Annotated in this window: 39 protein-coding genes and 1 tRNA gene (1 of these 40 running past the window's edge); 30 read left to right on the forward strand and 10 right to left on the reverse strand. The window is 68.0% G+C overall.

The genetic code is table 11. The features are described from left to right. A protein-coding gene (locus AC5Y31_RS14155) for an AAA family ATPase (RefSeq protein WP_499981028.1) crosses the window boundary here: on the forward strand, positions 1–1,677 show its 3' portion. The gene continues 939 nt to the left of window position 1, outside the view; the window shows 1,677 of its 2,616 coding nt (coding positions 940–2,616); the start codon falls outside the window, past its left edge; its stop codon occupies positions 1,675–1,677. Positions 1,678–1,687: 10 nt separating this feature from the next. Here the strand turns inward: AC5Y31_RS14155 and AC5Y31_RS14160 are convergent, their stop codons facing one another. Genes AC5Y31_RS14160 through AC5Y31_RS14180 form a run of 5 tightly spaced genes read right to left on the reverse strand, consistent with a single transcriptional unit; the run spans position 1,688 to position 8,541 of the window. Further along, positions 1,688–3,145, reverse strand: coding sequence for an FAD-dependent monooxygenase (locus AC5Y31_RS14160; protein WP_499981029.1), 1,458 nt, complete (start codon positions 3,143–3,145; stop codon positions 1,688–1,690). Next, entirely contained in the window at positions 3,142–4,863 is a 1,722-nt protein-coding gene (locus AC5Y31_RS14165; protein WP_499981030.1) for an ABC transporter family substrate-binding protein, read from the reverse strand. Before AC5Y31_RS14165 ends, AC5Y31_RS14160 begins: the two co-directional genes overlap by 4 nt. Then, positions 4,860–6,689: a dipeptide ABC transporter ATP-binding protein gene (locus AC5Y31_RS14170; RefSeq protein ID WP_499981032.1), complete on the reverse strand. Its 1,830-nt coding sequence runs from the start codon at positions 6,687–6,689 to the stop codon at positions 4,860–4,862. Before AC5Y31_RS14170 ends, AC5Y31_RS14165 begins: the two co-directional genes overlap by 4 nt. Then, entirely contained in the window at positions 6,686–7,567 is an 882-nt protein-coding gene (locus AC5Y31_RS14175; RefSeq protein ID WP_065022629.1) for an ABC transporter permease, read from the reverse strand. The genes AC5Y31_RS14170 and AC5Y31_RS14175 overlap by 4 nt, the downstream gene beginning before the upstream one ends. Then, positions 7,564–8,541 (reverse strand): ABC transporter permease, encoded by a 978-nt coding sequence (locus tag AC5Y31_RS14180; protein WP_064853723.1) that lies wholly within the window; start codon positions 8,539–8,541, stop codon positions 7,564–7,566. Before AC5Y31_RS14180 ends, AC5Y31_RS14175 begins: the two co-directional genes overlap by 4 nt. Before the next feature lie 174 nt (positions 8,542–8,715). Here AC5Y31_RS14180 and AC5Y31_RS14185 point away from each other — a divergent pair, with 174 nt between their 5' ends. The 5 genes from AC5Y31_RS14185 (at position 8,716) to AC5Y31_RS14205 (ending at position 13,455) form a co-directional block, all read left to right on the forward strand. Beyond that, a complete protein-coding gene (locus AC5Y31_RS14185) occupies positions 8,716–9,207 on the forward strand; it encodes a beta-class carbonic anhydrase (RefSeq protein WP_499981033.1) in 492 nt (163 codons plus the stop codon). A 183-nt stretch (positions 9,208–9,390) separates the two neighbouring features. Beyond that, the gene (gene cysD / locus AC5Y31_RS14190; protein ID WP_065022631.1) at positions 9,391–10,320 is read left to right on the forward strand and encodes a sulfate adenylyltransferase subunit CysD; all 930 of its coding nucleotides are present in this window, start codon (positions 9,391–9,393) and stop codon (positions 10,318–10,320) included. Beyond that, positions 10,320–12,173, forward strand: a complete 1,854-nt coding sequence (cysC, locus tag AC5Y31_RS14195; protein ID WP_065022632.1) for an adenylyl-sulfate kinase — start codon at positions 10,320–10,322, stop codon at positions 12,171–12,173. Before cysD ends, cysC begins: the two co-directional genes overlap by 1 nt. Further along, on the forward strand, positions 12,170–12,898 hold the full coding sequence (locus AC5Y31_RS14200; protein WP_065022633.1) for a 3'(2'),5'-bisphosphate nucleotidase CysQ: 729 nt from the start codon (positions 12,170–12,172) through the stop codon (positions 12,896–12,898). Before cysC ends, AC5Y31_RS14200 begins: the two co-directional genes overlap by 4 nt. Before the next feature lie 83 nt (positions 12,899–12,981). Then, positions 12,982–13,455 carry an Rrf2 family transcriptional regulator gene (locus AC5Y31_RS14205; RefSeq protein WP_065022685.1) on the forward strand — a complete coding sequence of 158 codons (474 nt, stop codon included), beginning with the start codon at positions 12,982–12,984 and terminating at the stop codon, positions 13,453–13,455. A gap of 171 nt (positions 13,456–13,626) precedes the next feature. On the opposite strand, the gene AC5Y31_RS14210 is transcribed toward AC5Y31_RS14205, so the two are convergent. Then, the gene (locus AC5Y31_RS14210) at positions 13,627–14,016 is read right to left on the reverse strand and encodes a VOC family protein (RefSeq protein ID WP_499981035.1); all 390 of its coding nucleotides are present in this window, start codon (positions 14,014–14,016) and stop codon (positions 13,627–13,629) included. A 46-nt stretch (positions 14,017–14,062) separates the two neighbouring features. Between AC5Y31_RS14210 and AC5Y31_RS14215 the strand changes: the two genes are divergently transcribed. Together AC5Y31_RS14215 and AC5Y31_RS14220 are read left to right on the forward strand one after the other, a co-directional pair. Beyond that, positions 14,063–14,959: an LLM class flavin-dependent oxidoreductase gene (locus AC5Y31_RS14215; RefSeq protein ID WP_499981036.1), complete on the forward strand. Its 897-nt coding sequence runs from the start codon at positions 14,063–14,065 to the stop codon at positions 14,957–14,959. 138 nt (positions 14,960–15,097) lie between these two features. After that, entirely contained in the window at positions 15,098–16,537 is a 1,440-nt protein-coding gene (locus AC5Y31_RS14220) for a glycoside hydrolase family 183 protein (RefSeq protein WP_499981038.1), read from the forward strand. An 8-nt stretch (positions 16,538–16,545) separates the two neighbouring features. Here the strand turns inward: AC5Y31_RS14220 and AC5Y31_RS14225 are convergent, their stop codons facing one another. The 3 genes from AC5Y31_RS14225 to AC5Y31_RS14235 all read right to left on the reverse strand — a co-directional run bounded on the left by AC5Y31_RS14225 (position 16,546) and on the right by AC5Y31_RS14235 (position 18,623). Then, the gene (locus tag AC5Y31_RS14225) at positions 16,546–17,463 is read right to left on the reverse strand and encodes an LLM class F420-dependent oxidoreductase (protein ID WP_499981041.1); all 918 of its coding nucleotides are present in this window, start codon (positions 17,461–17,463) and stop codon (positions 16,546–16,548) included. 150 nt (positions 17,464–17,613) lie between these two features. Beyond that, complete coding sequence (locus AC5Y31_RS14230; protein ID WP_499981042.1) at positions 17,614–18,384, reverse strand: emopamil-binding protein; 771 nt, start codon at positions 18,382–18,384, stop codon at positions 17,614–17,616. Positions 18,385–18,550: 166 nt separating this feature from the next. Continuing rightward, positions 18,551–18,623: transfer RNA gene (locus AC5Y31_RS14235), tRNA-Arg, on the reverse strand. A 111-nt stretch (positions 18,624–18,734) separates the two neighbouring features. Here AC5Y31_RS14235 and argS point away from each other — a divergent pair. The 21 genes from argS (at position 18,735) to AC5Y31_RS14340 (ending at position 40,082) form a co-directional block, all read left to right on the forward strand. Beyond that, complete coding sequence (gene argS / locus AC5Y31_RS14240) at positions 18,735–20,381, forward strand: arginine--tRNA ligase (RefSeq protein WP_499981043.1); 1,647 nt, start codon at positions 18,735–18,737, stop codon at positions 20,379–20,381. A 50-nt stretch (positions 20,382–20,431) separates the two neighbouring features. After that, the gene (lysA, locus tag AC5Y31_RS14245) at positions 20,432–21,796 is read left to right on the forward strand and encodes a diaminopimelate decarboxylase (RefSeq protein ID WP_499981086.1); all 1,365 of its coding nucleotides are present in this window, start codon (positions 20,432–20,434) and stop codon (positions 21,794–21,796) included. Between the two features lie 2 nt (positions 21,797–21,798). Further along, entirely contained in the window at positions 21,799–23,124 is a 1,326-nt protein-coding gene (locus AC5Y31_RS14250) for a homoserine dehydrogenase (RefSeq protein WP_065022658.1), read from the forward strand. After that, positions 23,121–24,203: a threonine synthase gene (thrC, locus tag AC5Y31_RS14255; RefSeq protein ID WP_065022659.1), complete on the forward strand. Its 1,083-nt coding sequence runs from the start codon at positions 23,121–23,123 to the stop codon at positions 24,201–24,203. The genes AC5Y31_RS14250 and thrC overlap by 4 nt, the downstream gene beginning before the upstream one ends. After that, positions 24,203–25,150 carry a homoserine kinase gene (gene thrB / locus AC5Y31_RS14260; protein ID WP_499981046.1) on the forward strand — a complete coding sequence of 316 codons (948 nt, stop codon included), beginning with the start codon at positions 24,203–24,205 and terminating at the stop codon, positions 25,148–25,150. The genes thrC and thrB overlap by 1 nt, the downstream gene beginning before the upstream one ends. A gap of 264 nt (positions 25,151–25,414) precedes the next feature. Then, positions 25,415–27,445 (forward strand): transcription termination factor Rho, encoded by a 2,031-nt coding sequence (rho, locus tag AC5Y31_RS14265; protein WP_499981047.1) that lies wholly within the window; start codon positions 25,415–25,417, stop codon positions 27,443–27,445. 112 nt (positions 27,446–27,557) lie between these two features. After that, positions 27,558–27,806: a 50S ribosomal protein L31 gene (gene rpmE / locus AC5Y31_RS14270; RefSeq protein WP_065022662.1), complete on the forward strand. Its 249-nt coding sequence runs from the start codon at positions 27,558–27,560 to the stop codon at positions 27,804–27,806. Positions 27,807–27,878: 72 nt separating this feature from the next. Next, positions 27,879–28,955: a peptide chain release factor 1 gene (prfA, locus tag AC5Y31_RS14275; RefSeq protein ID WP_499981049.1), complete on the forward strand. Its 1,077-nt coding sequence runs from the start codon at positions 27,879–27,881 to the stop codon at positions 28,953–28,955. Continuing rightward, on the forward strand, positions 28,952–29,797 hold the full coding sequence (gene prmC / locus AC5Y31_RS14280) for a peptide chain release factor N(5)-glutamine methyltransferase (RefSeq protein WP_499981050.1): 846 nt from the start codon (positions 28,952–28,954) through the stop codon (positions 29,795–29,797). The genes prfA and prmC overlap by 4 nt, the downstream gene beginning before the upstream one ends. Next, positions 29,794–30,453, forward strand: coding sequence for an L-threonylcarbamoyladenylate synthase (locus tag AC5Y31_RS14285; protein ID WP_065022665.1), 660 nt, complete (start codon positions 29,794–29,796; stop codon positions 30,451–30,453). The genes prmC and AC5Y31_RS14285 overlap by 4 nt, the downstream gene beginning before the upstream one ends. Next, on the forward strand, positions 30,450–31,628 hold the full coding sequence (locus AC5Y31_RS14290) for a glycosyltransferase family 4 protein (protein WP_207511550.1): 1,179 nt from the start codon (positions 30,450–30,452) through the stop codon (positions 31,626–31,628). The genes AC5Y31_RS14285 and AC5Y31_RS14290 overlap by 4 nt, the downstream gene beginning before the upstream one ends. 115 nt (positions 31,629–31,743) lie before the next feature. Continuing rightward, positions 31,744–32,190, forward strand: a complete 447-nt coding sequence (locus AC5Y31_RS14295) for an ATP synthase subunit I (RefSeq protein ID WP_065022666.1) — start codon at positions 31,744–31,746, stop codon at positions 32,188–32,190. Continuing rightward, a complete protein-coding gene (atpB, locus tag AC5Y31_RS14300) occupies positions 32,183–32,938 on the forward strand; it encodes a F0F1 ATP synthase subunit A (protein WP_065022667.1) in 756 nt (251 codons plus the stop codon). The genes AC5Y31_RS14295 and atpB overlap by 8 nt, the downstream gene beginning before the upstream one ends. 63 nt (positions 32,939–33,001) lie before the next feature. Next, positions 33,002–33,262 carry a F0F1 ATP synthase subunit C gene (locus AC5Y31_RS14305; protein ID WP_019735417.1) on the forward strand — a complete coding sequence of 87 codons (261 nt, stop codon included), beginning with the start codon at positions 33,002–33,004 and terminating at the stop codon, positions 33,260–33,262. A gap of 8 nt (positions 33,263–33,270) precedes the next feature. Continuing rightward, positions 33,271–33,777 (forward strand): F0F1 ATP synthase subunit B, encoded by a 507-nt coding sequence (locus AC5Y31_RS14310; RefSeq protein WP_065022668.1) that lies wholly within the window; start codon positions 33,271–33,273, stop codon positions 33,775–33,777. 6 nt (positions 33,778–33,783) lie between these two features. Continuing rightward, positions 33,784–35,124, forward strand: a complete 1,341-nt coding sequence (locus AC5Y31_RS14315; RefSeq protein WP_301630993.1) for a F0F1 ATP synthase subunit B/delta — start codon at positions 33,784–33,786, stop codon at positions 35,122–35,124. A 61-nt stretch (positions 35,125–35,185) separates the two neighbouring features. Next, a complete protein-coding gene (atpA, locus tag AC5Y31_RS14320; protein WP_301630992.1) occupies positions 35,186–36,835 on the forward strand; it encodes a F0F1 ATP synthase subunit alpha in 1,650 nt (549 codons plus the stop codon). Positions 36,836–36,842: 7 nt separating this feature from the next. Then, positions 36,843–37,763, forward strand: a complete 921-nt coding sequence (locus AC5Y31_RS14325) for a F0F1 ATP synthase subunit gamma (RefSeq protein WP_065022671.1) — start codon at positions 36,843–36,845, stop codon at positions 37,761–37,763. A 32-nt stretch (positions 37,764–37,795) separates the two neighbouring features. Beyond that, positions 37,796–39,226 carry a F0F1 ATP synthase subunit beta gene (gene atpD / locus AC5Y31_RS14330; protein ID WP_065022672.1) on the forward strand — a complete coding sequence of 477 codons (1,431 nt, stop codon included), beginning with the start codon at positions 37,796–37,798 and terminating at the stop codon, positions 39,224–39,226. Positions 39,227–39,259: 33 nt separating this feature from the next. Then, a complete protein-coding gene (locus AC5Y31_RS14335) occupies positions 39,260–39,625 on the forward strand; it encodes a F0F1 ATP synthase subunit epsilon (protein ID WP_065022673.1) in 366 nt (121 codons plus the stop codon). Positions 39,626–39,638: 13 nt separating this feature from the next. Next, entirely contained in the window at positions 39,639–40,082 is a 444-nt protein-coding gene (locus AC5Y31_RS14340; RefSeq protein WP_301630991.1) for a DUF2550 domain-containing protein, read from the forward strand. A gap of 24 nt (positions 40,083–40,106) precedes the next feature. Here AC5Y31_RS14340 and AC5Y31_RS14345 read toward each other — a convergent pair whose 3' ends face one another. After that, positions 40,107–40,697 (reverse strand): cob(I)yrinic acid a,c-diamide adenosyltransferase, encoded by a 591-nt coding sequence (locus tag AC5Y31_RS14345; protein WP_499981054.1) that lies wholly within the window; start codon positions 40,695–40,697, stop codon positions 40,107–40,109. Positions 40,698–40,798: 101 nt separating this feature from the next. On the opposite strand from AC5Y31_RS14345, the gene murA reads away from it, so the two are divergent. Next, positions 40,799–42,052: a UDP-N-acetylglucosamine 1-carboxyvinyltransferase gene (gene murA, locus AC5Y31_RS14350; RefSeq protein WP_065022675.1), complete on the forward strand. Its 1,254-nt coding sequence runs from the start codon at positions 40,799–40,801 to the stop codon at positions 42,050–42,052. The last annotated feature ends 217 nt before the right edge of the window (positions 42,053–42,269 follow it).

The raw sequence follows: 42,269 nt of genomic DNA on the forward strand, positions 1-42,269 counted from the left end.
CAGGCGCAGGCCGGCGCGGACGCCGCCGCCGAGGCCGCCGAGGCCGCGGTAGTCGAGGCCGCAGCGGTTCTGGCCGCCGCCACCCGGCACGTCGAGACCACTCGCCGGGTCGTCGACCAGCTCGCCGCCCGGGACGAGGCCGACCGGCTGGCCGCCCGCATCGACCGCATCGACGCGGCCGAACGCGTTCTCGAGCAAGCGGTCGCTGAACGGGCCGGCATCGTCGTGACCGAGCCGGTGCTGCGCCGGATCGAGGACGCGGCAGCAGCACTCGACCGGGCACAGGCCTCCTTGGCCGCGATCTCGGCGACGCTGGAGGTCACCGCGGCCGTCGACGTCGAGCTGGTGATCGCCGGAGAGCACACCGCGCTGCCGGCCGGCCAGAGCTGGTCGGCGTCCGTCAGCGACGGCACCGAAGTTGACGTACCCGGTCTGTTGACCGTGCGGGTCAGGCCAGGGAACAGCGCCCGTGAGGCCGCTGCGAAACACACGGCAGCGCAAGGTGAGCTGGCCGAGGCGCTGGAAGCAGCCGGCGTAGACGATCTGGCGCAGGCACGGCGGGCCGACCAGCGGCGCCGCGAACTGCAGGGCGCCCGCGACCAGTTGACCGCCGCCCTGACGGCGTTGCGCGGCGATGACGAAATACCGGCGCTGCGTGCCCAACTGGCAGCGTTACGCAGCGACCACGACGAGGCGGTCACCGGGATCACGCCCGAGGTTGCCCGCACCGAACGCGACGCCGCCGAGGCGCTGCGCGCACAGGCCGACACCGACTGCGAGGCCCGGCGCCGGGCTGCCCTGGACGCGTCCACCCACCGCACCGAGGCGTCGACGCGCGTGACGCTGCTACAGAACAACCTCGCGACGCAGCGCGCCGAGCTCGATATCGTCACCCAGCGTCTCACCGCCGACCGGGCATCGGTCAGCGACCAAAACCTCGCTGCCGCCGCCGAATCCACTCGGCACGCCGTAGTCGGCGCCCAACAGCGAGTCACGGAGTTGTCGGAGCAGCTCGGTGCCGCCGCCCCCGATGCGGTCGACACCGAACTCGCCGAGGCGCAGGCGGCGGCGCAGGCGCTGCGCACCGCCCACGTCGAGACCGCCCGCGCGCAACACGAGGTCGAGGTCGAACTGTCGGTGTTCGGCGCCCAAGGCCGCCGCGGCCAGCTCGACGCCGCGCAGACCAAGCGCGAACACGCTGCGGCCGAACATGTTCGGATCGGTCAGCGGGCCCGCGCCGTGCAGCTGTTGCGTGCGACGATGAACCGGCATCGCGATGACACCCGCCGGCGCTACGTCGAACCGTTCCGCGCCGAGATCCAGCGACTAGGTGCAAAGGTGTTCGGCGCCGACTTCGAAGTCGACATCGACACCGATCTGAAGATCTGCGCCCGCACCCTCGACGGCCGCACCGTCCCGTATGAGTCGCTGTCGGGCGGGGCCAAAGAACAGCTCGGCATTCTGACCCGGTTGGCTGGGGCGGCGCTGGTGGCCAAGGAGGACAGCGTCCCGGTGGTGATCGACGACGCGCTCGGCTTCACCGACCCGGATCGGCTGGAGAAGATGGGCGCGGTGTTCGACGCGGTCGGCGCCCAGGGGCAAGTGATCGTGTTGACCTGCAGTCCCGACCGCTACGGCAGCGTCAAGGACGCGCACCGCATCGACTTGAGTGCCTGAGCCTTCGATCTCAGCGGCTGCCGAACCAAGTTTCCAGCGCCTCATGCAGCCCGGCCTGCGTGCCGTCGCCTACCCACGCGACGTAGCCGTCCGGGCGGATCAGCACGGACTCGGGTGGTGAAACCGAACCCAGAACCGGCAGCTTCCAAGGACCGTCGCATGTCGCATCGACCGCCGACACCCGATCAGCCCACGGGGAGACGTCCACGTCCCCGGGGTTGCCGAGATTCAGCAGGACCCCGCGACCGTGGTGCAGCAGTGTGAAAACCCGAACGCAGCCGTGTGCGGTCGATACGTCCAGGTCTGGCATCCGGCGTCCCAGCAGTGGGTGGCCGTCCCCGAGTTCGTAATGGACGTCCAGGCCGCACATCATCGCGCCGATCCGCCGCCGCGGCTCGTCCAGGCTCAACAGCTCGGACAGGCTGTCGCGCAGGGCGTCGATGCGCGGGCCGGGCTCCAGTAGCGTGCCCTGTGCCATGGTGTTGCGCAGTACGCGGGCGGCGACCGGATGCCGCTCAGCGTGATAGCTGTCCAGCAGGGTATCCGGAGCGCTCCCGGCGACCACTTGGGCCAGTTTCCATCCCAGGTTCACCGCATCCTGAACTCCGGTGTTGAGGCCCTGCCCGCCCGCCGGGGAATGCACATGCGCGGCATCGCCGGCCAACAGCACTCGGCGCTCCCGGTAGCGGTCGGCCTGCCGTGTGACGTCAGTGAAGCGGGTGGTCCAGCGGGCGTTGTGTAGGCCGTAATCGGTTCCGAGCCGGGCGATCAAGGCTTGGCTGATGTCATCCGGCGTGGTTTCGTCGCCGCCATCGAACTCGGGTGCGGTGACCATCACCCGTACCGGACCGTCGGCCTCGAGGCGGAAGAAGGAATGGATACCGACGCCGTCGCGGTGAAGCCCCCACGGTGGCTCGTCGGTCAGATCGGCCTCGGTCAGCAGGCAGGTGGTCGTCGGATCCCAGCCCGGGAAGCCGATCCCCGACAACTTGCGGACCACGCTGCGTCCGCCGTCGCACCCGACAAGATACCCGGCGCGCAGTGCTGTCCCGTCGGACGATGCGACGTCGACACCGGAATTGTCCTGGGCGAACCCGGTGACGTCGCGTCCGTGATAGATCCGCACCCCTAGCTCATCGACCCAGTCGGCAAGCGTGCGCTCGATGCGGTACTGCGGCAAGCCGAGGGTGTAATTGTGCCGCGTGGGTAAATCGCTGATGTCCAACATGATCCACGCGAAGTGGCAGATCTGGCCGATGCGCCCCTGCGCCAGGAACCGGTCGACGATGCCCCGCTGGTCGAGGACCTCGATGGTGCGCGGGGTGATACCGCCGGCGCGTGAACCCATCAGGTCACGGGTGGTGCGTCGCTCGATGATCGCGACGTCGATCCCCGCCAGCGCCAGCTCGCCCGCCAGCATTAGCCCGGTCGGACCCCCTCCGACGATCACCACCTGATGCTGAGTCATCGTTCCTTCATGAAACCTATTGCCGTGTAATCCAGATCGGCCAAGCCCGGCGCCCCGAAGTTCGCCAGGGAACTGCGCACCGCCACATTGCCGGTCGTCTGGATCAGCGGCAGGCTGAACCCCTCGGCCCACAACAGCGCGTCGACCTCGTTGGCCCGCGCGCGGGCCACCGCCGGATCCAGCGCCTGCAGCGTCTCCTCGATTTTCGCGTCGATCTCCGGGCTGCCGATCTTGCCGAAGTTGGCCTCCCCGTAGGACGCGGAGATCTGGTTCAGCCCGGCCAGCGGGAAAGCGTCACCGACCCAACTGAACTGGGCGATGTCGAAGTCGCCGACGTTGACGTAGTCGGTGAAGAAACCACCACCGGCTTTTGAATCCAGCTGCAGCTTCACCCCAATCTGAGCCAGATTGTGCTGGGCCACCTGGGCGAACTGCCGGGTGCTGGACGCGTCGTAGAACAGGTGCCGGATCACCAGCGGGCGGCCGTCCTTCTCCCGGAACTTCCCGTTCAGTTTCCAACCCAGCGCGTCGAGTTCGCGTTTGGCGCGCTCCGGGTCGTAGGCCACCACTTTGCTGTTGTCCTGGTAGCCCTCCTGGCCGGCGACGTAGATGTGGTTGTTCAGCGCCACCGGGTCGGCGGTCAACCCGCGCTGGGTCACCCTGGCGATCGTGGTGCGGTCGATACCGCGCATCACCGCCAGCCGCAGCGCCTTGTCGGACAGGATCGCCCCCGGAGCGCCGTTGAAGGTGAAGTGATTCCAGGCCGGGGTCGGCGCCCGGCGGATCGCGATGCCCTCGGTGCGCCGCGCGATCGTCAGCTGATCCAAGGTGGCCACCCCGGTGGCGTCGATGGTGTGGTTTTGCAAAGCCGGCATCCGGGCGGACTCATCGAGCACCAGGTAAGTGATGGTGTCCAGCTTCGGCTGCTTGCCCCACCAGTCCGGGTTGCGGGTCAAGGTGATTCGCTGGCTGGTGCGGTCCAGTGTCGACAGCATGAACGGCCCGGCCGACGGTCCCGGCCGCCGCAGTTGCGCCTTGTTGAAGGTGTCCGGATCGGCGGTCATGCTGTGCGGCAGCAGCATCGAGTTGCCGGCGAACATGCCCCGCCATTCGGCGTAGGGCTTGGCGAAGCGGACCACGGCCTGACGGTCGTCGACGCCTCTGGTCACCGAGGCGACCCGCTCGGCGCCGTTGGTGGACGCGATCGCGAACCCGCCGTCGGCGCCGCTGGTGGCATGGATCTGCCTGGCGATGTCCGCCCACGACAGTGGGGTGCCGTCGGACCAGGTCGCCTTCGGGTTGATGGTGTAGGTGACGACCTGCGGGTTGGTGCCGGTCAACTCGACGCTGGTGAAGTAGTCGGTGTCCACCGTCGCCGAGCCGTCCGGGCCGATGATGAACGCCCGCGGCATGGTGGCCTTGAGCATGGCGGCGTTCTCGGCGAGGTTGCCGTCGATGTGCAGCGGGTTGAAGTTCGGCGGGAACTGGCTCATCGACAGCCGCAGGTTGCCGCCGTCGCGCAGGGTGGCCGGGTCCTGCGGGTTGATGTCGCTGGCGGTGCCGACCGCGGAGACGCCCTCCGGGGCGGTGATGTCGACCGCCGCGCATCCGCTGAGCACCAGCCCGACGGCGGTCACCAGCGCCGCACCTACATTGACTCTGCGCGCAGGGCGTGCCCTTCTCGCACAATGTCGCCGTGAGCGCAGCGTCAACGTCATGAGGCCGGCTCCGGGTGCGGCACGGCGGCCAGCAGCCGGCGCGTGTAGTCGTGTTGTGGGTCACCGAAAACCTGGTCCGCCTCGCCCTGTTCCACGACCTCCCCGGCGAGCATCACCGCCACGGTGTGCGCCAGATGCTTGACCACCGACAGATCGTGCGACACGAACAGATACGACAGGCCGAACTGCTCCTGTAAATCCAGCAGCAGGTTGATGATTCCGGCTTGAATCGACACATCCAGCGCCGACACCGGCTCATCGAGCGCGAGGATCTTCGGTTGCAGCGCCAGCGCGCGGGCGATGCCGATCCGCTGCTTCTGCCCGCCGGAGAACTCCGAGGGGTACCGGGCCGCGTCGCCGCGCCGCAGCCCGACCAGCTCCAAAAGCTCGGCCACTCGCGCATGCGTCGACGCCTTGTCGGAGCCGTTGGCGCGCAACGGTTCGGCCAGTACGTCGAAAACCGGTAGGCGCGGGTCCAGGGAGGCCACCGGATCCTGGAACACCACCTGCAGGTCACGGCGCAGAGCACGGCGGCCGTCGCGCTTGAGGGTCGCGACGTCGGTGCCGAGCACCTCGATCGCCCCCGACTGCGGCGCAGCCAGTTCCAGGATCTGGTGCAACGTGGTGGATTTGCCCGAGCCGGACTCGCCGACGATCGCCAGCGTGCGGCCTTGCTGCAACTCGAAACTCACGCGGGAGACCGCGCGGACCTCGCCGACACTGCGGCGAAACACGCCCTTGGTCAGCGGGTAGGTCTTGACCAGCTCACGCACCCGCACCACGGTGGGGGAGTCGCCGGAAGCGGGCACCGGGGTCGTGGTGGGGACGCGATAGATGTCGGCCGCGCTGCGCTCGCCCACCTGATCGGTGTGAATGCAAGCGGCGGACTGCTCCGGCCCGACGACCAGCAGCTCCGGCTCCTGTGCCCGGCACTCATCGGTGACCAGCGGACAGCGCGGGGCAAACGGGCAGCCGGGCTCGATGTCGGCCAAGGAGGGCGGTGCCCCCGGGATCGGCACCAGCCGGGTGCCCTGCGCAGCGTCCAGCCGCGGCACCGACCCCAAAAGCCCTACCGTGTAGGGCATTTTGCGCCGCCGGTAAAGGGCCTCGACCGGTGCGGCTTCCACTACCCGACCGGCGTACATCACCAGCGCCCGGTCGGCGAACTCGGCGACCACCCCGAGGTCGTGGGTGATGATCAGCACCCCGGCGCCGGTCACATCGCGGGCGGTCTTGAGCACCTCGAGGATCTGGGCCTGCACGGTGACGTCCAGCGCGGTGGTGGGCTCGTCGCAGATCAGCAGGTCCGGGTCACAGGAGATGGCGATGGCGATCACCACCCGCTGACGTTCCCCGCCGGACAGCTCGTGCGGGAAGGCCCGCGCCCGCTCCTGCGGCCGGGAGATCCCGACCAGCTCCAGCAGTTCCACCGCACGGAGCCGGGCCGCGGCCCGCCCGATGCGGGGTTGGTGCACCTCGATGGCTTCGGCGATCTGATCACCGACGGTGTAGACCGGCGTCAGCGCCGACATCGGGTCCTGGAACACCATTCCGATGGAGGCACCGCGGACCTTCGACAGCGCGGTGTCGCCCAGGCCGATCAGCTGTGTGCCACCCAGGCGTACCGACCCGGACACCTGCGCGTGCTCGGGCAACAGGCCCATCACCGCCATGGCCGCCGCGGATTTGCCGGAGCCGGACTCGCCGACCATCGCCACCACTTCGCCCGGGTCGATCCGATAGCTCACGCCGCGCACCGCCTGCACCGCATCCGCGCCGGCGCCGAACGTCACGGCCAGGTCGGTGACTTCCAGCAGGGCATTCATCGGCGGCCCCGCAGACTCGCGGCGTCGGGGTCCAACGCGTCGCGCAGGCCGTCGCCGGCGAGGTTGGCGCAGACCAGAATGGTGATCAGCACCCCGGCCGGGAACAGGAAGACCCACGGGAAGGTGATCGCCGAGGCGGTGCCGTCGGCGATCAGCGTGCCCAGCGAGACATCCGGCGGCTGGATGCCGAAACCCAGGTAGCTCAACCCGGTTTCGGCAAGGATCGCCACTGCCACGTTGAGCGCGGTATCGATGATCAGGATCGACGCCACGTTCGGCACGATGTGGTCGATGATGATGCGCCGGCTGGACACGCCCATATACCGTGCGGCCCGGATGAATTCGCGCTCACGCAGGCTCATGGTCAGGCCCCGCACCATGCGGGCGCTGATCATCCAGCTGAACCCGGCCAGTAGCAGCACCAGCAGCGCGATGTTGCCGCTGTTCTTGGTGCGCGGGGTGATGATCGCGATCAGGATGAACGCGGGCACCACCAGCAGCAGATCCACCAACCACATCAGCATCCGGTCACGCCACCCGCCGAAGTATCCCGAGATCGCCCCCACCGTCGCGGCGATCACCGTGGAGATCAGCGCCACGCACACCCCGATCAGCATCGACTTCTGCATGCCGCGCAGGATTTGGGCCAGCAGGTCCTGGCCGAGGGCGTTGGTGCCCAACCAATGCCGGGCCCCCGGCGGGACCAGCAGCGCGTCGTAGTCCAGGTCGGTGTAGGAGTAGGGCAGCAGCGGGGGCAGCGCGTAGCAGCCGACGAACATCACCGCCAGCAGCGCCAGGGCGCCCACCGCGGTGCGGCTGCGCAGAAAGCGGCGCAGCACCAGGGTGCGCCGGGAGGCGAACTCGATCTCGGTGGTCATGACACCCGCACCCGGGGATCGAGCAGCGCGTAAATGACGTCGGAGAGCAGCCCGGCGGCCAACACCACCGCACCGGAGAACACCGTGATCGCCGCGACGATGTTGGTGTCCTGGGTCGCCACCCCCTGCACCACCCATTCGCCCATGCCGTGCCAGCCGAAGATCTTCTCCACGAACACCGCCCCGGTGACCAGCCCGGCCACCCCGTAGGCGAACAAGGTGGCCATCGGGATCAGCGCGGTGCGCAGCCCGTGTTTGAACAGGGCGCGCCGCCGGGTCAGGCCCTTGGCGCGGGCGGTGCGGATGAAGTCCTGGCCGAGCACGTCGAGCATCGCGTTGCGCTGGTAGCGGCTGAAGCCGGCCGCGGCGCCCAGCGCCAGCGTCAGCGACGGCAACACCAGGTGCTGCAGCCGATCGGCCAGCCCCGGCCAGAAGCCGGTGACCAGCCCGGGGGACGTCTCCCCGGTGTAGTCGAACAGCTGCGCCCCCAGCGCCCAGTTCACCCGCAGCGCGCTCAGGATCACCAGGTTGGCCAGCACGAAGGTGGGCACCGACAACACCAGCAGCGCCGCCATGGTGATGACCCGGTCGGAGAACCGGTACTGGCGCACCGCTCCCCAGGCACCGGCCACCACCCCGATCACCGTGCCGGCCAGGGAGCCGACGACCAGCAGGCGCAGGCTGACCCCGATGCGCCGGCCCAGTTCCCCGGAGACCGGCTGGCCGGTGACCGTGACGCCGAAATCCCCGCGGACGGCGTGCGAGGCCCAATGGGCGTAGCGCAGCGGAATGGGCTTGTCCAGGCCGAGCTCGGCGGCCTTGGCGTCGATGACGGCCTGCGGCGGGCGCGGGTTGCGCTGCATCAGGCTGTCCAGCGGAGCGAACGCCAGCGAAGTGAGGCAGAACGTCAGGAACGATGCGAGGCCCAACAGCACCAGGTAGTTGAGTGCCCGGCCGGCCAGGAACCGCATCACGGTGCGGCCTCCCAGACGTGCGGCATCAGCACAGGGTAGAGGGTTGGCGCCGTCTTCTGCGTGAGCCGGGCGACGCACTGCGCGCAACCCGCTGATTCGAATGATTTTTATCCGTGGATTCCGGGGGCTTGTTCACTAGGCTCGGCATGCGCACTGCGACAGAGGGAGAAGCCTGTGACCGTTACCGACGACTACCTGGCCAACAACGCGGAGTATGCGAAGACCTTCAAGGGGCCGCTGCCGATGCCGCCGAGCAAGCACGTCGCGATCGTCGCCTGCATGGACGCCCGCCTCGACGTCTATCGCGCGCTGGGCCTCAACGAGGGTGAAGCGCACTGCATCCGTAACGCCGGCGGGGTGATCACTGAGGACGCGATCCGCTCGCTGGCGATCAGCCAGCGACTGCTGGGCACCCGGGAGATCATCCTGGTCCACCACAGTGACTGCGGGATGCTCACCTTCACCGACGACGACTTCAAGCGCTCCATTCTGGAGGAGACCGGGCTGCGGCCGCCCTGGGCCGCCGAGGCATTCCCCGACCCGGCCGAGGACGTCCGTCAGTCGTTGCGGAGGGTCAAGGCCAGCCCGTTTGTCACGCAGACCACGTCGCTGCGCGGGTTCGTCTTCGACGTCGCCACCGGCAAGCTCGGCGAAGTCACCGTCTAGCCCCTGCGCCGAGCAGTCGCCAAAGCCCCCTCCCGAGCGCCCTGGAGGGGGCTTTCGCGACTGCTCGCGTGGAAGCTAACCGGTCACATTGACAGCGATCCGGTTGGCCTGGTTACATAGCCGCCTATAACCAATAAATCTGGTAAGTCTCACCAAGATTATCGGGAAGCAGCCGAGGAAGTCATGACCACCAACGTCACCGCGCCAACAACGGCCGGCCACTATCAGCTGACGCATCTGCGCACGCTGGAGGCCGAGGCCATCCACATCATCCGGGAGGTGGCCGCGGAGTTCGAGCGGCCGGTGTTGCTGTTCTCCGGCGGCAAGGACTCCATCGTCATGCTGCACCTGGCGGTCAAGGCGTTCGCGCCGGGCCGGTTGCCGTTCCCGGTGATGCACGTCGACACCGGCCACAACTTCGACGAGGTCATCGCCGCCCGCGACGAGTTGGTCGAGCGGACCGGCGTGCGGCTGGTGGTTGCCAGCGTGCAGGACGACATCGACGCCGGGCGGGTGATTGACGACGGGCCCTCGCGCAACCCGCTGCAGACCGTCACCTTGCTGCGGGCCATCCGGGAGAACAAGTTCGACGCGGCCTTCGGCGGTGCCCGCCGCGACGAGGAGAAGGCCCGCGCCAAGGAGCGGGTGTTCAGCTTCCGCGACGAGTTCGGCCAGTGGGACCCCAAGGCGCAACGTCCCGAGCTGTGGAACCTCTACAACGGCAGGCACCGCGCCGGCGAGCACATCCGGGTCTTCCCGCTGTCGAACTGGACCGAATTCGACATCTGGTCCTACATCGGCGCCGAGGAAATCACCCTGCCGTCAATCTATTTCGCGCATCAGCGCAAGGTGTTCCAGCGCGACGGGATGCTGCTGGCCGACCACGAATTCCTGCGGCCCGTCGACGGCGAAGAGGTCTTCGAGACCTCAGTGCGTTTCCGCACCGTCGGCGACGTCACCTGCACCGGGTGCGTGGAGTCGACGGCGGACACCGTGGAGGCGGTGATCGCCGAGACCGCGGTGTCGCGGCTGACCGAGCGCGGGGCCACCCGCGCTGATGACCGGATCTCCGAAGCAGGCATGGAAGACCGCAAGAGGCAGGGGTATTTCTGATGAGCGCGGCAACCACGCTGCTTCGTATCGCGACGGCCGGTTCGGTCGACGACGGCAAGTCCACCCTGATCGGGCGGCTGCTGTTCGACTCCAAGGCCGTCATGGAGGACCAGTTGGCCTCGGTCGAGCGCACCTCGCGCGAGCGCGGTCACGACTACACCGACCTGGCGCTGGTCACCGACGGTTTGCGTGCCGAGCGCGAGCAGGGCATCACCATCGACGTCGCCTACCGCTACTTCGCCACGCCCAAGCGGAAATTCATCATCGCCGACACGCCCGGGCACATCCAGTACACCCGCAACATGGTCACCGGTGCCTCGACCGCCCAGGTGGCGATCGTGCTGGTCGACGCGCGCCACGGTTTGCAGGAGCAGTCGCGCCGGCACACCTTCCTGGCGTCGCTGCTCGGGATCCGCCACATCGTGCTCGCGGTCAACAAGATGGATCTGATCGACTGGGACGCTGAGCGATTCGAGGCGATCCGCGACGACTTCCACTCGTTCGCCACCCGCCTGGACGTGCACGACGTGACGACCATCCCGATCTCCGCGCTGCTCGGTGACAATGTGGTGACCAAGTCCGACAAGACTCCCTATTACGAGGGCCCGGCACTGCTGTCGCACCTCGAAGACGTCTACATCGCCGGTGACCGCAACCTCGTCGACGTGCGCTTCCCGGTGCAGTACGTGATCCGTCCTCAGACCCATGAACACGCCGATCACCGCAGCTACGCCGGCACGGTGGCCAGCGGTGTGCTGCGTCCCGGTGACGACGTGGTGGTGCTGCCGTCGGGCAAACCGACCCGCATCGCGTCGATCGAGGGCCCCAATGGCGCGGTGGCCGAAGCGTTTCCGCCGATGGCGGTGTCGGTCAGCCTCGATGACGACATCGACATCTCCCGCGGCGACATGATCGCCCGCACCAACAACCAGCCGCGCATCGCCCAAGACTTCGACGCCACGGTGTGCTGGATGGCCGACGGCGCGTCGCTGCGACCCGGCAATGACTACATCATCAAGCACACCACCCGCACCACCCGGGTGAAGGTGATGGCGCTGGATTACCGTCTCGACGTCAACACCTTGCACCGGGACAAGGAAGCGAACTCGTTGCAGCTCAACGAACTCGGTCGTGTCTCGTTGCGCGCCCAGGTTCCGCTGATGCTCGATGAATTCAGCCACAACGACGCCACCGGATCGTTCATCCTCATCGACCTGGCCACCAATGGAACGGTGGCGGCCGGCATGGTGCTGCGCGATGTGTCGGGCCGTGCCGCCAGCCCCAACACGGTGCGCCACGACTCGCTGGTCACCGCGACCGACCGGTTGTCGAAGGGTCGCACGGTGTGGCTGACCGGACTGTCCGGCGCCGGCAAGTCGTCGGTGGCCATGCGCGTCGAGCAGCTGCTGCTCGAACGGGGAACGCCCGCCTACGTTCTCGACGGCGACAACCTGCGGCACGGGCTCAACGCCGACCTTGGCTTCTCGATGGCCGACCGCGCCGAGAACCTGCGCCGGCTGGCGCACGTGGCGACCCTGCTGGCCGATTCCGGGCAGATCGTGCTGGTGCCGGCGATCAGTCCGCTGATCGAACACCGCCAGCTGGCCCGTCAGGTGCACACCGATGCCGGTTTCGATTTCGTCGAGGTGTTCTGCGATACCCCGCTGGAACAGTGCGAGCAGCGCGATCCCAAGGGGCTGTACGCCAAGGCGCGTGCGGGTCTGATCACCCACTTCACCGGCATCGACAGCCCCTATCAGCGCCCGCGCAACCCCGACGTGCGGTTGAGCCCGCAGGACAGCGTCGATGAACAGGCCCGCCAGGTCATCGCCGCGATCGAGGCCCGCAAGTGAACGATCACCAGCTGGCCGCCCAACTCGCCGCCGACGCGGGTCGGCTGCTGCTGGCAGTCCGCGAGGAACTGGCCGATGCACCAGCAGCCGAGCGGAAAGCCGCCGGCGACAAGCGCTCTCACGACTACCTGATGACAGCGCTGGCCGCCGAACGCCCCGACGACGCGGTGCTGTCGGAGGAGGGCGCCGACGATCCGGTCCGGTTGCGCGCCGAGCGGGTGTGGATCGTCGACCCGCTGGACGGCACCCGGGAGTTCTCCGAGCTGGACCGTGACGACTGGGCCGTGCACGTCGCGCTGTGGCAGGCCGGAGAACTGACCGCTGGCGCGGTCGCCCTGCCGGCACGCGGCATCACCTTGGCCACCCCGACCGTCACCGCGCCGCCCCCGCATACCGGCCAGCCGCGGATCGCGGTGTCGCGCAGCCGCCCGCCGGCGATCGCCGAGACCGTGCGTGAGCGCCTCGACGCCGTGCTGGTGCCGATGGGCTCGGCCGGGGTCAAGGTCGCCGCCGTCGTGCAGGGCGCCGCTGATGTCTACGTACATGCCGGCGGGCAGTACGAGTGGGACTCGGCCGCCCCGGTGGCCGTCGCCCGGGCCGCCGGCCTGCACACCTCGCGTATCGACGGCTCGCCGCTGGCTTACAACCGGCCCGATCCGCTGTTGCCGGACCTGGTGGTCTGCCGCCCCGAATACGCCCAAGCAGTGCTCGCCGCGATCGGCTGAGGCCACCGGAAAATCGACTGCCCGCCTCCTCCTCATCGCTTCGCTCTGCATCGTCGCCGGGCGCAGATGGCAGAATCCCCATGATGCGGATGTCGGCCAAGGCGGAATACGCGGTGCGGGCGATGGTCCAACTCGCCACCGCCGACCCGGGCACTTTGGTCAAGACCGATGAGATTGCCGCTGCTCAGGGCATTCCGGCGCAGTTCCTGGTCGACATCCTGTCGGATCTGCGCACCGACCGGCTGGTGCGTAGCCAGCGCGGCCGCGACGGCGGCTACGAACTGGCCCGCGCGGCCACCGAGATCAGCGTCGCCGACGTGCTGCGCAGCATCGACGGCCCGCTGGCCAGCGTCCGTGACATCGGCCTGGGTGATCTGCCCTATGCGGGCCCTACCGCCGCGCTGACCGACGTGTGGCGGGCGCTGCGGGCCAGCATGCGTTCGGTGCTCGAGCAGACCAGCCTGGCCGACGTGGCCTCCGGTGAGCTGCCCGCGCACGTCGCCGAGTTCGCGACCGACTACCGCACCCAGGAACGCCAGCGCGGCCACGGCAGCTGATTCGGCGGTCCAGCTTCGGCTCTCCTTCGTCGAGCCTCGCTAACCGCCGGGGCTGATTCGGCGGTCCAGCTTCGGCTCTCCTTCGTCGAGCCTCGCTAACCGCCGGGGCTGATTCGGCGGTCCAGCTTCGGCTCTCCTTCGTCGAGCCTCGCCAACCGCCGGGGCTGAGCTCTAGGAACCCGAGCCGTAAGGCCGGGTGAGGATCTCCATCGCATGACCGTCGGGATCGCGGAAATACACGCCGCGGCCGCCGTCGCGGTGGTTGATCTCGCCGGGGCGTTCGGCGCGCGGGTCGGCCCAATGCTCGATGCCGCGCGCGGCGATCTTGCCGTAGATGGCGTCGAAGTCGTCCTCGGACACCATGAACGCGTAATGCTGAGGCAGGATCTCCTCGGTAGGCGGCACGTCGGCGTAATCGAGGCTGGCGTCGTGGTCGAGCCCGACGACCATGAAATGGCCGAACGGCTCGGGATCGGGCAGGCCGAACAGCTCCGCCAGAAACGCCGCGGAGGCCTGTTTGTCGTGGGCGGCGACGATCGTGTGATTGAAGGAAATACTCATTCCCCAAGTGTCGGCCGCGCTCGGCGCTCATGCCACAATCGCCGACATGCAGGTCGGAATGACGATGCCGGTGATGGAGCCGGATCTGGATGCAACGCTGCTGCGGGATTGGGCGCGCGCGGTAGACGAGGGACCGTTCTCGTCGCTGAGCTGGGGTGAGCGGATCGCCTTCACCAACCCCGACAGCCTGACCCTGTTGGGGGCGTTGGCGGCGTGGACCGAGCGGGTGCGGCTGGTGACGACGGTCATCGTCCCTCAACTGCACGATCCGGTCATGCTGGCCAAGGCGCTGGCCACCGCGGACCTGCTCAGCGGCGGGCGGCTGACCGTCGGTATCGGTGTGGGTGGTCGCCATGAGGACTACTGCGCGGTGGGAGCTGATCCAGCGTCGCAGACGATGCGGGAGATGGCCGAGCGGGTCGCGGTCATGAAGCGGGTCTGGGCGGGGGAGAAGCTCACAGAGTCGGTGCTGCCGGTCGGGCCGGCGCCCACCCAACCCGGCGGGCCGCCACTGGTGGTCGGCACCATCGGCCCGAAAACCCTGCGCAGTGCGGCAACTTGGGCCGAAGGCCTGGCCGGCATCACGATGGACCTCGACGTGGCCAAGCAGAACGAGTTGTTCGACGTCGCCCGGCAGGCCTGGCAGCAGGCCGGCAAGGCCGAGCCGTATCTGGCGACGTCGTTCTGGTTCGCGCTGGGTGAGCGCGACGCCGCGCGCAACCAGGTGCGCGAGCATCTGCTGCGCTACATGAACTGGATCCCCGTCGAGTACGTCGAGGCGATGGCCCCGACGACCGGCTGGGCCGGCAGCGAGGACGAACTCCTTGAGGTGCTGCGCAGCTTCCAGGCGGTGGGCGCCGACGAGATCCACCTGATTCCAACGAGTTCCGACCGTGACCAGCTGCGGCGCGCCGCGGAGGTGGTCGCCGAGTTTCGCCGCTGAGGCCCAGCGACCGCCGCTAACAGCCGTTGCGACACGGTTACGGAAGCGTTGCTATCAATAATGCGATAGTCACACACACCTCAAACGCCACTATCGTCACAGCAGGCGAGGCCCGGAGCGGTCCCGGAAAGGTGTGACATGTCGGCGACGCGTCGAATCGTCTCGGCCGCGATGGTGCCGGCGGTCGTGCTCGGGATGGTTCTCGCCACCGAGTTCGCACCGTCGGCCATGGCGGCGACCTGCAATGCCCCCGAGGCCAATATCGACCCGCCGCCGGGTTCGCCCTCGACCGGAGCGGGTCAGATGCCCAGCGGGCGGCGGCCACGCGGCACCAATGACCAAGCGCCACTGCCCAAACTGGGGCCGCTGATCGCCGCCCTGATCAACCCCAACGGAACCATCAAGCAGCAGGCCGCGGTGGTGCCCCCGGCGCCGTCCCCGGAGGGTCAGGTCGCGCCGAACGCCGCCCAACCGGTTCAGCCCGTTCCCAACGCCGGCGCAGATCCAGGCCTGTCGACCGCCGACGCCGCCGGGGCGATCGCAGGTTCGCAGACGTCGCTGGTGGAGTGGATGACCGGGCCCAACAGCCCCAACCAAACCCTGCAACGCTTCGGCATCTCCGGCACCGACCTCGGAATCCCGTGGGACAACGGCGATCCCGCCAACCGCCAAGTCCTCTACGCGTTCGGCGACACCTTCGGCTACTGCCGCATCCAAGGCAAGCAGTGGCGGCAGAACGTGCTGTTCCGCAGTCCGGACAACAACCTGGCCGACGGCATCACTGTGGGCCCTGGCGCCGTCGGCAACAAGTACTCGGGTTCGCCACTGCGCCAAGCGAACTTCTCCAAGCAGATCCTGCCCGCCGTCCAACTGGCACGGCACCAGGAGGGCATGATCCCCACCGCCGCCATCGGGATCGGCGCCAACCAGTACATGAACTTCATGTCCATCAAGCAGTGGGGCCGCGACGGCGAATGGTCCACCAACTACTCGGCGATCGCGGTCTCCAACGACAACGGCGAAACGTGGGGCGTCTATCCGGGCACGGTGCGTTCGACGTCGCCAGAGAACGTTCCGCGGGCGCGCTTCGTCCCCGGTAACGAGAACTTCCAGATGGGTGCGTTCCTGCGTGGGGGCGATGGCTTCCTGTACTCCTACGGGACCCCCTCGGGCCGCGGCGGCTCGGCGTACCTGTCGCGGGTGCCCGAGCGCGCCATCCCCGACGTCGCGCAGTACCAGTACTGGAACGGCGACAGCGGATCCTGGGTGCCGAACAACCCGGCTGCGGCCACGCCGGTGATCCCCGGACCGGTGGGCGAGATGTCGGTGCAGTACAACACCTATCTGCGGCAGTATTTGGCGCTGTACGGCAACGGCGGCAACGACGTCGTAGCCCGAACCGCTCCCGCGCCGCAGGGCCCGTGGAGCGCCGAGCAGACGCTGATTCCCACCGGCCAGATTCCCGGCGGCATCTACGCGCCGTACATGCATCCCTGGTCGACGGGCAAAGAGGTGTACTTCACGTTGTCGCTGTGGAACGCCTACGACGTGATGCTGATGCGCACCGTGCTGGGCTGAGGCCCGGCTCAGCTGTCGAGCACCGTCCGCAGCGCCGCACCGGTTTCGGCGATGATCCCGGGGGTGTAGGCGGGCATGTTGATGATCACGCCGCCGACCCCGGCGTCGAGCACCTTGGTCTTGACCTGCTCGGCGATCGCCTCCGGACTGCCGGCCACCATCCGCTGGCTCATCTCGGCGGGGATCTGATCGGCGGTGACGTTCGGGCCGGCCAGCACGGTGAGCAAGTGGCTGGTCTCCAGGGTGGCCGGATCGCGGCCGATCTCCTCGCAGCTGCGCTGCACCGCGGCAACTTTCGCGGGTAGCTCGTCGAAGCCGGCGATGATGTTGAGGTGATCGAAGTGGCGCGCCGCGAGCGGAATCGTCTTCTTCTCGCCGCTGCCGCCGATCAGCAGCGGAATATGGTCGCGGAGGCGGGGTTCGGCCATCGCCTCGCGGGAGCGGTACCACTTGCCCTCGAAGGTCGGCCGCTCACCTTTGAGCATCGGCAGGATGATCTGCAGCGCCTCGTCGAGCCGGTTGAACCGGTCGGTGAAGGTGCCGAACTCAAAACCCAACTGGTCGTGTTCGAGCTCGAACCACCCGGTGCCGATACCCAGAATCGCGCGGCCGGCGCTGACGACATCCAGGGTGGTGATGATCTTGGCCAACAGCGTGGGGTTGCGGTAGGTGTTGCCGGTGACCAGCGTGCCCAGCTGGACTCGTTCGGTCGCGGTGGCCAGTGCGCCCAGGGCCGTGTAGGCCTCGAGCATGGGCTGGTCGGGGGAGCCCAGCATGGGCAGTTGATAGAAGTGGTCCATCACGAAGACCGCGTCGAACCCGGCGGCTTCGGCCTCGCGGGCCTGGGCGATGACGGTGGGGAACAGCTCCGAAACCTCGGTGCCGTAAGAGAAATTGGGGATCTGGAAGCCAAGGCGAATCGTCACTTGATCGAGCCTAGGGGCGTGGGAGGCTTCGCCGGGATGATTCCGCTCTCCGCGAAGCGGGAAAGCGAGGGCGCCTAGGTCTTGCATTTCCCGTGGTGCTTGATTGTTCAAGTGACTGCACGCGCCGAAACGGCTGTCGCTGAGCGATCGCTAATCAGCGTAGCGGGCACCCGCTTGGCGGGTCAGGTGGTCGATCTGCAGGTACGTCGCACAGATCACCAGAGGCGGCAACAGGATGAACGGCACGTTCTCCCCGATGAACTTGAACCAGAACCCCCAACTGCCCTGCCCGATGTCGGCGAACCCCGCGCCTACTTCGCTGAGGAAGTAGACCGCGGTACTGCTCATCAACACCGAAATGCCGATCAGTACCACCCACAGGCAGCGGATCCGGGATTCCAGCGGCAGCGTCGCGCGCAGCAGTTTGGTCCACATCACGAAGACGGTGATGCCGGTGCTGACCCCGACCACCTCAAGTGCGAACACCCACGGATTGCCGCTGACGTAACGGGTGTCGGCCAGCCCGTATTGCCACCACAGCCACTTCCAGCCCGGATCGTCGGTAGGCGCCCACCAGCCCAGCGGTTGACCGATCAGGAACATCAACTCGTAGCCGATCTGGCTGGCCGCGGTGAACGGGATGTAGAACAGCGTCAACTCGGCAGCCCGGTCCAGCCGGCCGCGATGCTCACCGGGCGCATCCCACAGGATCACGAAGGGCAGCAGCATCACCGGGATCCCGAAGATCATGTTGGCGATCACGTCCACCCGGAAGCTGGCCGGAATGATGCGCAGACTGACCGCGATGGTCAGCAGCAGAAACATGCCCAGCACGAACAGGGCGGTGCCGGTGTAAATGCGCAACCGGTGCGGGGCCCAGGGCCGGGCGAAATCCGTCTCGTGGTCCTGCACAGCAGTCATCGTCGTCCCTCGCGGCGCAATCTCAACTACTTGCTATCGCGACGCAGCGTATCCCGAGGTGCTGGTGGACGGCATGGTTTTGAGGGCTGGGGCTCGGCGCGGCGAGGTGTTTTCCGGGGACTGCTCGACGCTGACCCGTAACGCGCGGCAGAGGCGATATTGAAAGTGCCCCCGGCAGGATTCGAACCTGCGGCCTTCTGCTCCGGAGGCAGACGCTCTATCCCCTGAGCTACGGGGGCGCACGTACCACGGGCGCCATGTGGGCTTTGACAGACTAACGCATCGCGAAGTATCTCAAAGAACCGGACGGATTCGGGTCCTGACCACGGAAGACCCTAGGATGGGGCCTCGTGACCCCCGCCGATCTGGCCGAATTGCTCAAGACCACCGCCGCCGCGGTGCTGGCCGAGCACGACCTGGACCCCACCGCGCTGCCCGCGGCGGTCACCGTCGAGCGGCCGCGCAATCCCGAGCACGGCGACTACGCCACCAACCTGGCCCTTCAGCTGGGCAAGAAGGTCGGCGTCAACCCCCGCGAGCTGGCCGGCTGGCTGGCCGAAGCCGTAACAAAAGCCGACGGGATCGCCTCGGCCGAGACCGCGGGCCCCGGCTTCGTCAACATCCGCCTGGACGCCTCGGCGCAGGGCACCATCGTGGCCAACATCGTGGAAGCCGGCCAGAATTACGGTCACTCGAGCGAGTTCGACGGGCTCAACGTCAACCTGGAGTTCGTCTCGGCCAACCCCACCGGCCCCATCCATATCGGCGGCACCCGTTGGGCCGCCGTCGGCGACGCCTTGGGCCGGTTGCTGTCCACCCAGGGCGCCGCGGTCACCCGTGAGTACTACTTCAATGACCACGGCGCCCAGATCGACCGGTTCGCCAACTCGTTGATCGCCGCCGCCAAGGGCGAACCGGCCCCCGAGGACGGCTACGCCGGCGCTTACATCACCGACATCGCGACGCAAATCCAGGTGAAGGTTCCCGACGCCCTGAACAGCCCCGAGGCCCAGGAGACGTTCCGCTCCATCGGCGTGGACCTGATGTTCACCCACATCAAGGAGTCGCTGCACGAGTTCGGCACCGACTTCGACGTGTACACCCACGAAGACTCGATGCACACCTCCGGCCGCGTCGAGCAGGCCATCGAGCGGCTGCGCGCCAACGGCAACATCTACGAAAAAGACGGCGCCACCTGGCTGCGCACCAGCGCCTACGGCGACGACAAAGACCGCGTCGTGATCAAAAGCGACGGCAAACCCGCCTACATCGCCGGCGACCTGGCCTACTACCTGGACAAGCGCGAGCGCGGCTTCAACTTGTGCATCTACATGCTCGGCGCCGACCACCACGGCTACATCGCCCGGCTCAAGGCCGCCGCGGCCGCCTTCGGCGATGACCCGGCCACCGTCGAGGTGCTGATCGGTCAGATGGTCAACCTGGTGCGCGACGGTCAACCGGTCAAGATGAGCAAGCGGGCCGGCACCGTGATCACCCTCGACGACCTGGTCGAGGCCATTGGCGTCGACGCCGCCCGCTACAGCCTGATCCGCTCCTCGGTGGACACCCCGATCGACATCGATCTGGCGCTGTGGTCCTCGGCAAGCAACGAGAACCCGGTCTATTACGTGCAATACGCGCATGCCCGGCTCTCGGCGCTGGCTCGCAACGCCGCCGAACTCGGCATGACCGCCGACACCGCCAACCTCGGGCTGCTCAGCCATGAGAAGGAGGGCGCGCTGATCCGCAGTCTGGGGGAGTTTCCTCGGGTGCTCAAAACCGCTGCGGCGCTGCGTGAACCGCACCGGGTCTGCCGGTATCTGGAAGATCTCGCCGGTGACTACCACCGGTTCTACGACAGCTGCCGGGTACTGCCGCAGGGCGACGAGCAGCCGGGCGATCTGCACACCGCGCGTTTGGCGTTGTGCCAGGCCACCCGCCAGGTCGTCGCCAACGGTCTGGGCATCCTGGGCGTGAGCGCACCGGAGCGGATGTGAACGTCCACCCCGCCGGGCCGCGCCACGCCGAGGAGATCCACCACGACGGTCTGCCGCCGCGGCCGCAGTCCCCGCAGCAGCTGCTGGAGTTGGCGCCGAATGTGTGGCCGCGCAATGCGGTTCGCGGCGACGATGGCCAAGTGAGTATCGCCGGAGTGAAGGTCACCGAGCTGGCCGAGCAGTACGGCACCCCGCTGTTCGTCATCGACGAGGACGACTTCCGTGGCCGTTGCCGCGAGATCGCCGAGGCGTTCGGCGGCGGCAACCATGTGCACTACGCCGCCAAGGCCTTCCTGTGCAGTGAGATCGCGCGCTGGATCAACCAGGAGGGCCTGAGCCTGGATGTCGCCACCGGCGGCGAGTTGGCCGTCGCGCTGCACGCCGGTTTCCCCGCGGGCCGGATCACCTTGCACGGCAACAACAAATCGGTCACCGAGCTGGAGACCGCGGTCAACGCCGGCGTCGGCCACATCGTGCTCGACTCGCAGATCGAGATCGAACGCCTCGAAGCCGTGGCCGCGGCAGCCGGGATCGTGCAGGACGTGCTGGTTCGGGTCACCGTCGGCGTGGAGGCCCACACCCACGAATTCATCTCCACCGCACACGAAGACCAGAAGTTCGGTCTGTCGCTGGCCAGCGGTGCGGCGATGGAGGCCATCAGAAAGGTCTTCGCCACCGAGCACCTGCGGCTGGTCGGCCTGCACAGCCACATCGGATCGCAGATCTTCGACGTGGCCGGCTTCGAGCTGGCCGCCCACCGGGTCATCGGCCTGCTGCGTGAGGTGGTCACCGAGTTCGGCGTCGACAAGACGGCCCAGCTCTCGGTCGTCGACCTGGGCGGGGGACTGGGCATTTCCTATCTGCCGCAGGACGACCCGCCGCCGATGGCCGAATTGGCCGCCAAGCTCACCGCGATCGTGCGCGAGGAGTCCGCCGCGGTGGGCCTGCCGACCCCGCAATTGGTCGTCGAGCCCGGCCGCGCCATCGCTGGCCCGGGCACCGTCACTCTTTATGAGGTCGGCACCGTCAAGGACGTCGACGTCAGCGCCACCGCGCATCGCCGCTACGTCAGTGTCGACGGCGGCATGAGCGACAACATCCGCCCCGCGCTCTATGACGCGCACTACGACGCGCGGTTGGTTTCGCGGACCGGAAACGCCGGCCCGGTACCGGCGCGCATCGTCGGCAAGCACTGCGAGACCGGCGACATCATCGTGCGCGACACCTGGGTGCCCGAAGACCTGGTTCCCGGCGATCTGATCGCCGTGGCCGCCACCGGCGCCTACTGCTACTCGATGTCGAGCCGCTACAACCTGCTCACCCGTCCCGCGGTGGTGGCGGTGCGCGACGGGAAGGCTCGCCTTATGCTGCGCCGGGAAACCGTCGATGACCTGATCAGCCTGGAGGTGAGGTAAGCGTGTCCGAATCCGCGAGTCCGGTGGGCGTCGCAGTCCTCGGATTGGGCAACGTCGGCAGTGAAGTCGTCCGCATCATCGAGGCCAGCGCTGATGACCTGGCCGCCCGGATCGGGGCTCCGCTGGTGCTGCGCGGCATCGGCGTGCGCCGGGTGGCGGCTGATCGTGGCGTGCCGGTCGAGTTGCTCACCGACGACATCGACAGCCTGGTGTCGCGCAGCGACGTCGACATCGTCGTGGAGTTGATGGGCCCCGTCGAGCCGGCCCGTAAGGCGATCCTGGGGGCGATCACGCACGGCAAGTCCGTCGTCACCGCCAACAAGGCTCTACTGTCCCGGTCCACCGGGGCGTTGGCCGAGGCCGCCGAGACCGCGCGGGTGGATATGTACTTCGAGGCCAGCGTCGCCGGCGCGATCCCGGTGATCCGGCCGCTGACCCAGTCACTGGCCGGTGACACCGTGCTGCGGGTGGCCGGCATCGTCAACGGCACCACCAACTACATCCTGTCCGAAATGGACTCCACCGGCGCCGACTACGCCAGCGCGCTGGCCGACGCGAGCGCGCTGGGCTACGCCGAGGCCGACCCCACCGCCGACGTGGAGGGCTACGACGCCGCCGCCAAGGCCGCGATCCTGGCGTCGATCGCCTTCCACACCCGGGTGACCGCCGACGACGTCTACCGCGAGGGCATCGCCAACATCACCCCGGAGGATTTCACCGCCGCACGCGCGCTGGGGTGCACGATCAAACTGCTGGCCATCTGCGAACGCATCACCACCCGCGATGGCCAACAGCGGGTTTCGGCCCGGGTCTACCCGGCACTGGTGCCGCTGGAGCACCCGCTGGCCACCGTCAACGGCGCATTCAACGCCGTGGTGGTCGAGGCGGAGGCGGCCGGCCGGTTGATGTTCTACGGGCAGGGCGCCGGCGGCGCGCCGACCGCCTCGGCGGTCATGGGCGATCTGGTGATGGCCGCCCGCAACCGGGTGCAGGGTGGCCGCGGGCCGCGCGAGTCCAAGTACGCCCAGCTGGCCATCGCACCGATCGGCGACGTCCAGACCCGCTACTACGTGAGCATGGACGTCGCCGACAAGCCAGGTGTGTTGTCCACCGTGGCAGCCGAATTCGCCGCCCACGAGGTCAGCATCGCCGAGGTGCGCCAGGAAGGCGTGACCGACGAAGAGGGCCAACTGATCGGTGCCCGGATCGTGGTTGTCACCCACCGGGCCGCCGAATCGGCGCTGTCGGAAACCGTTGCGGCGCTGGCCGAACTGGATGCGGTCCAGCAGGTCGCCAGCGTGCTACGACTGGAAGGAACAGACCAGTGAGCTCCACCCGGACACCGATCCATCAACCGTGGCCGGGCCTGATCGGCGCCTACCGCGATCGGCTTCCCGTCGGCGACGACTGGACGCCGATCACCTTGCACGAGGGCGGTACCCCGCTCATCCACGCCAAGCGGATCTCCGAACAGACCGGCTGCACCGTCCACCTGAAGGTGGAGGGGCTCAACCCGACGGGTTCGTTCAAGGACCGTGGCATGACGATGGCCGTCACCGACGCGGTGGCCCGTGGCCAAGAAGTGGTGCTGTGCGCCTCGACCGGCAACACCTCGGCCTCGGCGGCGGCCTACGCCGCGCGGGCCGGGATCACCTGCGCGGTGCTGATCCCGCAGGGCAAGATCGCGATGGGCAAGCTGGCGCAGGCGGTCATGCACGGCGCCAAGATCATCCAGATCGACGGCAACTTCGACGACTGCCTGGAGCTGGCCCGCAAGATGGCCACCGACTTCCCGACCATCTCACTGGTGAACTCGGTGAACCCGGTGCGCATCGAAGGCCAGAAAACCGCGGCGTTCGAGATCGTCGACGCGCTGGGCACCGCCCCCGACATCCATTCGCTGCCGGTCGGCAATGCCGGCAACATCACCGCGTACTGGAAGGGCTACCGCGAGTACTTCGCCGACGGCCTGACCGAGAAGCTGCCGAAGATGTTGGGCACCCAGGCCGCCGGGGCAGCGCCGCTGGTGCGCGGTGAGCCGGTCAAGAACCCGGAGACCATCGCCACCGCGATCCGCATCGGGTCGCCGGCCTCCTGGACGCAGGCCGTCGAAGCGCAGGTGGATTCGGGTGGGCGGTTCCTGGCTGCCACCGACGACGAGATTCTGGCTGCTTACCACCTGGTGGCGGAGTCTGAGGGCGTGTTCGTCGAGCCGGCCTCGGCGGCCAGCATCGCCGGACTGCTCAAGTCAGTCGAAGACGGCTGGGTGCCGCGCGGTTCGACCGTCGTATGCACCGTGACCGGAAATGGGCTCAAGGACCCCGACACCGCGCTGAGGGATTTGCCTGAGGTCACCGCGGTTCCGGTCGACGCGGCCACGGTGGCCGCCGAATTGGGGCTGGCCTAGTGGTCCACCTTTTGCCGACCGGGTTGACGGCCAGCGTCGCGGTGGCGGCGTCGAGCGCCAACCTGGGCCCCGGCTTCGACAGCCTCGGCCTGGCGCTGGGCCTCTACGACGAGATCATCGTCGAGACCGTCGACTCCGGGCTGGTGGTGCAGGTCGAGGGGGAGGGGGCCGGCCAGGTCCCGCTGACATCGGATCACCTTGTGGTTCAAAGTATCCGGCGAGGGCTTCGGGAAGTCGGCGTCGATGTTCCCGGGATGGTGGTGCGCTGCCGCAACGCCATCCCGCACCAGCGTGGACTGGGCTCGTCCGCGGCCGCGGTAGTCGGCGGCTTGGCTGCGGTCAACGGCCTTGTCGCGCAAATCGATCGTCCGGGGCTGTCGGAATCCCAATTGATCCAGCTGGCTTCGGAGTTCGAGGGTCACCCCGACAACGCCGCCGCTGCCGTGCTGGGCGGGGCGGTGGTTTCCTGGACGGCGAGCAGGGCCGATGGCCGAGCCGACTATTCAGCGGCGCCGTTGCGGCTGCATCCCGACATCCATCTGTTCCCGGCGATACCGCAACTGCGGTCGTCGACCGCGGAGACCCGCATGCTGCTGCCCGAGCAGGTCAGCCACCGCGATGCTCGCTTCAACGTCAGCCGTGCCGCGCTGCTGGTGGTGGCGCTGACCGAGCGGCCCGACCTGCTGATGGTGGCGACCGAGGATCTGCTGCACCAGCCGCAGCGCGCCGCGGCGCAGCCCGAGTCGGCGCAGTACCTGCAACTGCTGCGCCGGCATGGCATCGCCGGTGTGCTCTCGGGCGCCGGGCCCGCGGTGATCGCGCTGAGCACCGCGACCGAATTGCCTGCTGAGGTGCTTGAGGCTCCGGCGGCGCGTGGGTTCACTGTGTCCGAGATGCCGGCCGGCGACGCAGTCAAATGGAACACCGGGGTCGTAGTGCCCGGTTGAGGGCACACCGCCCGTTACTTGTTGCGTCCAGCTCCGAACCGGGCTATCCTCGGTCCCGTCCCGCATTCGCGGCATCAGCACCTGGCTCAGACTGCGATGTCACTGGGATGCCACCAAATTCTTCCCGTAGCTGACGGTTTGCGATTTGACGCCGTCGATACGGGTATCACCGTTTAACAGTCGACGGTGACACGCACTCGGCGATTCCGCTGGATGCACCCAACCCCTCGCGTGACAAAACCGACGAGGGAAGAAAGGAAATCCGTGACCGAAACGGACCTCTTCACGGCTGAAGGCAGCACCGCACAGGATGCGCCGTCGACCCCCCAGAGCACTCCCGAGACTCCGAGCCAGAGCGCTCCCGAGGCCTCCAGTGCCGGCGGCGACGTGACCGCGGCGTCCGACGCGCAAGCCTCCACGGCCCGTGCCGCCGCGGAGTCGGCCCCCGCTGCGGCACCGGACAACGGTGCCGCGACAGCCACATCGGACTTGTCGGGGATGGTTTTGCCCGAGTTGCGGGCGCTGGCCAATCGCGTCGGCGTCAAAGGCGCCTCCGGGATGCGCAAGAGCGAGCTGATCGCGGCGATCCGCGAGGTCGGCGGCAACGGCGGCAATGGCGGCGGCGCCGCGGCTCCGAACGCCGAGACCCCGAAAGCCGAGACCCCGAAAGCCGAGACGTCGAAGGCCGAGGCCGCCGCGAACGGTGCGGCCAATGGCGCCGAGCCCGCCTCGGCCGAGTCCGCGCCGGCCGAAGCCACCGAGGGCGAGGCCACGGACGCACCGCCTCGTCGGGAACGGCGTAGCGCCCGCCGCGACAGCGGCGCACCCGCCGGCGACGGCGGCGAGCAGGACAAGGGCGAGGCCCGCAAGCAGGACAAGCAAGACAAGCAGGACAAGCCCGAAGAGAAGGCCGAGCAATCCGGCGGCCGCCGCGACGGCGGCAAGTCCGAGGAATCGGCCCAGGCCAAGGGCGACGAGCAGAACCGGGGCCAGCAGGGTGGCCAGCAGAACCGGGGCCAGCAGGGTGGCCAGCAGAACTCCGACGATGACGACGACGGGCGCGGGGGCCGACGTGGCCGGCGCTTCCGGGACCGCCGCCGCCGTGGCGAACGGGGCGGTGAGGGCGGAGACGCCGAACTGCGCGAGGACGACGTCGTGCAGCCGGTCGCCGGCATCCTCGACGTGCTGGACAACTACGCGTTCGTGCGGACCTCCGGCTACCTGGCCGGTCCCAACGACGTCTACGTGTCGATGAACATGGTCCGCAAGAACGGGCTGCGCCGCGGCGACGCGGTGACCGGCGCGGTGCGGGTGCCCCGCGACGGTGAGCAGCCCAACCAGCGGCAGAAGTTCAACCCGCTGGTGCGGCTGGACTCGGTCAACGGCGGCCCGGTCGAAGAGGCCCGCAACCGCCCCGAGTTCTCCAAGCTGACCCCGCTGTACCCGAACCAGCGGCTGCGCCTGGAGACCTCCGGGGAGAAGCTGACCACCCGCGTCATCGATCTGATCATGCCGATCGGCAAGGGCCAGCGCGCGCTGATCGTGTCGCCGCCCAAGGCCGGTAAGACCACGATCATGCAGGACATCGCCAACGCGATCACCCGCAACAACCCCGAATGCCACCTGATGGTGGTGCTGGTCGACGAGCGGCCCGAGGAAGTCACCGACATGCAGCGCTCGGTCAAGGGTGAGGTCATCGCCTCCACCTTCGACCGGCCGCCGTCAGACCACACTCAGGCCGCCGAGCTGGCCATCGAGCGGGCCAAGCGCCTGGTCGAGCAGGGCAAGGACGTCGTAGTGCTGCTGGACTCGATCACCCGGCTGGGACGGGCCTACAACAACGCCTCGCCGGCGTCGGGCCGCATCCTGTCCGGTGGTGTGGACTCCACCGCGCTGTATCCGCCCAAGCGGTTCCTGGGCGCGGCCCGCAATATCGAGGACGGCGGCTCGCTGACCATCATCGCCACCGCGATGGTGGAGACCGGGTCCACCGGTGACACGGTGATCTTCGAGGAGTTCAAGGGCACCGGCAACGCCGAGCTCAAGCTGGACCGCAAGATCGCCGAGCGCCGGGTGTTCCCGGCCGTCGACGTCAACCCGTCGGGCACCCGCAAGGACGAGCTGCTGCTCTCGCCGGACGAGTTCGCGATCGTGCACAAGCTGCGCCGGTTGCTGTCGGGGCTGGATTCTCACCAGGCCATCGACCTGTTGATGAGCCAGCTGCGCAAGACCAAGAACAACTACGAGTTCCTGGTCCAGGTCTCCAAGACCACGCCGGGAATGGACAACGACTGATCGGCGTTTTGGGGGAGCGACAGCGCAGCTGGCATAATCGAACACCTCAGGTTCCGGTTCACGTCCAGCCCACAGGCGGGCGACCCGGCGACCCACGATCGAAGAGGACACCATGAAATCTGGCATTCACCCCGCCTACGGCGAGACCACCGTGGTCTGCGGTTGTGGCAACAGCTTCACCACCCGCAGCACCAAGGAGAGCGGCCACATCGTGGTCGAGGTCTGCTCGCAGTGCCACCCGTTCTACACCGGTAAGCAGAAGATTCTCGACAGCGGCGGCCGGGTCGCCCGCTTCGAGAAGCGCTACGGCAAGCGCAAGTCCGGCGCCGCAACCGACGCAGCCGAAGCCGCCGACAAGTAGCGTCCTCACCGACGCCCGGAACGTGTCCGCACGTCACCCGGGCGTCGGCTTGCGTTCGGGGATGGAGGTGAGATGACCCAAAGCATGCAGACGGTCGAGGCTCTGCTGGCCGAACACGCCGCGCTGGAAACTCAACTCTCCGATCCTGAACTGCACAACAATCCGGTCGAGGCCCGCCGAGTCGGACGCCGCTTCGCCCAGTTGGCGCCCATCGTCGCCACCCACCGCAAGCTCGAGTCCGCCCGCGGCGACCTGGAGGCCGCCCGGGAGCTTGCCGCCGACGACGCGTCCTTCGCCGCGGAGGTGCCCGAACTGGAGGCCCGCGTCGCCGAACTGGACGGCGCGCTCACCGACATGCTCGCGCCCCGCGACCCGCATGACCCCGACGACATCGTGCTTGAGGTCAAATCCGGCGAGGGCGGTGAGGAGTCGGCGCTGTTCGCCGCCGACCTGGCCCGGATGTACATCCGCTACGCCGAACGGCACGGCTGGTCGGTGACGGTGCTCGACGAGACCACCTCGGACCTCGGCGGCTACAAGGACGCGACGATCACCATCGCCAGCAAAGGCGACAGCGCCGACGGCGTCTGGTCGAAGATGAAGTTCGAGGGTGGGGTACACCGCGTGCAGCGGGTGCCGGTGACCGAATCCCAGGGGCGGGTGCACACCTCCGCCGCCGGCGTGCTCGTCTATCCCGAGCCGGAAGAGGTCGGCGAGGTCCAGATCGACGAATCGGACCTGCGCATCGACGTCTACCGGTCCTCGGGCAAAGGCGGCCAGGGCGTCAACACCACCGACTCCGCGGTGCGCATCACCCACCTGCCGACCGGGATCGTGGTCACTTGCCAGAACGAGCGGTCCCAGCTGCAGAACAAGGCCCGTGCGCTGCAGGTCCTGGCGGCCCGGCTGCAGGCCGTCGCCGAGGAGCAGGCGCAGGCCGACGCCTCGGCTGATCGCGCCAGCCAGATCCGCACCGTGGACCGCAGCGAACGCATCCGCACCTACAACTTCCCGGAGAACCGGATCACCGACCACCGCATCGGTTACAAGGCGCACAACCTCGACCAGGTTCTCGACGGAGACCTCGACCCGATGTTCGATGCGCTGGCCGCCGCCGACAAGGAATCCCGGTTGCAGGGGACGGCGTGAGCAGACTCCGGGACGCGATCGACTCCGCAACAGCGATCTTCGCCGATGCCGGAATCGACTCGGCCCGATACGACGCCGAAGAACTCGCCGCGCATGCCGCTGGCACCGAACGTGGCCGGCTGGCGCTGCTGGATCCGCCCGGCGATGTCTTCTTCGGGCACTACCGGGAATTGGTCGCCGCGCGCCGATCCCGGATCCCGCTGCAGCATCTGATCGGGACCGCGCCGTTCGGTCCGGTGACGCTGCACGTCGGTCCGGGAGTGTTCGTCCCGCGACCGGAGACCGAGGCGATGCTGGATTGGGCCCTCAGGCAACAGCTTCCCGGTGCTCCATTGATCGTTGACGCCTGCACCGGCTCCGGTGCTCTGGCGATCGCGTTGGCCCATGGTCTTCCCGGCGCCCGACTGCTCGCCGTGGACGACTCCGAAACCGCACTGCGCTATGCGCGCCGCAACTGCGCGGACACGGCGGTGGAATTGATCTGTGCCGATGTCACCGCGCCCGGCCTGCTGTCGGAGCTGGACGGCCGAGTCGACCTGTTGGTCAGCAATCCGCCCTACATCCCCGAGGGCGCAGAGCTGGATCCTGAAGTGGCCCAGCATGATCCGGCACATGCACTGTTCGGCGGCCCGGACGGCATGTCGGTGATCACCCCGTTGGCGGCCCTGGCCGCACGCCTGCTGCGTCCCGGCGGCCTGTTCGCCGTCGAACATGACGACACCACCGCGGCGGCCACGGTCCAAACCGTGCACGACGCCGGATCTTTTGACGACGTGGTGTCCCGATCGGACCTGGCCGGCCGGCCCCGGTTCGTGACAGCGGTCAGGAACGATCAACCATGACAGAGGTTTTCGACTGCGCCGACATCGACCAGCGCGCGGCCGGAATCGCGGCGGCGATCGACGCGGTCCGCGGCGGCCGATTGGCGGTGCTGCCAACCGACACCGTCTACGGCATCGGCGCCGATGCGTTCAATGCCGCCGGGGTGACCGCGCTGCTGGCAGCCAAAAGACGTGGCCGCGACATGCCGGTGGGGGTGCTGGTCGGGTCGTGGAACTCCATCGACGGGCTGGCCCTGGTGGTACCCGATACCGCTCGTCAGCTGATCCGGGCGTGCTGGCCGGGTGCCCTCAGCATCATCGTCACCCAGGCGCCGTCGCTGCAGTGGGACCTCGGCGAGGCCCGCGGCACGGTCATGGTGCGCATGCCGCTGCACCCGGTGGCCCTCGAGGTACTCAAAGCCGTGGGCCCGATGGCCGTGTCGAGCGCCAACGTCTCCGGAGGTGCCCCGGCCGTCGACGCCGCAGAGGCGCGCCGCCAACTCGGCGAGGCCGTCGACGTCTACCTCGACGCGGGCCCGGCCGAACAGGGGGAGGCCTCGACGATCGTCGATCTGACCGGACCCGCGCCCCGCATCGTCCGGAGCGGGCCGGTCTCGGCCGAGCAGATCGGTGCGGTGCTGGGCCTGGACCCGGCCGCGCTGACGGCGGCGCCGTGACCAGCCTGCTCGCGCTTGCCGACCGTGGCGCCGGTGTGCCGCTGCGGGAGCTCGCGCTGGTCGGGTTGACCGCCGCGATCATCACCTACTTCAGCACCGGGCCGGTCCGCTGGCTGGCCACCCGACTCGGTGCGGTCGCCTACCCGCGGGAGCGCGACGTGCACGTGCAGCCGACCCCGCGGATGGGCGGGCTGGCGATGTATGTCGGCATCGTCGCCGCGATCTTTTTGGCATCCCAGCTGCCCGCGCTCACCCGCGGCTTCGTCTACTCCACCGGCATGCCGGCGGTGGTGCTGGCCGGCGGGGTGATCATGGGCATCGGCCTGCTCGACGACAAGTGGGGCCTGGATGCGCTGACCAAGTTCGCCGGCCAGATCACCGCGGCCAGCGTGCTGGTCACGATGGGCGTCGCCTGGAGCGTGCTCTACATCCCGATCGGCGGAGTCGGCACCGTGGTCCTCGACCAGGTGTCGTCGATCCTGCTCACCCTGGCGCTGACGGTGTCAGTGGTCAACGCGATGAACTTCGTCGACGGACTCGACGGACTGGCGGCTGGGCTGGGCCTGATCACGGCACTGGCGATCTGCATGTTCTCCGTCGGCCTGCTCTCCGATCACGGGGGCGACGTGCTGTTCTACCCGCCGGCGCTGATCTCGGTGGTGCTCGCCGGTGCCTGTCTGGGCTTCCTGCCGCACAACTTCCATCCCGCCAAGATCTTCATGGGCGATTCCGGATCGATGTTGATCGGGCTGATGCTGGCCGCCGCCTCGACGACCGCGGCGGGCCCGATCTCGCAGAGCGCGTACGGCGCCCGCGACGTCTTCGCCCTGCTCTCGCCCTTCCTGCTGGTGGCGGCCGTGGTGTGCGTGCCCGCACTGGACATGCTGCTGGCGATCATCCGGCGCACCCGAGCCGGCCGCAGCCCGTTCAGCCCCGACAAGATGCACCTGCACCACCGGCTGCTGCAGATCGGCCACTCGCACCGCCGGGTGGTGTTGCTGATCTATCTGTGGGTGGCGATCGTCGCGTTCGGCACCGCCGGCACCATCTTCTTCGATCCGCGCTATACCGGGGCGGTGATGCTGGGGGCGATGCTCGTCGCGATCGTCGTTACGCTGATCCCGCTGCTGCGGCGCGAAAACGGCCTAGAAGACAGCCCCTACGACACGCGGTAGTAGCACCGTCTAGGATGGTGCTGTAGGTGGTTCCGCAGCGCGATCGGGGATCCGATACGCTCGGCGGGCAACTTCACGACAGTGACACAGCGCAATTCGAGATTGGGGTGAGGCGGTGACGACACCAGCGCAGGATGCGCCGTTGGTGTTGCCGTCGGTGGTATTCCAACCGATTCGGCTGCTGCTGATCTGCATCGCGTTGACCGGTGTCGCGATCGCCGCGGCCGCTCAATTCGGCCGCCCGCTGTTCGGCGTGTTTTTCGGGCTGGGCCTGGCGCTCGGGCTGGGCAATGCGCTGCTGATCCGCCGGTCCGCGCTGAGAATCACCGCCCAGGACCACCCGCTGAAGAAGAAGATGGCGCTGAATTCGGCGTCCCGTCTGCTGGTCATCAGCGCCATCGGCCTGGCTATCGCTTACCAGTTCCGGCCCGAGGGCCTCGGTGCGCTGTTCGGGTTGGCGCTGTTCGAGGTGGTGCTGGTGCTGACGACCATGCTGCCAGTGGTAAAAAAGCTCCGCGCGCAAGCGTCAGAGTCCGGCGCTGAAGGGACGGAAAATGACTGAGTCGATCCTGGCTGAGGGTGGCATCGAGGTCGGCCACCACGAGACCGCGGTATGGCCGCTGGTCGGTGAGGTCAACATCGACACCATCACCTCCACCGCGATCGCCGCGGTGATCGTGATCGCCCTGGCGCTGTTCTTGCGTGCCAAGGTCACCTCGACCGGAGTTCCCGGCGGCGTGCAGCTGTTCTTCGAGGCGATCACCATCCAGATGCGCAACCAGATCGAGGGCGCCATCGGGATGAGGATCGCGCCGTTCGTGTTGCCGCTGGCAGTCACCATCTTCGTGTTCATCCTGGTCTGCAACTGGCTGTCGGTGTTGCCGGTGCAGTACTCCAAAGACGGCAGCGTCCACGAATTGCTCAGCTCTGCTGCGGCCGACATCAACTTCGTCCTGGCGCTGGCGCTGCTGGTTTTCGTCGGCTATCACCTGGCCGGGTTCTGGCGTCGCGGCCTGGTGGGCCACCCGCTGCGGGTGCTCAAGGGTCACGTGGCGATCCTGGCGCCGATCAACCTGGTCGAGGAGATCGCCAAGCCGGTCTCGCTCTCCCTTCGTCTGTTCGGCAACATCTTCGCCGGCGGCATCCTGGTCAGCCTGATCGCGTTGCTGGGGCCCGTCTACATGGTGGCGCCGAACGCGATCTGGAAGTCCTTCGACCTGTTCGTCGGACTGATCCAGGCGTTCATCTTCGCGCTGCTGACCATCCTGTACTTCAGTCAGGCCATGGAGCTCGAAGAAGACCACCACTAGTACGACCTGCACGACCACATCAGACCTGGTAGAGCCCTACCAGCTAAGCAAGGAGGATAGGAAATGGCAGATCCCAATCTGATCGGACTCGGTGCCCTCATCGGCGGCGGTCTCATCATGGGCGGTGGCGCCATCGGCGCCGGTATCGGTGACGGTATTGCCGGTAACGCGTTGATCGCCGGTATCGCTCGGCAGCCCGAGGCCCAGGGTCGGCTGTTCACGCCGTTCTTCATCACCGTTGGTCTGGTTGAGGCGGCCTACTTCATCAACCTGGCCTTCATGGCGTTGTTCGTCTTCGCGACTCCGATCGCCGCGCAGCAGTAACGCACGAGATGGGTGACATGAGCGTTGTCGTGCTGGCCGTGAGCCAGGCGGCTGAGGAAGGCCCGAAGAAGAGCTTCCTTGTCCCCGACGGCACCTTCTTCGTCGTGCTCGCGATCTTCCTGATCGTGCTCGCCGTGATCAGCACCTTCGTGGTGCCGCCGATCATGAAGGTGCTGCGGGAGCGCGAGAACATGGTCACCAAGACTCTCGCCGACAGCAGGCAGGCGGCCGAGCAGGCCGCGGCCGCCGAGGCCGACTACGAGCAGCAGATGGCGGCGGCTCGGGTGGAGGCCTCGGCGGTGCGTGACGAGGCACGAGCCCAGGGCCGCGCGGTCTTGGACGACATGCGTGGTCGGGCGGACACTGAGGTGGCCGCCACCCTGCAGAGCGCCGACGAACAACTCAAGCGGGACGGCGAGGCCATGGCGACGGAATTGCGCGCCAAAGCCGAGGACCTGTCGGCGACCCTGGCGGGCCGGATTCTCGGCGTGGACGTATCGACGGTAGGACGGTAGCTGGGTATGGACGGCATTTTCCTCGGGCAGCTCGTCGGTTTCGGGCTGATCGTCTTCCTGCTGGTGCGTTTCGTCGTGCCGCCGGTGCGCAGACTGATGGCGGCCCAGCAGGAGTCGGTGCGCCAGCAGCTGGCAGAGGCGGCGGCCGCGGCCGACCGCCTGGCCACCGCCGACCAAGCCCACGCCGACGCGGTGGCACGGGCGAAGACGGAGGCGCAGCGGGTCACCGAGGAAGCCCACACCGACGCCGAACGCATCGGTGCGCAGTTGCGCACCCAGGCCGACGCCGAAGTGGAACGCATCAAGGTGCAGGGCGCCGCCCAGGTGCAGCTGCTGCGTGCGCAACTCGTTCGTGAGCTGCGTGCCGACCTCGGCGACGAATCCGTGCGTCGGGCCGGCGAACTGGTGCGCGATCACGTCAGCGACCCGGGGCGGCAGTCGGCGACCGTGGATCGATTCCTTGACGAACTCGACGCCATGGCTCCGAAGTCGGTCGAGGTGGAATCACCCATCCTGGCCCGGTTGCGTTCGGCCAGCCGGGAGGCGCTCAATGGCCTGCTGGACAAGTTCGGTGAGGTGGCCGGCGATCTCGACGAGCAGGGACTGGCCACGCTGGCCGGTGACCTGACCGCGGTCGCCGAGGTGTTGGAGCGCGAAACGGTGGTGACACGCCACCTGACCGTTCCGACCGAAGACGCCGCTCCCAAGGAGCGTCTGGCGCAGCGGCTGTTCGCCGACAAGATCGGCGCCCCGGCGCTGACATTGGTGACCGACGCCGCGTCGGCCCGGTGGTCCAACGGTGCCGACCTGGTCGCTGCCGTCGAACACGTCGCCCGCCAGGCACTGCTGCTGTCTGCCGAGCGCGCGGGCAAGGTCGATGAGGTGGAGGACCAGCTGTTCCGGTTCTCCCGCATCCTCGACGCGCAACCCAGGCTGGACACCCTGCTCAGCGACACCGCGACGCCGGCGGCCGGCCGGGCGGGGCTGCTGCGCAACGTCATCGGAAACGCCAGCGGCACCAATGCGATCACGACGGCGCTGCTGGAGCAGACGGTCCGGTTGCTGCGCGGTCAATCCGCGCACCAGGCGGTGACCGACCTGGCCCAGCTCGCCGTGGCACGCCGCGGTGAGGTGGTGGCGCACGTCGGCGCGGCCGCCGAACTCAGCGACGCCCAGCGCACCCGGCTGAACACCGTGCTGAGCCGGATCTACAGCCACCCGGTGCGGGTGCAGGTCGGCATCGACCCGGCACTGCTGGGCGGGTTGACGATCTCGGTCGGCGACGAGGTGATCGATGGGACGCTGTCCTCGCGCCTAGCCGCCGCCAAGACGCACTTGCCCGACTGACCAAGACCTACCCGGTCCCAGAGCCCACAACCCAATTTCGAAGGCAGGAAGACGAAAAGCCATGGCAGAGTTGACAATCTCCTCTGACGACATTCAGGGGGCGATCGAGGAGTACGTGAGCTCCTTCAGCGCCGACACCGCGCGCGAGGAGGTCGGCACCGTCATCGACGCCGGCGACGGCATCGCACACGTCGAGGGCCTGCCTTCGGTGATGACCCAGGAACTCCTGGAGTTCCCCGGCGGGGTGCTGGGCGTGGCCCTGAACCTCGACGAGCACAACGTCGGCGCGGTGATCCTGGGCAACTTCGAGAACATCGAAGAGGGCCAGCAGGTCAAGCGCACCGGTGAGGTGCTTTCGGTGCCGGTCGGCGACGGCTTCCTCGGTCGCGTCGTCAACCCGCTGGGTCAGCCGATCGACGCCCGGGGCGAGATCGAGTCCGAGACCCGGCGTCCGTTGGAGATGCAGGCGCCCTCGGTGGTGCAGCGTCAGAGCGTCAGTGAGCCGCTGCAGACCGGTATCAAGGCCGTCGACGCCATGACCCCGATCGGCCGTGGCCAGCGTCAGCTCATCATCGGTGACCGCAAGACCGGCAAGACCGCCCTGTGCGTGGACACCATCCTCAACCAGCGCCAGAACTGGGAGACCGGCGACCCCAACCAGCAGGTCCGCTGCGTCTACGTCGCGATCGGCCAGAAGGGCACCACCATCGCCAGCGTGCGCCGCGCGCTGGAAGAGGGCGGCGCCATGGACTACACCACGATCGTCGCCGCCCCGGCGTCGGACTCCGCCGGCTTCAAGTGGCTGGCCCCGTACACCGGTTCGGCGATCGCCCAGCACTGGATGTACCAGGGCAAGCACGTGCTGATCGTGTTCGACGACCTGACCAAGCAGGCCGAGGCCTACCGCGCCATCTCGCTGCTGCTGCGCCGCCCGCCGGGCCGTGAGGCCTACCCCGGCGACGTGTTCTACCTGCACTCCCGGCTGCTGGAGCGCTGCGCGAAGCTCTCCGATGAGCTCGGCGGTGGTTCGCTGACCGGCCTGCCGATCATCGAGACCAAGGCCAACGACATCTCGGCCTACATCCCGACCAACGTCATCTCGATCACCGACGGCCAGTGCTTCCTGGAGAGCGACCTGTTCAACCAGGGTGTCCGGCCGGCCATCAACGTCGGTGTGTCGGTGTCCCGCGTCGGTGGCGCCGCGCAGATCAAGGCGATGAAGGAGGTGGCCGGCTCGCTGCGTCTGGACCTGTCGCAGTACCGCGAGCTCGAGGCGTTCGCCGCCTTCGCCTCCGACCTGGACGCCACCAGCAAGGCGCAGCTGGAGCGCGGTGCTCGGCTGGTGGAGCTGCTCAAGCAGCCGCAGTACGCACCGATGCCCGTCGAGGAGCAGGTGGTGTCGATCTTCCTGGGTACCGAGGGCCACCTGGATTCGGTGCCGGTCGAGGACGTGGGCCGCTTCGAAGCCGAGCTGCTGGACCACATCCGGGCCTCCGAGGGCGACATCCTCAGCGGGATCCGCGAGTCCAAGAAGCTCTCCGACGAGGCCAGCGAGAAGCTGGTCGGGGTCATCAACCAGTTCAAGAAGGGCTTCGCCGCCACCGACGGCAGTTCGGTGGTGCCCGACGAACGCGTTGAGGCGCTCGACGAGGACAAGCTCGGCAAGGAAGCGGTGCAGGTCCGCAAGGCCGCGCCGGCGAAGAAGAAGTAACTCCGCTATGGCAGCCACACTTCGGGAACTACGTGGGCGAATCCGCTCGGCCGGGTCGATCAAAAAGATCACCAAGGCCCAGGAGCTGATCGCCACCTCGCGTATCGGCCGGGCGCAGGCCCGGCTCGAAACGGCGCGGCCGTACGCCGACGAGATCACCCGGATGCTCACCACCTTGGCCGCCGAGGCGGCCCTGGACCACCCGTTGCTGGTCGAGCGCGAGGAGCGCACGCGGGCGGGGGTGCTGGTGGTGTCGAGTGACCGCGGTCTGTGTGGCGGCTACAACGCCAACGTCTTCCGTCGGGCCGAGGAGCTGTTCTCGCTGCTGCGCTCGGAGGGCAAGGAGCCGGTGCTCTACGTCGTCGGCCGCAAAGCGCTGGCCTACTACACCTTCCGGCACTGGGCGGTCACCGATTCCTGGACCGGTTTCTCCGAGCAGCCGACCTACGAGAACGCCGCCGAGATCGCCTCGACCCTGGTCGATGCGTTCATGTCCGGCGTCGACGACGACGGCGACCACTCCGGTGCCGACGGGGTGCTCGGTGTCGACGAGCTGCACATCGTGTCCACCGACTTCCGTTCGATGCTGTCGCAGTCGGCTGAGGCGCGTCGGATCGCCCCGATGCTGGTGGAGTACGTCGGCGAGGAGACCGGTCCCCGGACCCTGTACTCCTTCGAGCCGGATGCCACCACGCTGTTCGACTCGCTGCTGCCGCGGTATCTGACCACCCGCGTGTACGCGGCGCTGCTTGACTCGGCGGCCTCGGAGTTGGCGTCTCGTCAGCGCGCCATGAAGTCGGCGACCGACAACGCCGACGACTTGATCAAGGCGTTGACGCTGGAGGCCAACCGCGAACGCCAGGCCCAGATCACCCAGGAAATCAGCGAAATCGTCGGCGGCGCGAACGCCCTCGCCGACGCCCGGTAAGCCCCCGCTAGCACTAGGAAGCGAAGAAGATAATGACTGTTACCGCTGACAAGACAACCGCCGGCCGCGTGGTGCGCGTTACCGGCCCCGTCGTCGACGTCGAGTTTCCCCGGGGCGCGGTGCCCGAGCTGTTCAACGCGCTGCACGCCGACATCGCCTTCGAGGAGCTGGCCAAGACGCTGACCCTCGAGGTCGCCCAGCACCTGGGTGACAACCTGGTGCGCTGCATCTCGATGCAGCCCACCGACGGCCTGGTGCGTGGCACCGAGGTCAGCGACACCGGCAAGGCCATCTCGGTGCCGGTCGGCCACGAGGTCAAGGGCCACGTGTTCAACGCCTTGGGCCACTGCCTGGACAAGCCCGGCTACGGCGAGGACTTCGAGCACTGGGGCATCCACCGCAAGCCGCCGGCCTTCAACGAGCTGGAACCGCGCACCGAGATGCTGGAGACCGGCCTCAAGGTCGTCGACCTGCTCACCCCGTACGTGCGTGGCGGCAAGATCGCCCTGTTCGGCGGTGCCGGCGTGGGCAAGACGGTGCTGATCCAGGAGATGATCAACCGTATCGCCCGCAACTTCGGTGGCACCTCGGTGTTCGCCGGCGTGGGGGAGCGCACCCGCGAGGGCAACGACCTGTGGGTCGAGCTCGAGGACGCCAACGTGCTCAAGGACACCGCGCTGGTGTTCGGCCAGATGGACGAGCCGCCGGGCACTCGTATGCGGGTGGCGCTGTCGGCGCTGACCATGGCCGAGTGGTTCCGCGACGAGGCCGGCCAGGACGTGCTGCTGTTCATCGACAACATCTTCCGGTTCACCCAGGCCGGCTCCGAGGTCTCGACCCTGCTGGGCCGCATGCCCTCGGCGGTGGGTTACCAGCCCACGCTGGCCGACGAGATGGGCGAGCTGCAGGAGCGGATCACCTCGACTCGTGGTCGGTCCATCACCTCGATGCAAGCCGTGTACGTGCCCGCCGACGACTACACCGACCCGGCGCCGGCGACCACGTTCGCCCACTTGGACGCCACCACCGAGCTCAGCCGTGCGGTGTTCTCCAAGGGCATCTTCCCGGCGGTGGACCCGCTGGCCTCCAGCTCGACGATCCTGGACCCGGCCATCGTCGGCGACGAGCACTACCGCGTCGCCCAGGAGGTCATCCGGGTTCTGCAGCGTTACAAGGACCTGCAGGACATCATCGCGATTCTGGGTATCGACGAGCTGTCCGAAGAGGACAAGCAGCTGGTGGGCCGGGCGCGGCGTATCGAGCGGTTCCTGAGCCAGAACATGATGGCGGCCGAGCAGTTCACCGGCCAGCCCGGCTCGACGGTGCCGCTGAAGGAGACCATCGAGGCGTTCGACCGGTTGACCAAGGGCGACTTCGACCACCTGCCCGAGCAGGCGTTCTTCCTGATCGGTGGGCTCGACGACCTGGCCAAGAAGGCCGAGAGCCTGGGCGCCAAGCTGTGATGACCGTCGTCCAGCCGTGGAAGGGGTCCTGTGATGGCCGAGATTGACGTCGACATCGTCGCCGTCGACCGGAAGGTGTGGTCGGGCAAGGCGACGTTCATCTTCACCCGGACCACCGTGGGGGAGATCGGGATTTACCCGCGGCACATTCCGTTGGTCGCCGAGCTCGTCGACGACGCGATGGTGCGGGTGGACCGTGTCGAGGAGGGCGAGCTGCGGCTGGCCGTGCATGGCGGCTTCCTGTCGGTGACCGACGAGGGCGTCAGCATTTTGGCTGAATCCGTCGACTTCGCCGCGGAGATCGACGAGTCGACCGCTCGGCACGAGGCTCAGTCCGGTGACCCCAAGATGGCCGCGCAGGGCAGGGCTAGGCTGCGCGCCCTGGGTGTGATCGACTAGCGGGCATGAGTCGATGAGCACGCCCATGATGTGCATGGTCGTGCTCGTCGCCGTGCTTTTCAGCGCGGTGGTCGCGTTGAGCTACCGGTTGTGGAAGCTGCGCCAGGGCGGCACCGCGGCGATCATGCGCGACATGCCGGCCGTCGGCGGGCACGGTTGGCGTCATGGCGTGATCCGTTATCGCGGCGGCGAGGCCGCCTTCTACCGGCTCTCGAGTGTGCGGCTGTGGCCGGATCGCCGGCTGTCCCGCCGGGGCGTGGATGTGGTGTCGCGGCGCGCTCCCCGCGGCGACGAATTCGACATCATGACCGACGAGCTCGTGGTGCTCGAGCTGTGCGACACCAACCAGGATGGCCGGGCCGGGTTCGAGATCGCGCTGGATCGCGGGGCCCGGACCGCGTTCCTGTCCTGGCTGGAGGCGCGGCCGTCGCCGCGATCCCGCCGCCACAGCTACTGAGGAGTCGAGACCGGTTGGCGCCGGCTATTTTTCGGGACGATCGGCCCGATCGCCACCCGGCTGCCACAGCACATCCCCGTCGGCGTTGGCCACCCGACAGAGCACGAACATCAAGTCCGACAAGCGATTCAGGTATTTCGCCGGCAGCACCGACACGCCGGTCGGATCCGCGTCGACTGCCGCCCACGCCGACCGCTCGGCGCGGCGCACCGCCGTGCGGGCCACGTGCAGCAACGCCGAGAGTGGCGAACCGCCCGGCAGGATGAACGAGTTCAACGTCGGCAGCGGCTCGTTGTATTCGTCGCACCAGGATTCGACGCGGTCGATGTAGTCCTGGGTGATGCGCAGCGGCGGATACTTGGGGTTCTCCACCAGCGGAGTGGCCAGGTCAGCACCGGTGTCGAACAGATCGTTCTGGATCTGCAGCAGCGTCGAGCTGACCGCGTCGTCCGGTGTGCCGAGCGCGATCGCCACCCCGATCGCGGCGTTGGCCTCCTCGCAATCGGCGTAGGCCACCAGCCGGGGATCGGTCTTGGGCACCCGGGAGAAGTCGCTCAATCCGGTCGTGCCGTCGTCGCCGGTACGCGTGTAGACGCGGGTGATATGCACTGCCATGGCCCAAACCGTACCGGGCGGGTCCACCGGTGTGAGGCGGGTGACGGTCAGTGCCGGGATTAATTCGGGATCGGCGTCGAGTCCTCACTACACTGACCCGAGTGGGTGAGCGTTTCGTGGTTACCGGCGGCAACCGGTTGTCCGGTGAGGTTGCCGTCGGCGGCGCTAAGAACAGCGTCCTGAAGCTGATGGCCGCGGCGCTGCTGGCCGAGGGCACCAGCACCATCACCAACTGTCCGGACATTCTCGACGTGCCGCTGATGGCCGAAGTGCTGCGCGGACTGGGCGCCAACGTCGAGCTCGACGGCACCACGGTGCGCATCACCTCGCCCGACGAACCCAAGTACGACGCGGACTTCGCCGCGGTGCGTCAGTTCCGGGCCTCGGTGTGCGTGCTCGGGCCGCTGGTGGGCCGCTGCCTGCGCGCGAAGGTCGCACTACCCGGCGGTGACGCGATCGGGTCCCGCCCGCTCGACATGCACCAGGCCGGCCTGCGCCAGCTGGGCGCCACCTGCAATATCGAGCACGGCTGTGTGGTCGCGCACGCCGACGCCCTGCGCGGCGCCGAGATCCAGCTGGAGTTTCCCTCGGTGGGCGCCACCGAGAACATTCTGATGGCCGCGGTGCTGGCCGAGGGCGTCACGACTATCCACAACGCCGCGCGTGAGCCCGACGTCGCCGACCTGTGCACCATGCTCAACCAGATGGGGGCGCAGATCGAAGGCGCGGGCTCGCCGACGCTGAAGATCACCGGGGTGCCGCGCCTGCACCCGACCGAACATGAGGTGATCGGCGACCGGATCGTCGCCGCCACCTGGGCGATCGCGGCGGTGATGACCCGCGGTGACATCTCGGTGACCGGGGTGGACCCGGCGCACCTGCAGCTCGTCCTGCACAAGTTGCATGACGCCGGGGCGACCGTGACGCAGTCCGACCACGGCTTCCGGGTGGTGCAGTACGACCGGCCCAAGGCCGTCAACGTCGCCACCCTGCCGTTCCCGGGTTTCCCGACCGATCTGCAGCCGATGGCGATCGGCCTGGCGGCGATCGCCGACGGCACGTCGATGATCACCGAGAACGTCTTCGAAGCCCGCTTCCGGTTCGTCGAGGAGATGATCCGCCTGGGCGCCGACGCCCGCACCGACGGACACCACGCGGTGGTGCGCGGTCTGCCGCAGCTCTCGAGCGCGCCGGTGTGGGCCTCTGACATCCGCGCCGGCGCCGGTCTGGTCCTTGCGGGCCTGGTCGCAGACGGTGACACCGAGGTCCACGACGTCTACCACATCGATCGCGGCTACCCGTTGTTCGTGGAGTACCTGGCCGGTCTCGGGGCCGAAATCGAGCGTGTAAGATAGGTCAGGCCGGCGCCCCGTACGCGGATCGTCGAGCAGTCTGGAAGACCTTCCGGTAGCCCCGAAAAAGTCGGAGTTGACTCAACTCCGGCTAGCGAGTAGAGTGGCGGGGTTGCCTGAAAACCGGGCGTGTTGTTTGAGAACTCAATAGTGTGTTTGGTGGTTTTTGTTTGTTGTTGTTTTGCCACATCCTTGGCGCCCCGTGTTGGGGGTGTGGTGT

This window comes from Mycobacterium sp. NGS18, assembly GCF_059813185.1.

Coding starts and splice junctions, on each gene's coding strand:
- AC5Y31_RS14230 (WP_499981042.1), bottom strand. CDS start 18,384: ATGACTGCTGTGCAGGACCACGAGACGGATTTCGCCCGGCCCTGGGCC.
- AC5Y31_RS14315 (WP_301630993.1), top strand. CDS start 33,784: ATGGACGGCATTTTCCTCGGGCAGCTCGTCGGTTTCGGGCTGATCGTC.
- prfA (WP_499981049.1), top strand. CDS start 27,879: ATGACCCAAAGCATGCAGACGGTCGAGGCTCTGCTGGCCGAACACGCC.
- AC5Y31_RS14175 (WP_065022629.1), bottom strand. CDS start 7,567: ATGACCACCGAGATCGAGTTCGCCTCCCGGCGCACCCTGGTGCTGCGC.
- AC5Y31_RS14305 (WP_019735417.1), top strand. CDS start 33,002: ATGGCAGATCCCAATCTGATCGGACTCGGTGCCCTCATCGGCGGCGGT.
- rpmE (WP_065022662.1), top strand. CDS start 27,558: ATGAAATCTGGCATTCACCCCGCCTACGGCGAGACCACCGTGGTCTGC.
- cysD (WP_065022631.1), top strand. CDS start 9,391: ATGACCACCAACGTCACCGCGCCAACAACGGCCGGCCACTATCAGCTG.
- AC5Y31_RS14325 (WP_065022671.1), top strand. CDS start 36,843: ATGGCAGCCACACTTCGGGAACTACGTGGGCGAATCCGCTCGGCCGGG.
- AC5Y31_RS14345 (WP_499981054.1), bottom strand. CDS start 40,697: ATGGCAGTGCATATCACCCGCGTCTACACGCGTACCGGCGACGACGGC.
- AC5Y31_RS14210 (WP_499981035.1), bottom strand. CDS start 14,016: ATGAGTATTTCCTTCAATCACACGATCGTCGCCGCCCACGACAAACAG.
- AC5Y31_RS14215 (WP_499981036.1), top strand. CDS start 14,063: ATGCAGGTCGGAATGACGATGCCGGTGATGGAGCCGGATCTGGATGCA.
- AC5Y31_RS14335 (WP_065022673.1), top strand. CDS start 39,260: ATGGCCGAGATTGACGTCGACATCGTCGCCGTCGACCGGAAGGTGTGG.
- atpA (WP_301630992.1), top strand. CDS start 35,186: ATGGCAGAGTTGACAATCTCCTCTGACGACATTCAGGGGGCGATCGAG.
- AC5Y31_RS14285 (WP_065022665.1), top strand. CDS start 29,794: ATGACAGAGGTTTTCGACTGCGCCGACATCGACCAGCGCGCGGCCGGA.
- atpD (WP_065022672.1), top strand. CDS start 37,796: ATGACTGTTACCGCTGACAAGACAACCGCCGGCCGCGTGGTGCGCGTT.
- cysC (WP_065022632.1), top strand. CDS start 10,320: ATGAGCGCGGCAACCACGCTGCTTCGTATCGCGACGGCCGGTTCGGTC.
- atpB (WP_065022667.1), top strand. CDS start 32,183: ATGACTGAGTCGATCCTGGCTGAGGGTGGCATCGAGGTCGGCCACCAC.
- AC5Y31_RS14220 (WP_499981038.1), top strand. CDS start 15,098: ATGTCGGCGACGCGTCGAATCGTCTCGGCCGCGATGGTGCCGGCGGTC.
- AC5Y31_RS14165 (WP_499981030.1), bottom strand. CDS start 4,863: ATGACGTTGACGCTGCGCTCACGGCGACATTGTGCGAGAAGGGCACGC.
- AC5Y31_RS14205 (WP_065022685.1), top strand. CDS start 12,982: ATGCGGATGTCGGCCAAGGCGGAATACGCGGTGCGGGCGATGGTCCAA.
- AC5Y31_RS14340 (WP_301630991.1), top strand. CDS start 39,639: ATGAGCACGCCCATGATGTGCATGGTCGTGCTCGTCGCCGTGCTTTTC.
- AC5Y31_RS14160 (WP_499981029.1), bottom strand. CDS start 3,145: ATGACTCAGCATCAGGTGGTGATCGTCGGAGGGGGTCCGACCGGGCTA.
- AC5Y31_RS14170 (WP_499981032.1), bottom strand. CDS start 6,689: ATGAATGCCCTGCTGGAAGTCACCGACCTGGCCGTGACGTTCGGCGCC.
- AC5Y31_RS14310 (WP_065022668.1), top strand. CDS start 33,271: ATGGGTGACATGAGCGTTGTCGTGCTGGCCGTGAGCCAGGCGGCTGAG.